Raw genomic sequence first — 54,431 nt, forward strand, 5'->3', positions numbered from 1 at the left:
CGAACGAGGCGATCGGCAGCGTCACCGCAGACGGTGCGTATGATACCCGCAAATGCCACGACGCCATCGCTGACCGCGGTGCCCATGCCGTCATCCCACCCCGCAAAAACGCTAAGTCGTGGAAGGCCGTCACCGCGGGTGCGGTGGCCAGAAACGAGGCCCTGCGAACTTCGAAATACCTCGGCCGCGCTATCTGGCGAAACTGGAGCGGATACCACCGCCGAAGCCGCGTCGAGACCAAGATGCACTGCGTTAAACTGCTGGGGCAGCGCCTCATGGCGCGGGACTTCGACCGACAGGTCGCTGAGCTTCAGGTCCGTATCGCCGTTCTGAACGGCTACACCGCCCTTGGAATCCCTGTCACAGAAGTCGTGGGATAAATCCGTCCGGGGAAAGGGGAACTCCGCTCAGAGACGGTTTTGTGCAACAGAGTCGCGGGGCGGCAAAAGATTTTTCGCAGAAAAATCGTACCGGCTGAAACTTCTGCCGCCGGTCTTTCGTGGCTCAGGCATATCCAACCAAAGGAGACTGCAATGAACCGCTTCATCACCGCCGCCATCCTCACCACCCTTGGCACCGCCGCGTTCGCCGAAAGCCACGCCATGGCCCCGATGGTCACCGCCGCTGACCAGTCCGTCGCCAATGGCATTGTGTCCGCCGACATGGTGACCGCACAGGAAAACGGCTGGCTCGTGGTGCACCGCACCGACGCCGAGATGAAACCCGGCCCCGTTGTCGGCCACGCGCCCCTGCGCGCCGGCGAGAACACCGACGTCGCCGCCATCCTGACCGAAGACGTGGCCCCCGGCGACATGCTGATGCTCATGGTCCACTCCGAGGCCGGTGGCATGGAAACCGGCATCTTCGAATACACCCTCGGCGCCAAGGAAGACGGCCCGATCAAGATCGACGACAAGCTAGTGATGCAGGTCATCACCGCGCAGTAAGCGGCCTGCCTCCTTGGGCCCATCGCCCCGCCGCACGGACCGCATCCCCGGGCGGCGGGGCACCTTTTGCCACTGTAGGCAAAGGATCATTTGACAGACACCTATGGCCTCGCGTTCATTGGCTCCATGACGACACGTGCCGATATCGAAGACATGATTGCCCGTGTCGCCCTACGGGACCGGGCGGCCTTTTCCGCGCTCTATGACGCGACCAGCAGCAAGCTGTTCGGTGTCTGCCTGCGCGTGCTGAAACATCGCGGTGACGCCGAGGAGGTGCTGCAAGAGGTCTACGTGCGGATCTGGCACAAGGCCGACCTCTATGCCGTCACCGGTCACAGCCCGATGACATGGCTCATCACCGTGGCACGCAACCTTGCCATCGACAAGCTGCGCAAGCGGCGGGCGCATGACGGCGCTGACGATGACATGACGCTGATTGCCTCGGACGAACCCGGCCCGGAACGCCTCGCCATCGCCCGCTCCGAGGGCGCGGCCATCGCCGCCTGCATGGGCGAACTCGACCCCGACCGCGCCGATGCGGTCAAACGCGCCTACCTCGACGGCGACAGTTACAAGGACCTCGCGGACCGCTATGCCGTGCCGCTGAACACCATCCGAACCTGGCTGCGCCGCAGCCTCATTGCCCTCAGGGAGTGTCTGGGCCGATGACCGACCGCGACCATACCGACGATGACGCAGTGCTTGCTGCGGAATACGTCCTGCGCCTCCTCCCGCCCGAGGAAGCGCGCGCGGTCGACGCCCGCCTGATGACGGACACGCGGCTGCAAGCGTTGATCCACGGCTGGGAAATGCACTTTGCCGGGATCGCCGAGGATGTCCCCGACGTCATGCCGCCCGCCCGGGTGAAATCCTCGATCCTGAGCGCGCTGGGCCACACGCCCCGCCCGCGCCGCAAGCTCCTGCGCCGTCCCGGATTTCTGGGCTCGCTGGTTGCAGCGGGCTTGGCCGGTGTGTTGCTGGCCTGGGTGCTCTTCCTGCGCCCCCCGGACCTGACACCCGCCTTCCGCGCCGAACTGGCCAGCGCCGACCAATCCGTGATGCTGACGGCCAGCGTCATCCCGGCAACGCATGAAATCGTCGTGGAACCAGTGGCAGGGCAGCCGCCCGAAGGGAGCATCTTCGAACTCTGGCTGATCGCCGAGGGCGCGCCTGCACCGATCTCCCTGGGGCTTCTCGAAACCGGGACAACCACGCGCATCGTGGTCCCCGACGACATCGCGCCCTCGGTCCGTCCCGGCACCATCGCCATCTCGGTCGAACCGCCGGGCGGCTCTCCGACAGGCGCGCCCACGGGGGACATCGTCGCCACCGCGACCTTCTTCGACCTCTGAGCGCTGAACCCGCACCCTTGCCGTGCCGCGCCCCGGGGGCCATATGGTCCCCAAGGCAAAGGAGACCCTCATGAGCAACGATTTCCCCGGCTGGCACGGCACCACCATCATCGGCGTCCGCAAGGGCGGCAAGGTCGTGGTGGCAGGCGACGGGCAGGTCAGCCTTGGCCAGACCGTCATCAAGGGCACCGCCCGCAAAGTGCGCCGCCTGAACCCCGGCGGGCATGACGTGGTGGTGGGCTTTGCAGGTTCGACCGCCGACGCCTTCACCTTGCTGGAACGGCTGGAGAAGAAGCTGGAGGCCACGCCCGGCCAGCTACAGCGCGCCTCCGTCGAGCTGGCAAAGGACTGGCGCACCGACAAGTACTTGTCGAAACTCGAGGCCATGCTGATCGTCACCGACGGCACCGACCTGCTGGTCATCACCGGCGCGGGCGACGTGCTGGAACCGGAGCATGACGTGGCGGCCATCGGGTCAGGCGGCAACTACGCGCTGGCCGCGGCCCGCGCCATGATGGACAGCGACAAGGACGCCGAAACCGTCGCCCGCGAGGCCATGGCCATCGCCGCCGACATCTGCGTCTACACGAACGGGAAACTCACCGTCGAAACCATCGACGCCTGAGCCTAAGACCCTCAGCCCCGCGATGCCAGACGGGCGCGCGGGGCGCTGTCCTCTCGGTGCCATGCGCCATCCCGGCGCACATAGGCCACCCGCGACAGCGGCGCGAATTCCAGATTCTCCGCGCCCCAGCTTTCGACCGACACCGCCTCGGCGGACACTTCGAGCAGGTTGAAAGTGTTCACCTCGCCCCGCACACGGCTCGACAGCGATGTGCCCGCCTGCACGAACAGCAACTGCGGCCAGGCCCGAAACGGCGCGATCACCGTGTTGTGCAGATGCCCCGACAGCACCACCTGCGCGCCGCATTCGGCAAAGGCCTTCAGCGCCTCGTCCGCCCCGCGCATCAGCCGCTTTTCCACCTCCGGACCATGTTGCAAGGGATGGTGCAGCATCACGATCCGCGCCCGCCCGTCGTCGTCGCCAAAGGCTTGACAGGCCCGCGCGACACGGCGGTTTGACAGCTTGCCGCGCTGCCAGGCAAAGCGGTTCACCGTGTTCACGCCGACCACCACCATGTGCTCGTCCTCGTAAACCGGCTCCAGTTCATCGTGAATCGCCGCGCGATACCGCTTCCACGGCTTCATCAGCCGCACCCAAAGGTTGTCCAGCGGGGTGTCATGGTTCCCCGGCACCGCCAGCCACGGCACCGTCAGCCGCTCAAGGAACGCCCGCGCCTCGGCGAACTGTGACCGCCGCGCGCGCTGGGTGAAATCCCCGGAAATCGCCACGAGGTCCGGCGCCAGACGGTCCACCACCTCCAACAGCGGCTCTTCCAGATCCGCGCGATCCTTTCCGTAATGCAGGTCCGACAGGTGCAGGACTCGCCTCATGCCTCCTCCGTGACCGGGTCGTTCGGCACCACCAGCCGCAGCACATCCTCGGACATGCCAAAGCGCAGCGGCGCGCTGACCCGCTTCTTCTCTCCGTCATAGGCCAGAAGCACGCGCTTCTTGCCCTCGACCTCCAGACACAGATCGTCGGCGGCAAAGAGGTCGTAGTCCACCCCTTCCTCCACCGTGCCCGTGGCCAGCTTGAACACCCGGCGGAACAATTCCAGCCGGGTGCGGGCGTTCACCAGCAACACGGCAAAGCCTCCGTCGCGAATGACATCCGTCCCCTCCAGCCCGAACCGCTCCAACTGGAACGCCGATCGGGCGACAAAGACCAGGGCGGTGCGATACCGCCCGCCATCGCCATCTATCAGGATGCGGACCTTCATCGGCTTGCGGAACCGCAGGAAGGTCTTCACCACCGACCAATGCGCCATGATGCGGCGACGGCCCCAGCGCTGGTAGACGCTTTCGCGGACCTTCAGGATGCTCGGATAAATGCCGACCGAGGCGTTGTTCAGGAACGCCTGCCCGTTGACCTGCCCCACGCGCCGCTCGACCACCTTGCCATCGGCCAGCTGCCGCGCGGCCTCGGCGGGATCTTCGGACAGGCCCAGCCCGCGCGCGAAATAGTTGAAGGTGCCGAGGGGCAGCACGCCATAGGCAATCCCTGTGCCGAGAAACGCATTGGCCACCGCCATCGCCGTCCCGTCGCCGCCCGCCGCGATCACCAGCGAAGGACGCTTGGCCTTCACCTCCTCGATCGCCTTCATCAGGCCCTTGCCACCGCTGAAAGACACGATCTCGCCGCCCAGCGCGTCGGCCGCAGCCTCCACCGCCTCGCGGTCGCGCGAATTGCGGCCCGACTTGCGGTTGGTGATGATGCACACAAGCCCCCCCTCCGCGCGCAGCTGCGAAATGGGCATCTCGACGGGCATGTATCCAGAATCCGGCATCACGATCACCTCTTGTACCTGAGTGCAACACGTCGGGGCGGGGGGCGGTTCCTTCAAGCCTTGCAAATGACGCTTGCGGTCACGGGGTTGGAATTTCCACACCAGCGGTTATCTGATGCGCAACCGCTGAAAAGGACGCCCATGACCGACCTGACCCCCCGCGAGATCGTCTCGGAACTCGACCGTTTCATCATCGGCCAGAAGGACGCCAAGCGCGCCGTGGCCGTGGCCCTGCGCAACCGCTGGCGGCGCAAGCAGCTGTCCGACGACCTCCGCGACGAGGTCTATCCCAAGAACATCCTGATGATCGGCCCGACCGGCGTCGGCAAGACCGAGATTTCGCGCCGGCTGGCGAAACTGGCCCGCGCGCCCTTCATCAAGGTCGAGGCCACCAAGTTCACCGAGGTGGGCTATGTCGGTCGCGACGTGGAACAGATCATCCGTGACCTGGTGGACACGGCGATCATCGACACCCGCGAACACATGCGCGAGGACGTGAAGGCCCGCGCCCACCAGGCCGCCGAGGAACGCGTGATCGAGGCCATCGCCGGCAAGGACGCCCGCGAGCAGACCCGCGAGATGTTCCGCCGCAAGCTGAAGGCGGGCGAGCTGGACGACACGGTGATCGAACTGGACGTGGCCGAAACGGCCTCGCCCTTCCCGATGATGGACATCCCCGGCCAGCCGGGCATGGGCCAGATGGGGATGATGAACCTGGGCGACATCTTCGGCAAGGCGTTCGGGGGCCGGACGACGCGCAAGTCCATGACCGTGGCGCAGTCCTACGAGGTGCTGATCGCCGAGGAGGCGGACAAGCTGCTGGATGACGAGACGGTCAAGGCCGCCGCGCTGGAAGCGGTGGAGCAGAACGGCATCGTCTTCCTCGACGAGATCGACAAGGTCGCGGCGCGGCAGGAAGCCCGTGGCGGCGACGTGTCCCGCGAAGGCGTGCAGCGCGACCTGCTGCCCCTGATCGAGGGCACGACGGTGTCCACCAAGCATGGCGCGGTAAAGACCGACCATATCCTGTTCATCGCCTCCGGGGCGTTCCACATCGCCAAGCCCTCGGACCTGCTGCCCGAATTGCAGGGCCGCCTGCCGATCCGCGTCAACCTTCAGGCGCTGACCGAGGAGGATTTCGTCCGCATCCTGACCGAGACCGACAACGCTCTGACCCGCCAGTACACCGCGCTGATGGCCACCGAGGAGGTGACGGTGACGTTCACCGAGGACGGCATCCACGCACTGGCGCGCATCGCGGCCGAGGTGAACGGCTCGGTCGAGAACATCGGCGCGCGGCGGCTGTACACCGTGATGGAGCGGGTGTTCGAGGAGCTGTCCTTTGCCGCGCCGGACAAGTCGGGCGAGGCGGTGGTGGTCGATGCGGCCTTTGTCGAGCGGGAGCTGGGCGACCTGGCGCGCTCCACCGATCTGTCGCGCTACGTGTTGTAAGCGGTTTCGCCTTCGCTGCGCTCAGGCGACCGCCGGGGAGGCGCTGCCTCCCCGGACCCCTCCGAGGTATTTTCATCAAGATGAAGGGAAAAGCGCGGCTCGAGGTGTCTTACGGCAGCGCCGGGTGGCGGGTGCCGGGGTCGAAGGGCGTGTAGGTCAGGTCTACCAGGTTTTCCGTGACGAAAGGGTCCTGTGCCATGCGGGCGCGGGCGGCCTCGACGTCCTTGGCGATGGCGATGATCGTACCGCCGGTGCGCGGCACCTTTGGGCCGGAGACGAGGATGAACCCCTCGTCGAGGCACTGTTTGATGAACGCCATATGGGCGGCGCGGTGCGGTTCGATCCGGTCCGCCGGGGCGGTGTAGACCAGGTCGATGACGATCAGCAGGTGACCTTCGGGGATCATGCTCATGCCTCCGGCTTTAGCGCGGCGGTGACGTAGTTCACCGACAGGTCGCGGTCGGAGATCGACCATTTCCAGGACACCGGGTTGAAGACGTAGCCCTTGCGGTCCACCGGGTTCAGCCCTGCGCGGCGCATCAGGTCGTAAAGCTCGTCCGGGGTGATGAATTTCGACCATTCATGCGTGCCCTTGGGCAGCCAGCGCATCACGTATTCCGCGCCGACGATGGCCATGGCAAAGCTTTTCGGATTGCGGTTGATGGTCGAGCACAGGTGCAGCCCGCCCGGTTTCAGCAACTGGCGGCAGGCGGTCAGGTAGGCCAGCGGGTCGGCCACATGCTCCACAACCTCCATGTTCAGCACAACGTCGAACTGTTCGCCCGCTTCGGCCATGGCCTCGGCGGTGGTGTGGCGGTAGTCGATCTCCAGCCCCGACTGGCGGGCGTGGGCCTCGGCCACGGGGATGTTGCGCGCCGCCGCGTCGACGCCGACGATCTCGGCCCCGAGCCGCGCCATGGGTTCGCACAGCAGCCCGCCACCGCAGCCGATGTCGAGGATGCGCAGGCCGTCGAAGGGCCGGTCCGTCCCAAGCTGACGATCGAACTCCCCCGCGATCTGCGTCGTGATGTAGTCCAGACGCACCGGGTTCATCATGTGCAGCGGCTTGAACTTGCCGTTCGGGTCCCACCACTCGGCCGCCATGGCCTCGAACTTGGCGATCTCTCCGGCATCTACGGTGGTTGTCATGACATTCCCCATGGTCTTTCGGTGTTTGCACGCAATATAGGTAGGACATGGACAAAATCCCGGGCCAAAAGCGCGCAGTGCAGTACCTGTATCCCCCGATCGACCCCTTCGACCAGAGGACCCTGGACGTGGGCGACGGTCACACCGTCTATGTCGAACAATGCGGCAACCCGCAGGGGATGCCGGTGATCGTATTGCACGGCGGACCGGGCGGCGGATGCAGCCCGGCGATGCGGCGCTACTTCGACCCGGACGTCTACCGCGTGGTGCTGTTCGACCAGCGCGGCTGTGGCCGGTCGCGCCCTCATGCCAGTGTGAAGAACAACACCACCTGGGACCTCGTCGCCGACATCGAACGCATCCGCGAGACACTGGGGATCGAAAAGACCTGCGTCTTCGGCGGCAGCTGGGGCGCGACGCTGGCCTTGGTCTATGCCATCTCGCACCCCGACCGGGTCAGCCACCTGATCCTGCGCGGCGTGTTCCTGATGACTCAGGCCGAACTGGACTGGTTCTACGGCGGCGGTGCGGGGCAGTTCTGGCCCGAACCCTGGGCGCGCTTTGCCCATCTGGTGCCCGAAAACGAGCGCCACGACCTGATTTCTGCCTATGAAAAGCGCTTGTTCAGCGGCGATCTCCGGACCGAGACACGTTTTGCCCAAGCCTGGAGCGCATGGGAAAACGCCCTCGCCTCGGTCTATTCCAACGGCCACGGCGGCGAGGCGCCCGGCGAATACGCCCGTGCCTTTGCCCGTCTCGAAAACCATTATTTCGTCAACAAGGGCTTCTTGTCCGAGGACGGCTGGATCCTGAAGAACATTGAAAAGATACACGGAATCCCCGGTGTCATCGTTCAGGGCCGCTATGACATGATCTGCCCGCCTCAGCGCGCATGGGAGCTGGCACAGGCCTGGCCCGACGCCGACCTGCGCATGGTCCGCAACGCCGGTCACGCCCTGTCGGAACCCGGAATCAGCGCCGAACTGGTGCGTGCCATGGACGACATAAGCCGACGGGAGGGTTTACATACATCCGGGTTGCGTTAATGTTGACTCGAGAGTCAACAAAAACTGACCCGCGTAAAAGCGCCCACAGGGAGGGCAAAAAGGAACGTGCATCCGGTCCTTAGAATCATATTTCAGCGTCTCGCACTGGGTGTGCTCACGCTGTTCATCGTCTCCATCGTGATCTTCGCGGCGGTCAACATGCTGCCGGGAGACTTCGCCCAGGCCATCCTCGGACAGGGCGCCACGCCAGAGGCCATCGCCGCCATCCGCCGCGACCTCGGCCTCGACCAGTCCTACATCACCCGATACATCAGCTGGCTTCTGGACATGCTGCAGGGCAACCTCGGCATCAGCTACGCGCAGCTGAACTTCCAGTCGAACATGGGTGGGCAGAACCTCAAGACCGTCGCCGACCAGATCGCGCCGCGCTTTGCCAACACCATGTTCCTCGCCTCCGTCGCCGCCGTGATCGCCGTGCCCTTCGCCGTCACGCTGGGCGTGCTGGCGGCGCTCTACCGCAACTCGGCCTTCGACAAGATCATCAACGTCTCGACGCTGACCTCGATTTCCAGCCCCGAGTTCTTTCTCGCCTATATCCTCGTGCTCTTCCTCGCCGTGCTGAACCCCTTCCTGCCGTCGATCGCCAACATCTACCAGGGTATCGGCTTCTGGGATCGCCTCACCGCCACGCTGCTGCCCGCGCTGACCCTGACGCTGGTGGTCACCGCCCACATGATGCGCATGACCCGCGCGGCAATCATCAACCTGCTGGCAAGCCCCTACATCGAGATGGCCCGGCTCAAGGGCGTCTCGCCCCTGCGGATCATCGTCAAACACGCGCTGCCCAACGCATGGGCGCCGATCATCAACGTCATCGCGCTGAACCTCGCCTATCTCATCACCGGCGTCGTCGTGGTCGAGGTGGTGTTCAACTACCCCGGCATCGGCCAGTTGTTCGTCGACGCGGTGAAGAACCGTGACATCCCGGTCGTGCAGGCCTGCTGCCTGATCTTCGCCGGAGCGTACATCCTCCTGAACCTCGCCGCCGACATCCTGTCCATGCTGGCCAACCCGCGTCTGAGGCACCCGAAATGAGCGTCTGGATCACTCTCCTGATCGCGCTCGCCGTGGTCGCCGCGTTGGGCTGGGTCCTGCGTTTTGCCGGGCAAAAGCTGACCGGGAACAAGCCGCTGTTCCGGGACATGCCTTACGCCGTGGCCTTTGGCTATGCGCTGGCCGTAGCCCTGGCGCTGGGCGGTCTCTGGCTGTACCTCCAGCCCGCCGAGCTGAACGGCGCGCCGCGCGCCAGCGTGATCTTCTGGCGCTGGGCCGTGCACTTCGTCGCCGTCTCTGCCGTGGCAGCCTTCCTGTTCCGCCTTCTGGGACGGCATGTCGGCACCGCCGGGTCGAAAAAAGCCTTTCGCCACATGCCCCTGACCGCCGCCTTCGGCATCCTGATCGTGCTGATCTATGCCGTGACCGCGATTTTCGCGGGCTGGATCGCCCCGCATGGGCAAGAGCAGGTCTTTCCGCTGGCCAATGTCGTCCCCGGCGGCAACCCGGCGCTGGGCGGCAACCCGGATTTCCCGCTGGGCACCGACCAGATCGGCCGCGATATCCTGTCCCGCCTGATCTACGGCGCGCAGAACACCGTGGGCATCGCCTTTGCCACCACGGTCCTGGCCTTCTTCCTTGGCGGCACGATGGGCTTCCTCGCCGCCACGCTGCAAGGCTGGACGGACCAGCTGCTCAGCCGCCTTGTCGACGTGCTGATGGCGATCCCCTCGCTGATCTTCTCGTTGCTGCTGATCACCGTGGCGTCGGCATGGGTGTCCGGCACGGGCCTGACCGCCGCCATGGTCGTCATCATCGCCGTGATCGATTCGACCCGCGTCTTCCGTCTGGCCCGCGCGGTGGGCATGAACATCGTCGTGATGGATTACATCGAGGCCGCCAAGCTGCGCGGCGAAGGCCTCGTTTACCTGATCTTCAAGGAAATCCTCCCCAATGCCACCGCCCCCCTTCTGGCGGAATTCGGTCTGCGCTTCTGCTTTGTCTTCCTGACGATCTCGGCGCTGTCGTTCCTCGGCCTCGGCATCCAGCCGCCGCTGGCCGACTGGGGCACCATGGTGAAGGACCTCTCCGCCTTCATCAATTACGCCGCCTTCGCGCCACAGATCGCGTCGGCACCGCTGCTGGCCGCCGGGGCCATCGCGTTGCTCACCGTGGCGGTGAACTTCGTGGTGGACTGGATGCTGCACCGGTCCTCGGGGTTGAAGGAATGAGGGGGATGAAAACGATTTGGTGCCGCAAATTGTCAGCCGGCAATTTGCACCCGCAATCCGCAATCGTTTGGAATCAACCACTTGACCGTAGGAACGCCCATGTCTGACCTGCTTGTCGAAATGCGCGACGTCCGGATCGAGGGCCGCTCCGACGAAACGTGGATGCCGATCATCAAGGGCGTCGACCTCACCCTGAAGAAGGGCGAAGTCCTCGGCCTCATCGGGGAATCCGGCGCGGGGAAGTCGACGCTGGGCCTCGCCGCCATGGGCTTCTGCCGCGACGGCGTGCGGGTGTCGGGCGGCTCGATCACCTTCGACGGGATCGACCTGCTGACCGCCTCGGCAGAGACCAAGCGCCAGCTTCTGGGCAAGCGAATCGCCTATGTCGCCCAGTCCGCCGCGGCGTCCTTCAACCCGGCGCACAAGCTGATCGACCAGCACGTCGAGGCCGCGGTGCAGCACGGCGTGTCGTCCAGATCCGACAGCACGGAGGACGGGATCGAGCTGTATCGCCGCCTGCGCCTGCCGAACCCCGACGAAATCGGCTTTCGCTATCCGCATCAGGTCTCTGGCGGGCAATTGCAGCGCGCCATGACGGCGATGGCCATGGCCACCCGGCCCGATCTCATCATCTTCGACGAACCGACCACCGCGCTGGACGTGACCACCCAGATCGAGGTGCTTGCCGCGATCCGTGACATCGTCGACCAGTTCGGCACGGCGGCGATCTACATCACCCACGATCTGGCCGTGGTCGCCCAGATGGCGGACCGCATCAAGGTGCTGCTCAAGGGCGAGGAGGTCGAAGAGGCCGAGACCCGCGAGATGCTCGCCCACCCAAAGCAGGATTACACGAAATCGCTGTGGGCCGTGCGCGAGTTCGTCCGCCCCGCGAAACCGGCCCCCGCCGCGGATGCCACGCCTGTCATCAGCGTTCAGAACGTCACCGCCGCCTATGGCAAGGTGCCCGTCCTGCACGATGTGAGTTTCGACATCCATCAGGGCCGCACCGTCGCCGTGGTCGGCGAGTCCGGCTCTGGCAAGTCGACCACCGCGCGGGTCATCACCGGGCTTCTTCCGCAGAAACAGGGCATCGTCGAACTGGACGGCCAGCCCCTGCCCGCCGACTACCGCCAGCGGTCAAAGGACCAGCTGCGGCAGGTCCAGATGATCTACCAGATGGCCGACACCGCCCTGAACCCGCGTCAAAGCATCGGTGACATCATCGGGCGGCCCGTCGAATTCTACATGGGCCTCAAGGGCCGCGCGAAACGCGACCGCGTGGCCGAGCTGCTCGAAGAGATCGAGCTGCCCGCCAGCCAATACGCCGACCGCCTGCCATCCGAGCTGTCCGGCGGCCAGAAACAGCGTGTGGGCATCGCCCGCGCCCTCGCCGCCGAGCCAAAGTTCATCATCTGCGACGAAGTCACCAGCGCGCTGGACCAGCTGGTCGCCGAAGGAATCCTCCGCCTGCTCGCCCGCCTTCAGGACGAGCTGAAGCTGTCCTGCATGTTCATCACCCACGACCTTGCGACCGTGCGGTCCATCGCCGACGAGGTGGTTGTGATGAAGGACGGGCGCGTCGTGGAACAGGGCCCAAAGCCCGAGATGTTCAAACCGCCGCACCATCCCTACACCGACCTGCTGCTGTCCTCGGTGCCGGAGATGGACCCCGACTGGCTGACCAACCTGCTGGCCGAACGCGGGGTGGACAACATCGGCGACGCCGCCGTGGACAACATGAAATAACCGGTACGGGCGGAAGCACGCCATTCAACGAATTTTGCGTTTATAAAGAAGACAGAATCGCTAGGGTCGGCACAGACCCGGCAACACAGGGAGCTAAAACATGACACGCATCAGCCGACGCGGCCTACTGACCACCGGTGCAGCCGCCGCCGTCCTCTCCGCCTCGGGCCTGCCGCTGCGCGCACAGGCCAAGAAGGGCGGCCGCCTGCGCGCTGGCCTCTCGGGCGCCAATACCTCGGACAGCTGGGACGCCCGCACCCACTCCGACTTGTTCATGATCGCCAGCGCCCAGGGCGCGGTCTTTGACAGCCTGACCGAGATCGGCGCAGACGGCACGCTGAAGGGCGAACTGGCCGAAAGCTGGGAGGCCTCTCCCGACGCCAAGGTCTGGACCTTCAACCTGCGCTCCGGCGTGACCTTCCACAACGGCAAGTCCTTTGGCGCCGACGACGTGATCGAGTCGCTCCAGATGCACATCGCCGAGGATGCGAAATCCGCGGCCAAGCCGATCGTCGAGCCCATCATCGAGATGAAGAAGACCGGCGACCTGCAAGTCCAGCTGACGCTGGCCGAAGGCAACGCCGACCTGCCCTACCTGCTGTCCGACTACCATATCCTGATGTACCCGGCGGGCATGATCGAGGAAGCGATTGCGAAGGGCATCGGCACCGGCCTGTACCAGGTTCAAAGCTTCGAGCCGGGCGTGCGCATGGTCGCCACCCGCTACGCCGATCACTACAAGGGTGACGCGGCGGGCTTCTTCGACGAGATCGAGTATATCGCGATCAACGACAACACCGCCCGGATGAACGCGCTGATGACCGGCCAGGTCGACGCGATCAACCGCATCGACTTCAAGACGGAGGCCCTGCTGAAGGCCAACCCGATGATCCGCATCCAGGAAGTGACGGGCAACCAGCACTACATCTTCCCGATGCTGACCGACGTGGCGCCCTTCGACAACGTGCATGTCCGTCAGGCGCTGAAGTATGGCATCAACCGTCAGGAGATGGTGGACAAGATCCTGCAGGGCCACGGCATGGTCGGCAACGACAGCCCCATCGGCCCGGCCAACCAATACTACCTGGAGATGGAGCAGCTGGCCTACGACCCCGACAAGGCCAAGTTCCACCTGAAGGAAGCGGGTCTCGATTCGCTGGACATCGATCTGTCGGCCTCCTCTGCCGCGTTTGAGGGTGCGGTCGACGCTGCGCAGCTGTTCCAGGCCTCGGCCAAGGCCGGTGGCATCAACATCAACGTGGTGCAGGAACCGGCGGACGGCTACTGGTCGAACGTCTGGCTGAAGAAGCCCTTCTGTGCCTCCTACTGGTCGGGCCGCGCCACCGAGGACTGGATGTTCTCGACCGCCTATGCCGAAGGCGCGCCGTGGAACGACAGCCACTGGGGTTCGGCGCAAAGCGCCCGCTTCCAGGAACTGCTGGTCTCCGCCCGCGCCGAGCTGGATTCAGCCAAGCGCCGCGACCAGTACGGCGAGATGCAGATGATCCTGCGCAACGAAGGCGGCGTGCTGGTGCCGATGTTCGCCAACTACGTGCAGGCGATCAGCAACAAGGTCGCGAACCCTGACAAGGTGGGCAACCTCTGGCAGATGGACAACGCCCGTATGGCCGAGCGTTGGTGGATGGCGTAAGCCAAGCGGCTTGATGACAAACCTGGGGCTCCGCAATGGCGGGGCCCTTTATCTTTTTCAGAGTGGTTTCGCCTTCGCTTCGCTCAGGCGACCGCCGGGGAGGCGCTGCCTCCCCGGACCCCTCCGAGGTATTTGCGTCAAGATGAAAAGCAGAGGACGCGCTCTTCCTGCTTCTTCTTGGTCAAAATACTCCGGGGGAGTCTCTGCAAGAGACGGGGGCAGAGCCCCCTACCCCTCCAGCCGCCCGCGCAGTTCCCTGAGAACCGGGAGCGCGGCGCGGACCTTGTCTTCGCCGAGGTCGCCCATGACTTCGTCGATCAAGGGGGTGATGGCCGCCAGCGCGGCGTCGCGGGCGGCGCGGCCTGCGGGGGAGATGGAAACCATCTTGCGCCTTGCGTCGTCCCAGTCGGGGCGGATGTGGACGTAGCCGGAAATCTCCAGCTTTGACAGGGTGTTGGTCATGGCGCCGCGGGTCACGTGGAAGGCGCGGGCGAGTTGGGCGGGAGACTTCTCGCCACCTCGGGCGAGCTGGTTCAGGACAGAGAAATGCGAGATTTCCATCTTGTTCGGCAGGACCTTGGTCAGCCGCGCGCGCAGCAGCTGGTCAGCCACCAGAAGCTCGGAAAACAGCGAGATCGCCAGCGCGCCGTCACTCATACCATCGGCCCCTCAAACACACGGTCATGCGTGAGGGATGGCACACGGCGGCGGGCCTCGTCCACGCGGCTTAGGTCGAGGTCGACGCAGTAGACGCCGGATGTCTCGCCCGCGTCCAGCAGGACCTCTCCCCACGGAGCGACCACCATGGAATGCCCGTAGGTCTGGCGTGCCCGGCCAGAGCGGGCCGTGTGGGTGCCGCATTGCGCCGGGGCGAGGACGAAGCAGCCGGTTTCGATGGCGCGGGCTTGCAGCAGCGGTTGCCAGTGCGCCGGGCCGGTGCCTGGGGAGAAGGCCGCCGGGACGGTCAGGATCTGCGCCCCGGCCTGCGCCAGTGCGCGGTAGAGATAGGCGAAGCGGATGTCGTAACAGATCGTGAGGCCTAGGGTCGCCCCTGCGGCCTGTGTCAGCACGGCACGCGACCCGGGCGCGTAGCCGGAAGATTCGCGGTAGGTCTCCGTCTCGGACACCTGCACGTCGAACATGTGCATCTTGTCGTAGTGCGCCGTGACCTCGCCTTTCGGTGAGACAAGGAGGGAGCGGTTGGCGAAGCGGTCCTCGGGCGGGTCGGATTTCAGTGCCAGCGAGCCCAGCAGCACCCAGAGGCCTTGGGCCCGCGCCTCCTCGCGGACGCCTGCGAGGGTCGGGTCCTCGACCTGTGGGCGCAGCACAGCCGCCTGGTGGGCGCGGTCCATGGAGACGCAGTTCGTCACTTCGGGCGTCAGGGCCATGACCGCCCCGGCGGCGCGTGCGGCCTTCAGCATCTCGCGCAGGGTGGCGAGGTTCTCCCCGGGGTCGTCCGAAGAGGTCATCTGGAGGAGCGCGACCCGCATCACCCGGCCAGCAGGGCGTCGAGTTTCCCGGCACGGTCCAGTGCATACAGGTCGTCGCAGCCGCCGACATGGGTTTCGCCGATGAAGATCTGCGGCACGGTGTGGCGGCCATGGGCGCGGTCCATCATCTCGGACTTGCGGGCCGGTTCCTTGAGAACGTCGATCTCGTGGAACTCGACGCCCTTCTGATTGAGCAGGCGCTTGGCCGCGTGGCAAAAGCCGCAGAGCGGCGAGGTATAGATTTCAACGTGTTGCATGGCGCGTTCCCTTTACGGGCCGGATGGCCCCTTGAGAGGGAACTTAGTCCTCCTGCGCGACGCGTGCCAGAACCGATATGCAAACCTCTGTTGCTCCTGCGGCAAGACAGGCGTCAGAGGAGGCGGCGAGGGTCGCGCCCGTGGTCATCACGTCATCGACAATCAGAACGGGGCGACCGGCGATCAGGCTGGTGCGCAGGTCCGGCACGGTGATGCGGCCCGCGAGGGTTTCGAAGCGTTGGGCGCGGGTCTTGCCGTCGAGGGAGGGTGTTGCCTGTCGGCGTTCCAGGGCGTCGGGGCACCAGTCGAGGCCGAGCTGCGACGCGAGGGCGCGGGCCAGCAGGGCGGACTGGTTGTAGCGCCGGGCGAGGTGGCGGTGCAGGTGCAGCGGCACCGGGACGACCAGCATGTCGGGCTGGGCGATGGGTCGGGTGACGCGGGCCATCCATTGCGCGGCGGGCTTGGCGATGTCCTGCCGGTCGCCGTGTTTCAGCGCGAGAACCAGCCGCCGCCCGACGTCCTTGTACACCAGCGCCGCGCGCCCGTGGGTCCAGGGCCGCGCGATGGTCAGGCATTCGTCGCAGTGTTCCACACCCGAGGAATCGCCCGCCAGCGGCACCCCGCAAAGGTCGCAGGCCAGCCCGGTGACGAACCGCGTCTGGTGCCAGCAGTCGCCGCAGAGGCCGAAGTCCGTCTCGACCAGCCCACCGCAAGACAGGCAGCGTGGGGGAAAGACCAGTTGAACGAGGGTTTGCATCTGGGTCGTCCAGAAATTATCTGCACGCATATGGATATGCCTCCTCGCCTTACCGACCGCGACGCGCTGCGCCGCAACCGCGCCCGGGCCGACCGCTCGGCCCTGTTTCTGCATGACCTTGCCCGGGACGAGGCCGAGGATCGGTTGGGAATGGTTAACAGAAAGTTTACGGCCCCGGCGGTGGTGACGCCTTTCCCCGAGTTGTGGCGCGAGAGCACCCCCGATGCGTGCATCGTCGAGGACACCGAGGTGCTGGCGCTGGAGCCCGGCGCGCATGATCTGGTGATCCACGCGCTGTGTCTGCATTGGGCGGACGATCCGGTGGGGCAGCTGATCCAGCTGCGGCACGCGCTGAAGCCCGACGGCATGGCGCTTGTGCTGACGCTGGGCGGGCAGACGCTGCACGAGCTGCGCGCGGCGCTGGGACAGGCCGAAACCGAGGTGACAGGCGGTCTGAGCCCGCGTGTGCTGCCGATGGGGGATATTCGCGACCTTGGCGCGTTGATGCAGCGGGCGGGGCTGGCCTTGCCGGTGGCCGATGCCGCGCCGCTGCGCGCGACCTACGCCACGCCGCTGCACCTGATGAAGGAGTTGCGCGCCATGGGCGAGGGCAACGCGCTGGCGGGGCGTCTGCGTCATGCCACGCGCCGCGCCGTGCTGCTGCGGGCAGCGCAGATCTATGCCGAGAGCTTTGCCACGGAAGACGGGCGGGTCGCGGCGACCTTTGAGATGATTACGCTGACGGGCTGGGCGCCGGACGCCAGCCAGCCGCAACCGCTGCGGCCCGGGTCTGCGACGCATCGTCTGGCGCAGGTGCTGGGGACAGATGAAACCAGTCTGAAGGATTGACCGTATAGAGGTCGGCGTTACCTATGGCGCCGACATATTCCGAAAAGGGGACGTAACCGATGCTTGACGACCAGACCGGGGGCACACGCCCTGCCCACGCCGCTGCAGACCACCCCAAGGTCCGCATGGGCAAGGTGGGCATCCTGCTCGCCAACCTCGGCACCCCGGACGGGCATGATTACTGGTCGATGCGGCGCTACCTGTCGGAATTCCTGTCGGACCAGCGGGTCATCGACTACCCGAAATGGAAGTGGCAACCGCTGTTGCAGACGGTGATCCTGGCAAAACGGCCCTTTACCTCGGGTGCGGCCTATCGGTCGATCTGGAACCACGAAGCGGATGAATCGCCGCTGATGACGATCACCAAGGCCAAGACGCTGAAAATCGCGGCGAAGATGGCGGACATGTACGGCGACGCGGTCGAGGTGGATTTCTGCATGCGCTACGGCAATCCTTCGACCAAGTCGAAGGTCGAGGAACTGATCGCCAAGGGCTGTCGCAAGATCCTGTTCTTTCCGCTCTATCCGCAGTACGCGGGCGCGACCTCGGCCACGGCGAACGACCAGTTTTTCCGCGCCCTGATGGAGCAGAAGTGGCAGCCGACGGCCCGCGTGGTCGATCCCTATTTCGAGCATCCCAAGTACATTGAGGCGCTGGCCGCCTCGGTGGAGCGCGCTTATGCCGCAGCGCAGCAAGAGCCGGAATTGCTGATCTGTTCCTACCACGGTCTCCCGCAGCGCTACCTGATGGAGGGCGACCCCTATCATTGCCAGTGCCAGAAGACGACTCGCCTGCTGAAAGAACGTCTGGGCTGGGACGATTCGAGGATCAAGACCACCTTCCAGAGCCAGTTCGGCCCCGAGGAATGGCTGCGTCCCTACACTGTCGAAGAGGTCGCCCGGCTGGCGGCAGAGGACGGGATAAAGCGGATCGCAGTGGTTGCTCCGGCGTTTTCGGCGGACTGCATCGAGACGCTGGAAGAGATCAACGAGGAGATCAAGGAGAGCTTCGAGCACGCCGGCGGCGAGAGCTTTACCTATATCCCCTGCCTCAACGATGACGACGCGCATATCGAGGCGCTGTCCACGGTGATCGCTGAAAATCTGGGCGGCTGGATCGGCTGATCCGGCCTGCGGGACGATGGCCTGCCCTGCGGGGCGGGCCTTTCTTAACCATTGTAACAAAAGAAAAAGGCGGCGCCGTCGCACCGCCTTTTCCTATGTCTGATTGCAACCTGCCCTCGGGCAGGTGCCGAGCCAATTAGTTGTTGGCTGCGGCTGCAACGATCGCGATCAGCAGCAGCGGGATGAGCAGAGCTGCGGAAGAAGAAGACGCCTGGGTCTCTTCAACAACAACAACCGGCTCGACTTCCATGACCACGTCGTCCTTTGCATAGGAACCGGCCATTGCGGAAGTAGCGGCAACACCGAAAGCGGCGGCGAGTGCGAGTTTCTTCATTATATCCTCCAGATATTCGCCTGCCTTAAACACAGATGTGCGGACAGCAGGCACCCAAGACTTACCTCGTGACTCGTTCTAAGCAGCATTTCGAAGCGTTTGCAATTGCTAGTTAACCTCCGAAATCCGCCCGCCGCCGTCTTGTCGTCAAATTAGCAACACCTGAGTGCCCACAAGGGCCATCTCGTACAGCTGTTCGACATGCTCGTTGTACATGCCGATGCAGCCGTTCGACGAGCGACGACCGATCTTGCGCGTGTCGTGCGTGCCGTGGATGCGGTAGTAGGTCCAGCTGAGGTGCATGGCGCGGGTGCCAAGGGGGTTGTCCGGGCCGGGGCCGACGTAATCGGGCCACTCGGGGTTGCGGATCTTCATCGAGGGCGTGGGCCGCCAATCGGGCTCGGGGTCCTTCAGCACGATCTGGGTGCGGCCACGGCGCGTCAGGTCCTCGGTCAGCGGAACGGAACACGGGTACAGGTGGTAGGTGCCGTTCTCTTCCCAGTAGTGCAGCGCGCGCGACGAGATGTCGACCAGCACGGCGCCCTTCGTCAGGTTCGAGAAATACGGCTGCCAGTCCAGCGTGCGGAAGCTGGAGATGTTGCGGCGCACCGAAGTGTCGATCTCGCGTTCCAGTTCGGTGGTGGAGCCGTCGTTGACGTTCTGTGCGAATGCGGGTGTCGCCAATGCGGCGGCGGTGGAGGCCAGGAACGCACGGCGACCCAGCTTGTTCTGCGACCAATCAGCCATGGTCTATCCTCTCAGACGAAAAATATCCTGCCGGTCGGCATAATATGGCTCAGATGCGACAGTCGCAATTCAAAGGGTCGTGTTTGGGCAGTCTCACGCCGATGTGGGTTTGATTGGCAACGCTCCTTTCGCTAATGCAGGGGAAACAGCCATCCGAAAGCTTTCCATATGAACCGTCGTGCCTTTCTTGCCCTGTCCTCCGTTGCAGCCGTGGCAGCCTGCACCACCTCGCCCGCGCCGTCGGGTGGTGGAATCGGTCCGGACGGCAAGCCGTTGCCGCGCCTGTATCGCATTGGTGCGGCCCAGCGCGGCCAGATCGAGTACCGGATGCTGGACGCGGTGAATGCGTTGCGCGCAGCCTCGGGGGCACAGGCGCTGTCGCTCGACGCGAAGTTGCAGGCTGCTGCTGCGACTCACGCGCGGGATATGTCGGTGCAGAACCGTCCCTGGCACTTTGGCTCGGACGGATCGTCGCCGGTCGATCGCGTTCAGCGTGTGGGCTACAACGGTCGACTGGTGGGCGAGACGATCTCGGAAACCTACGAGACCGAGCTGGAGACCCTGTCCGCCTGGATGGAAGAGGAACCGACGCGCCGTGTGATCCTCGATTCGTCGGCATCGCAGATGGGCTTTGCCTGGCACCAGGAACAGAACGGCAAGATCTGGTGGTGCATGGTTCTGGGCGCTCCGGGCATGGCGGCCATTCCCGGCACGCAAAGCTGATCTGCCTGATTTTTGGGCGAAAGCCCTAGCGGAACGCGATGGCGACGATGCCATGCCAGAGACCCGCGGAAAGCGCCGCGGTTCCGGCGAGGCTGTGCAGCCCGTATTGGAGCAGGAACGCCCGTCGCGTGTGGAATCGCACCTGCGAGCGGGCGAGGAAGCTGCTGAGGGCGGCAACCACGAACAGCACCCACAGGCCACGCGTCCAGAGATAACCGCTGGCCGTGGCATGCACCACGAACAGCAGTGTCGCCGCCACGGCCGTTTGACGGTGGCGGCTGAGGTCGCGGTGCGAGTCGCCCCGGCGAAGCAGTCGGTTCACCACGATCTGCACCATCCACAGCAGCAGTCCGAGCAATGCCAGCCCGGTAACGATTCGCAACGCGGGACCAATGGTCAGCAAGGGGTGGATGCCTGAGAGACCAGCCGCGACCGCCAGCAGCCCCGCACCCAAGACCAGGGCGTTCAGGGGAAGGATACGCTTGAGGTCCATCACTCGGCTCCCTCCTGCGCCCCGGATGGCAACGCCCCTGTTGCGGCCAATTTCTGCGCCATGACCGGAGCGGCCGTAACGTCGAGCACAGCGCGCATGAAGGTTTCGGTGTCGGGAAGCGCGTGCCGCCCCTCCCCCGGCCAGACCGCGCCGATTTCGGGCGGCGTGCCGAACAGCGTGGCCTTTTTCAGGTAACCATCCCAGGCCAGCGCAACCGCGCCGTAGGTTGCACGGATGGCCGCGTCCATTTCAGTGTCGGACACCATGTCATCCGGCCATGTCCATGTCGTCGCGCCCATGACGTCGTCCATCTTCCAGTCGGTCTTGGGCGAATCGACGTGTTCGTTGTGGCAGGTCACGCAGGGCTGAGCCGAGGCAAAGTCGGGGAACATCGCCACCTTGCCATAGTCCACCAGAGTTTCGATCACCGGGGCACGGGTGGCGAGGACTTGCGTGTAGGCGGTCGAGGAGTCGTCCGCGAACTTGTTCGATGGATTGATCGGCTTGTCCGAGCCAAGGTAGAGCCCGAGCGGCACAGGCATCCTTTCGAGATTGGCGGAGACCTCGCGCAGGAACAGCGCCGGAAGCGGCCCGGCCTCGACGCCCTGCTCTTTCCAGTCCTCGTTGAAGGCAAGGCCGGCAGTCTTGCCCTGCCCGACGATGCGCGCGGTGTAGATCTGTCGCGCAGCGGCGTTGATCGCATTCACCGCCTCAAACATCTGCGCGGCGGGAATGGTGCGGTCCTGCTGCGGCGCCGCGGCCTCCAGAGGCGGTGGCGCAGTAACGTAGAGGTAGATGGCGAGGCAGATCAGGGACAGGCTGGCGAGAATGAAGCGTTTCATCGCGCGTCCTTCGCGGTGAGGGGTTTCAGGCCATAGGGCGAGGGACCGTCGGCGAAATAGGCGTTCACCGCCTCGAGCGGGAAGGCAGCCTGCATCCGGGTCTGCGGTGAGTGGGCGTGGTTGCCGTGGAAATCGTGGCAGGTGAGGCAGCTTTGCCAGTTGTCCTGTTTCACCAGCGTGACGTGCGGCACGTCCAGCGGGTCACGTTTCAGGGTCAGGTCGGCGTGACAGGCGGCACGGAAGCCGGTATCTGCGCGGTGCAGGCGGCGGTTTTCGTGCTCCGAATGGCATCCGAGACAGGTGTTGGCCTGCACCGTGTCCAGAGCCTTGCGAAAGCGCGGTTCATTGAAGCGATGGATCGGGTGACGGTCCGCGGGCCGGTCGTGGCAGTCGGCGCAGATGGCACTGTTCACGGGCGAAAACCCCACGTCGACGGGCGTGCCGCGCGCGAGGACCTGCATCTGCTGGCGCAGCGTACCGGGGGCCGGGTCGTGGCAGGCTTGGCAGGCGAGGCTCGCGTGGCCTTGCTGGATCGGACCGGACGACAGGAGTGTCGCACCAAGGGTCGCAATGGCCGTCGGCTTGTCACGCCCCGAGAGCGCCGCGGAGGTGCTGGCAAGACCGGCCACGGTGACGGCTCCGAACAGAACAAGACAGGCGATATGGACGCGCTTGACCATGAGATCCGGTGCTCAAAATATGGGGTGCCGGTGGGCGAGACAGCCTGAGGCGGGAATATGAATGGCAACGTTCCCATTCAGGGAGATTCGCGCAAGTCTAGTTTTCGAAACCTACAAGACGCCCGGAACGTGCAAAACAAAACGCCCGGCGCAGGGCCGGGCGGTGGTGGTTGCGATGGATGGGCCTGGGCCCTCAGGGATTGATGACGATCGGCGTCCCGTCGCGCACCATGGAATAGACATCGCGGATCTGCTTGTCGGTGACCGCGATGCAGCCTGCGGTCCAGTCCTTTGGCGCGCCCTTGCGGTAGCCGTTGCCCTGCCCGTGGATGAAGATGTCGCCGCCCGGGCTTTTGCCCATCGACGACGCAATCGCGCGATCCTGATTGTTCGGGTAGCTGATGCCGATCGACAGGTGGAAGCTGGAGTTCGGATTGCGGCGGTCGATGTAGTAGACGCCCTCGGGCGTCTTGCCGTCGCCTTCGACCTGCTTGTGGCCCTGCGGCGCAAAGCCGAGGCCTATGTCGTAGGATTTCAGCACGTCCTCGTTGTGCAGCAGGTACATGCGCCGCTCGGACTTGTTGACGACGACCTGCGTCACCTCCGGCCCGCGATAATTGTAGTATTTCGGCTGGCTACAGGCCGAAATGACCAGCGCCATGACCAGCAAAAGTCCAAGCTTCAGAAAACGCATCACACTGCCCCTCGTGTGTTTTGCGAAGTGTTATACACGTTTTCTGAACCCTCCGTAAGCGGGGGGCATGGGCGGTTTCACGCCAACGTGAGTTGGGCGACAAGCTCGACATGAGTGGACCAGCGGAACTGGTCGACGGTCTGCACCCAGTCGAGTTTGTAGCCTGCCTGGGTCAGGGTCGCAGCGTCCCGGGCAAAGGTCACGGGATTGCAGGAGACGAAGGCGATTCGCGGGATGCGTGCCTTGGCCATTTGCGCGACTTGCGCCTCGGCCCCGGCGCGGGGCGGGTCGATGACCACGCCGTCAAAGCGGGCCAGTTCGTCAGGCAGCAGCGGGTTGCGGAAGAGGTCGCGCGCCTCGTGGGTAACGTGCTTCAGACCCTGCGCCTGCCGCCACCCCTTGTCGAGCGCCTGCACCATGGCCCGCTCGCCCTCGGCGGCGTGGACGCGCGCCTGATCGGCCAGCGGCAGGGCAAAGGTGCCACAGCCTGCGAACAGGTCGAGGATATGGGTCGCGCCATTCAGCGCCTCGCGGACACCGGCCAGCAGGGCGGCCTCACCCTCGGCGGTGGCTTGCAGGAAGGCTCCCGGCGGAGGCACGACCTGCGCCGCGCCGAATGTCTGGTAGGCGGGGCGGAAGGTCAGCGCCTCGTCGTCCCATGTGAGCCGCGCGAGGTCGTGCTGTTGCGCGATATTCGCCAGTTCGACGCGGAACAGATCGTCGATGGGCTTGCCGCCGCGCACGCTGATGTCGAGGCCCGCGTCGCTGTCCGTCACCATCACAGACAGCTCGCCCTTGCGGGAGGCACCGGCAACGGCCAGCGCCTCGGCCAGTGGCAGGGCATTGGCGATGACGGGGCGCACAAGTTGGCAGTCGGGGACGGCGATCACCACGTCCGAACCCTTGGCGTGGAAGCCCGCCAGCGCGCCCTTCTTCGTGCGGCGGGCAGAGAACCCGGCGCGGCGGCGCGACTGTGGCGGCGAGACGATGCAGGGCCGCATCTCGGCCTCCAACCCCTGAGCGGTCAGCGCGCGGGTCACGACCTCTTGCTTCCAGCGGGTGACGAATGCGTAGTCGGCGTGCTGCAACTGGCAGCCACCACAGGCCTTGGCATGGCGACAGGGCGGAGAAATGCGCTCGGCCACCGGGGTCACGATCTTGGGCGCGTCCATGACGCCGTTGTCCACGGCGCCTTCGACCACCTCGCCCGGCAGCGCGCCGGGGACGTAGATGGGCGTCCCGTCATGGGCCGCGATGCCGTCACCAAGGTGCCCCAGCCGTTCGACCGTCACGCGAATCTGTTCGGACATGGACCCTGACCCCTGTTTCTTCTTGGCAGAAATACTCACTAGCCCAGCCCGAGGGCGCAGACCAGAGGCCGGGGGCTACTCGGCCGCCTCGGAACCCAGGAACCCGCCCGACTGCCGCGTCCAGTAGCGCGCATAAAGACCCTGTTGCACCAGAAGCTCGTCATGCGTGCCTTGTTCCACGATGCGGCCATGGTCCAGCACGACGATGCGGTCCATGGCGGCGATGGTGGACAGGCGGTGGGCGATGGCCAGCACGGTCTTGCCCTGCATGACTTCGCCCAGCGCCTGCTGGATCTCTGCCTCGACTTCGGAATCCAGCGCGCTGGTCGCCTCGTCCAGCACCAGAACCGGGGCGTTCTTGAGGATGGCGCGGGCCAGGGCGATGCGCTGGCGCTGGCCGCCGGACAGTTTCACGCCACGCTCGCCCAGGCGGGCGTCATAGCCCTCGCGGCCCTTGGCGTCCTTCAACCCCATTATGAAGTCATGCGCCGAGGCGCGGCGGGCGGCGGCGTGGACCTCGGCCTCGGTGGCATCGGGGCGGCCATAGCGGATGTTGTCCATGGCGGAGCGGTTGAACATCGAGGTGTCCTGACGCACCACGGCAATCGCCTCGCGCAGGGCTGCCTGTTGCAGATCGCGGATGTCGGTGCCGCCCAGCGTGATGCGCCCCTGTTCCACCTCGTGCAAGCGCAGCAGTAGCGACACGGCGGTGGACTTCCCGGCACCGGAGGCTCCGACTAGGGCGACCTTCTCGCCCTCGGCAATTGTCAGGTCGAAGTCGCGCAACGCGCTTTTCTCGCCCCCGTAGGCAAAACCCACGCGATCGAAGCGCACCGGCCCGCGCGGTGCATGGGCCGCCGCTCCGGGGCGGTCGGTGATGGCGTGCGGTGGGGTCAGGGTGCCAATGCCGTCCTCGATCTCGCCCACCTGGGTGAAGATGGTGATCATCGAGCGGCCCAGCCGGTTGGTCAGCATCGACAGGCGGGTGGTAATCATGGCGGTCATGGCGATATCGCCCGCGCTCGCCACGCCCGTGGACCACAGGTAGAGCGCGCCAAGGATCGACACCATGGGCAGCACGCCGCCCAGCGTCATCAGCGCCATGCGAAACACGGCGGAGAGTTCGCCGAAATCCTGGCTGGTGGCGCGGTAGCCTTGCAGCGCGGATTTCAGCGCGCGGTCCTCGGCGTCGTCGCGGGCGAACAGCTTGACCGTCGACATGTTGGACAGCGTGTCCACCAGTTGCCCGGTGACCATGGTGCGTGCCCCTGCCCGCCTGGCCGACCGCGTCTGGACCCGCGGGATGAAGAACCGCAGCGTGGCGTAATAGAACACGCCCCAGACGGCAAAGGTCAGCAGCAGCCGCCAGTCGATCCCGGCCAGCAGCACGAAGGAGCCGATGAACATCGCCAGCGAATAGACGATGACGTCGGTCATGTCGTGCACGAGATCGGTGATCGAGCGCGCGACCTGGATGGCTTTCTGGCTTATCCGCCCGGCAAAGTCGTTGTCGAAGAAGGACATTGAATGTCCCAGCGTGTAGCGGCTGACCCGCGACAGCACGAGCGGGTAGAGCCCCGGATGCAGCATCACGGCAGAAACAGAGGCATCCGCCACGAACAGCAGGGGGCGCACCAGCAGGAAGAACACCAGGCCAAAGACGACGATGGGCCAGAACGGCTCCCAGAAGGCACCGGGGCCGGTGGCGGCGGCGCTGTCGATCACCCAGCCGGTGAAGCGCGCGGCGACCAGTTCCGACATACCCGTGAGGAAGGTCACGCCCGTGGCCAGAAGGATCGGCTTTTCCGCGCCGCGCAGCGCCCAGCGCATGAAGCGGAACAGCCCCTGTGGTGGAGGACCTTCGGCGGGCTGGAAGGCGTCGACTTCGGGAAGGAAGGTACGGATCATTCGGCGGCGTCCCGGCTGTCACCGAGGAAGCCCCCGGACTGGCGGTCCCAATAGCGCGCATAGAGGCCATTGGCACGCAAAAGCTGGTCATGCGTGCCTTGCTCGGCGATGCGGCCTTCGTCCAGCACGATGATGCGGTCCATCTGCGAGATAGTGGACAGGCGGTGCGCGATGGCCAGCACGGTCTTGCCCTGCATCACGGCGTCGAGGGCGGTCTGGATGGAGGCTTCGACCTCGGAATCGAGGGCGGAGGTGGCTTCGTCCAGCACCAGGATCGGCGCGTCCTTGAGGATGGCGCGGGCAAGGGCGATGCGCTGGCGCTGGCCGCCCGACAGTTTCACGCCGCGCTCGCCCAGGTGCGCGGCGTAGCCCTCGCGGCCCTTGTGGTCCCTGAGTGTCAGGATGAACTCATGCGCTTCGGCGCGTTTGGCGGCGGCGATCACCTCCTGTTCGGTGGCGTCGGGGCGACCGTAGCGGATGTTGTCCAGCGCCGAGCGGTTGAACATCGACGTCTCCTGCGTGACCATGCCGATCTGTTGGCGGAGGCTGTCCTGCGTCACGGTCGCGACGTTCTGGCCGTCGATCAGGACCGCGCCTTTCTCGGTGTCATAGAGACGCATCAGGAGGGCGACGAGGGTGGATTTCCCGGCGCCCGAGGCACCGACGATGGCCAGTTTTTCGCCGGGTTGAATGGTCAGGTCGACGCCGTGCAGGCCGCCGGCCTCGCCGCCATAGGTAAAGGTGACGTGGTCGAAATGGATCTGGCCTTGCGGCACGGTGAGCGTCCCGGCGTCGGGGCTGTCGGTCAGGTCGTGGGCGACGGAGAGCGTGTTCATGCCGTCCTCGACCTCGCCCAGGTGGCCCGAGATCACCATGATGGAGAAGCTGATCCACCCCGTCATCTGTGCCAGTCGCAGCGACGCCCCGCCGATGGCCGCGATGTCGCCCGCCGTGACGGTGCCGCGCAGGGCGACCGCCGCGCCGATCAGGCCGACGGGCAGCAGCCCCGCGATGCAGATCAGGCCAAGGCGGAAGGTGGTGGTGGCCTCGCCGAAGGTCAGCGCCTTGCCGCGCAGGTCGTCGAGCGCGCCGAGCGTCATGGCGTCCTCGCGCTGGCGCCCGGCAAACAGCTTCACCGTCTTGATGTTCGACAGGGTGTCCACCACTTGGCCGGAGACCATGGCCCGCGCCCCGGCGCGCGCGGCAGAGCGGGCGCGGATCGTCGGCAGGTGGCGTTTCAGGAACCACAGGTACAGCACGAACCACGCGGCGAGGATCAGCATCAGCCAGGCGTTGACCGCGCCCAGCAGAGCGGCGGTGCCGATGACGGTGGCGAGGCCGAGCGTCAGGGCATTGACGCTTTCGATCACGGTTTCGGTGAGGGAGTTCGCCGCCTGTACCTTCTTCTGCGCCAGGCGCCCGGCGAAGTCGTTGTCGAAGAAGGTCACCGACTGGTCGATGGTCCAGCGATAGAGCCGCGTCATCACGAGGTTGAAGACATTCGGCCCGATCATGACAGTCTGCGTCAGGGCAAGGCCGCCGAAGAGCGCCGGTCGGATGACCATCATCAGCACGATGGCCGACAGGAACAGCGGCCAATGCGCCATGATAGAGCCTGTTTCGCCCACCACGTCGACGATCAGCCCGAGGAGGTACATCGAGGCGACCTCTGTCAGGCCCGCCGACAGGGAAATCACCGCGCCCAGCGCGATGACCGGCCAGGCGCCGCGCAGCGCCCAGCGGATGAAGCGCGCGAGGGTGCGCGGCGGCGGGCCTTCGGCCGAGGCGCGGGTGTCGATCAGGGCCCCTGCCCTGCGGATGGTCTGCGCGATCATTGGTCCGTCTCTTTCTGGGCCTCTTCGTCGCCCTCGTCGATATCGAGGAACCCGCCCGACTGGCGCGCCCAGAACGAGGCATATAGCCCGCCTGCGGACAAAAGCGCGTCATGGGTGCCGTCTTCGACGATCTGGCCGCGATCCATCACGAGGATGCGATCCATCCGGGCGATGGTGGACAGGCGGTGCGCGATGGCGATCACCGTCTTGCCCTGCATCATGCCGTAGAGGGTGTCCTGAATGGCGGCCTCGACCTCAGAATCGAGCGCGCTGGTGGCCTCGTCCAGAAGCAGGATCGGCGCGTCCTTGAGGATCACGCGGGCGAGCGTCACGCGCTGGCGCTGGCCGCCCGACAGCTTCACGCCGCGTTCGCCGACATGGGCATCATAGCCGGTGCGCCCCTCGGGGTCGGTGAGGCCGAGGATGAAGTCATGCGCCTGCGCCTGTTTCGCGGCCTCGATCATCTGCGCCTCGGTCGCGTCGGGGCGACCATAGAGGATGTTGTCGCGGACGGAGCGGTGCAACAGGCTCGAATCCTGCTGAACCATGCCGATCGCGTGCCGCAGGCTGTCCTGCGTGACCTGCGTGATGTCCTGACCGTCGATGAGGATCTGGCCGGATTCCGGATCGTAGAACCGCAGGAGCAGCTTCACCAGCGTGGACTTCCCCGCGCCGGACCGCCCGATCAGGCCGACCTTCTGCCCCGCCGGAATGTCCAGCGTGATGCGGTCCAGCCCGCCCTGTTTCTGGCCGTAGTGGTGCGAGAGATTGCGCAGCTCGACGCGGCCCTCGGTCAGGCGCAGGGGCTGTGCGCCGGGCGCGTCGGTCAGGGCAATGGGCTGGGCGATGGTCTCCATCCCTTCGCGGATGACGCCCAGTTCGCGGAACAGGGAGGTCGTGGCCCACATGATCCAGCCGGTCATGGCGTTGAGCCGCAGCACCAAGGCAGAAGCCGCCGCCACCGCGCCCGCCGTGGCGCTGCCCTGCATCCACAGCCCCAGCGCGAGGCCGACAACCCCAACCACCAGCACGCCGTTCAGCGTGTTCAGCAGCAGATCCATGGTGGTATAGAGCCGCATTTCCCGCATGAAGGTCTGGCGCGCGTCCTCTATCGCCTCTTTCGCGTAGTCGAGTTCGGTGTCGTTGTGGGCGAACATCTTCACCGACTGGATGTTGGTGTAGCTGTCCACCACGCGGCCCGTGAACTGCGAGCGCGCCTCGGACGAGGCCTGCGAGGCGGGGGCGACGTTGCGCACGGTCCAGCGGATCAGCAGGCCATAGAGCACCACCCAGCCCACAAGCGGAATCATCAGGCGCGGGTCGGAATCGCCCAGCAGAACCAGCGCGCCGACGATATAGGCGATGGAAAAGGTCATGGCGTCGAAGATCTGGAACGCGACCTCGCCCGTGGCGGGGGGCGTCTGGACGATGCGGTTGGCGATGCGCCCGGCAAAGTCGTTCTCGAACCAGCCGACGGACTGGCGCAGCACGTGGCCGTGGGCGCGATACCGCACCAGCGTTCCGAGGTTCGGCATGACGGATTGGTTCAGCAACGCCACGTCGATGGCGCTAAGAAGCGGGCGCAGGAACAGCAGGAAGAGGCCCAGCGCGATCAAGGTGGCCCCGTGGGCCCCCCAGACCTGCGCGGGATCGCCTTCGAGGATGTCCACGACCCAGCCCATGGCGGCGAGCAGGCCGATCTCGATCGCGGCGGTCAGGATCGAGGTGAAGGTCGCGAGCAGAAAGACCGTGCGGAAGGGCCGGGTGAATTGCAGCAGAAACGGCACCAGCCGCGTGGGCGGCGTGTCGCTGGCGGTATAGGGCGTGTAGGGATCGACGAGGTTTTCAAAGAAACGGAACATTCGGGTCGCCTTTGTCTGGCGTGGATCGGGCAGGATGATGGGCGCGGGGGCTCGGATGTCGAGCAGGCCCGCGTTCGCTGGGTCACTCAGACAAAGCTGGGCAGGGACCTTACGATTTCCATCAAGGTGACTCCGAATGTGTTCAGGGAGGGTTTAGCGTGTATGCGTGCTGTTGTCACGCATTTAGAGCCGCGACAGGAGCGCGGATTTGTCGAGGGTGAAACCGGAGGCGATCCACTGCGTTTCAAGGCGCTTCAGCGCGGCGCCGATAGCGGGGCCGTGGAGGTCGGGCAGATCGCGGGCCTTTACCGGGAATTGCGCGGTGGCGGCGGTGCGCAGATGGGGCAGGGGGCTGGTGTCGAGAGGCGCGCCAAAGCTGGCAGCGCGCAGGGCGAGGGTGTCCTTTGCGATGGTTTCGCCATGGCGATAAGCGATTTCGCGGGGCGTCTGGGGGCCGGATATCAGGCTCTGATACAGCTCGAGTTGGCGTTGCTGCGCCTTGGACAGCCGGAGCGATGCGCCGTCGTGGAAGCCGATCACGGCGAGGCGGCGCAGCGGGTCGGGCGGCAGGCTCAGCGCGGTTTCGTGCATAAGAAGCGGGCCAAGCGGGGCCTCTGTCACGCCGGGCAGGACGTGGGTCAGGACACCGGTGCGGGCCATGACACAGGTGGCGGCATAGGGATCCGGCGCGGTGAGGAGTTTCACCAGCTCGTGACCGATCCGTTCGCGGGACAGTTGGTCAAGGCCGTCGAGGTTCGAAGCAATGGCGGACAGCGCGTCGGGGTCCATGCCCTGTTCGGGATCGCCGTACCACGCATAAAACCGGAAGAAGCGCAGGATGCGCAGGTAGTCCTCGCGGATGCGGGTGTCGGCGTCCTCGATGAACCGCAGGTGCCGGGCGCGCAGGTCGGGCAGGCCGTTCAGCGGGTCATGAACCCGGCCCCGGCGGTCGGCATAGAGCGCGTTCATGGTGAAATCGCGCCGCACCGCGTCGGCGTGCATGTCATCGGCGAAATGCACCACGGCGCGGCGGCCATCAGTCTCTATATCAGCGCGAAAGGTTGTGACCTCGAAGCCCTCGCCCTCGGCCACCACCGTCACGGTGCCGTGGTCGATGCCTGTCGGAACCGCCTTCAGCCCCGCGGCCTGCGCCAAGTCCATCACCCGCTGCGGGCGCGCGTCGGTGGAGATATCCACGTCGGCGACAGGCGCGCCGAGCAGGGCGTTGCGGACGCAGCCGCCGACGGCATAGGCCTGATGCCCGCCGTCCTCGAGCATCTTCATCACCGCCTGCGTCGCGGGGTTGTCCAGCCAGTCGCCGTGGATGTCCGTCATCCGTTTACCCGTTCTGCCAGTCCGCGCAGCATACGCGCGGTGGCGCCCCAGATGTAATAAGGCCCGTAAGGCACGGCGTAATAGAGCCTGCGTTGCCCGCGCCAGCGGCGGCCTTCGATGTTGAAACGGACCGGGTTGGTGACATGCGAGAAGGGGGTGAGGAAGACCTCGTCCACCTCGCCCGGCTCCGGCACGGGCTGGAACGGCGCGCGGATCAGTGCCAGCACCGGGGTTACGGTGAAGCCGGTCACGGTCTCATGGGCGGGCAGGGTGCCGAGGACCTGGACGTTTGCCGGGTCGAGGCCGACCTCTTCGTGCGCCTCGCGCAGGGCAGCGGCAACCTCATCGGCGTCACCGGGATCGACCTTGCCACCGGGAAAGGCGATCTGGCCGGGGTGGTGTTTCAAGTGGCTGGAGCGCTTGGTCAACAGCAGGTCCAGACCGTTCGGACCGGGCTGAAAGGCGACGAGAACCCCGGCGGGCCGCAGCTTGCGCCCCTCGGGGAGCGCGAAGGCCGGGTTCAGGTCGAAATCCGACGAAGGCCCGGCGGGCACATCAAGCGCCCGCCTCAACAGGTCGATCTGGCGGTCAGTTTCCATCCGTCTTGGTCTCTGCCCCGGGCTCCGCCGGTTTCTCGGCCTCGAAGCCGACCGTCTTGGGGTCGAGCACGTAGTGCGTGCCACAGAACTGGCAGTCGGCGGTCACGGTGCCCTCGTCCGTGGTCATGCGCGAAATGTCCTTGGCCGAGTAGATCGACAGGGACTGGCGCACGCGCTCTTCGGAGCAGGTACAGCCGAAACGCACCGGCTGGCTGTCGTAAACGCGCGGCTGTTCCTCGTGAAACAGGCGGACCAGCAGCTCGGTCGGGGGAACGCTGGGGCCGATCAGCTCCAGCTCTTCGACGGTCGCCAGATGCGCGTTGACGCGGTTCCAGTTCTCCTTGGTGTCGTCGTCCAGCAGGTCGTGTGCACGCAAGACGCCGTCGTCCTCGGAGGGCAGATCCTTGGCGAAGGGCGAGGCCTTTGGCATGTGCTGCAACATGATGCCACCCGCGCGCCAATGCTCCTCGCCGCCCGCCTCCGTCGATTTGCCGTAGGTCAGGGCGAAGGTGGTCGGCAACTGTTCCGACTGGGCAAAATACGCGGCGGCGCAATCCGACAAGCTGTTCCCGGCGATCGGAACAATCCCCTGATAGGGCTGCGTGCCCTCGCCCTGGTTGATGAGAATGGCGAAGTAGCCACTGCCCAACTGCTGGAACGGCGGTGCGTCGGTGATCCGGTCGCGGTCGAAACTGGCATAGGCACGGATGCGGGCCGGCTGACCTTCGGCCTCGGGGCCGTAGTAATCCGTCGCGATCATGCGCACGGGGCCATTGGTCTGCACCTGCAGCGACAACTTCCACCGCAGCTTGATCGTCTGGCCGATGAGGGCGGTCAGCAGGGCCATCTCGGCCACCAGCGCCTCGACCTGATCGGGGTAGTCGTGTTGTTTCAGCACGCCGGAAAGCACGCCATCGAGACGCGCGACGCGGCCCCGCATGTCGGAGCGGTCAAGCTGGAAGGGCAGGACGGTATCGTCCCAGGCGATCTTGTCACCGAAGCTCATATCGAGATCCTTGGGGGTTTTCTTGGGTGCCTTGGTCTGGCAGTCAGGCGTGCATATAAGGGCAATTGCCGCAAACGCAAAGGGGTGAGGCACATGCGCAGGTTCGGAGACAGTCCGGTCGCGGGTCAACGCTATACGTTTCGGCCCGGCGCCTACGTCATCCTGCCGCGCGGGGATGACCTGCTGCTGACGCATCAGTCGACCCCTTACCCGGAATTCCAGCTGCCCGGCGGCGGCATCGACCCGGGCGAAAACGCGGTGCGGGCGCTGCATCGCGAGGTCTTCGAGGAGACCGGCTGGAAGATCGCGAACCTGCGGCGTCTGGGGGCGTTCCGGCGGTTCACCTGGATGCCGGAGTATGAAATCTGGGCCGAGAAGCTGTGCATGATCTACCGCGCCGATCCGGTCTATCCGCTGGGCGAGCCGACCGAGCCGGGGCACACAGCGCTGTGGATGCCTGCGCGGCTCGCGGCGCACGAGCTGGGCAATCCCGGCGAGCGGTCGTTTGTGTCACGTCTGTTCGGCTGACGGTTTCAGCACATCGAATTCCAGAAGGGCGGCGGACACGTCGTCATGCAGGCTGTACTTGTCCCCCATCTGGCAGGTGAGTCGCCAGAACATGTCCTGCATCAGTTCAGGACCGCTGCCCGCAGCCGCGCTTTCGCGGAACAGCCGGATCAGCCCGTCGTCGCCGAGCATCTCGCCGTTTTCCATGACGGTTTCGGTGAAACCGTCCGAATAGAGCAGCAGCATGTCGCCGCTTTTCATGCGGAATTCGTGGGTGTCGTAGCTGACCTCGTCCACCAGCCCGACAGGCAGGCCGCCGTCGCCAATGAATTCCACATCGCCCCCGGCGCGCAGCAGCAGGGCGGGGGAATGGCCCGCCTGCACCATGCGCATCTTGCCGGTGGTCAGGTCGGCCGCGACATAGGCCATGGTCAGGTATTCCTCGACGCCGGGATCGGCGGCGAGCCGTTCGTTCAGCATGGTTGCTGTCACGGCCGGGTCGCGCATGGAGTAGAAGCCGCTGTAGCGCCGTTCCAGCGCAATGTTCTGTTCCGGGAAAGCGCTGGACAGGTAGCCCGCCACCCGCGCCGTCACCATGGCCGAAGTGATGCCGTGGCCGGACACGTCGATGCTGTAGAGACCCAGCCGGTCAAAGCCCGGGCGGAACATGCCGACGAGATCACCGCCGACATGGCCGCAGGGTTGCAGCAGCAGCGAGACGCGCGACGTCGCGATTTCGCAGACCCGTTCCGGAACGAGCGATTGCTGGATCTTGCGGGCCTGTCGCAGGTCATTGTCGATGGCGCGATGCGCCTCCTGCAACTCCTCTAGGGCGGAGGACAGGGCCCGATTTTTTTCCGACAATTGTAGCTGCATCGACAGAATGCGTTCGCCGGCGTTGATCCGGGCGCGCATTTCGTCGTTGTTCACCGGTTTCGACAGGAAATCGTCGGCCCCGGCATCCAGCCCCTTGGCGATATCGCCTTTCTCGTTCTTGGACGTGACGAGGATGAAGTAGCCGTAGGTCTCGCGGTCCATCTCGCGGAAGCGGCGGCAGAGTTCCAGGCCCGTCATGCCCGGCATCATCCAGTCGGACAGGACAAGGTCAGGGGGCGTCAGGGCGCAGATTTCCAAGGCTTCGGGACCGGATTCCGCTGTCAGCACCTCGAATCCCCAGCGGCGCAGGGTGCTGCCCACCAGCTTCAGCTGAAGCTGGCTGTCATCGACGAGCAGCACGCGCCGGATCGAGCCGCCGAGCGGTTCAGGCATATCTAGCTGGTCAGCACGCACCCGTGGTCCTTCGCCTATTGAAACGTCTTTGGGTATGGTGGTACGCTCGCTGGTTTAACAGCGTCTGAAAGTTAGAAATCGAGGCAATTTCCCAAGGATTGAAAGGTCGCGTTCATATTGGCGGAGTACCCAGAGATCCCGAGCAGGAGGTTATGGAAAATGATCGATTGGGCACGAGTGAACGAACTTGTGGACGAGATAGGGGCAGAGGACTTCGAGGAAGTGGTCGAGCTGTTCCTGCTGGAGGTCGAAGGCGCGATTTCGGCTTTGGCGCAGGCAGAAGGAAATCCCGTGGTGACGGAGGAACAGATGCATTTCCTGAAGGGTGCAGCGCTGAACCTTGGGTTCGAGGCACTGGCGCAGCTGTGCCTGAAGGGGGAAAAGGCCGCCTCGGTCGGGCGGCCTGATGTGGTGTCCGTTGCCGAAGTCCGGCAATGCTATGCGACGTCGCGGTCGCAATTCGAAAAGGACCTGCCGGACAGGTTGGCCGCCTGAGCGGTCAGATCACGAACTGTGCCAGGATCTCGTCGTCGGTGATGTCCTGGTAACTGAACCCATGCGCATCGAGCTGGCTGAAAAGCCGCTCGAAACTGGCCGGTGCATCGGTTTCGATGCCGATCAGAACCGATCCGAAGTTCCGCGCGGATTTTTTCAGGTACTCGAACCGGGCGATGTCGTCGTCCGGGCCGAGCAGGTTGAGGAAATCCTTCAACGCGCCGGGGCGCTGTGGCAGGCGCAGGATGAAGTACTTCTTGATCCCGGAATAGCGCTGGGCGCGTTCCTTGACCTCGGGCAGCCGTTCGAAATCGAAGTTCCCGCCCGAGGTGATGCAGACGACGGTGCGGCCAAGGATGCTTTGCCCGAGGTCCTTCAGCGCGTCGATGGACAGCGCACCGGCGGGTTCCAGCACGATGCCCTCGACGTTCAGCATCTCCATCATGGTGGTGCAGAGACGATCCTCGGGAATGGCCAGGGTGTTGGCGAGGCCAACGCCGGAGAGGCGGGCAAAGGTGCGTTCACCGATCTTGGCCACTGCGGCTCCGTCGGCGAAGGTGTTGACAGAAGGCAGGGCCACGGGCTTGCCCGCCGCCAGCGCGGCGCGAAGGCAGGCACCGCCCGCAGGCTCGACAAAGGTGTATTGCGTCTGGGTGCCCCAGTACGACAGCACGCCAGACCCGAGGCCGCCGCCACCCACCGGAATAACCACGTGATCGGGGATGCGGCCCAGCTGGCGCTCTATCTCCACGGCGACGGAGGCCTGCCCTTCGATCACGTCCTCGTCGTCGAAGGGCGACAGGAAATGCCCGCCGTTCTCGGCGCAGAAGGCCTGCGCGGCATGCAGGCAGTCGTCGAAATAGTCACCGATCAGGCGGATTTCGATGTTGTTCCCGCCGAACATGCGGGTCTTCTGGATCTTCTGCTGCGGCGTGGTCACCGGCATGAAGATCACGCCCTTCACCCCAAGATGACGGCACATGAAGGCGACGCCTTGCGCGTGGTTCCCCGCGCTCGCCGCCACGTACAGCGACACATCGGGCCGCTTGCGCATGGCGTTGAAGGCCCCGCGCAATTTGTAGCTGCGCACGGGAGAGAGGTCCTCGCGCTTCAGATATACCTCGGCGCCAAAGCGGGCCGAGAGGTGATCGTTGCGCAGCAGGGGCGTCGTCGGGAACACGTCGCGCATGGCCTCTTCGGCGGCGCGGGCGAGGTTTTGAAAATCGGTCATGCGCCTTCGTTCCACGGGAAACATGCGGCTGACAAGTGCCTTACTGCCGCAGATCGGCGCGCATCACTGTCTCGCGGTAGACCACGGTGATGGAGGTGGTGAAGACCAGCACCTGCACCCAGAACGCCGCGACGATGTAGAGCGGCTCGAAGGCGGTGATCTCGGACCCCTGCGGCGTCATCGGGAAGGCCAGCAGGGTGGAGATGGCCAGCGTCCCGGCGGACAGGCCGAGGATCGGCAGGTTGGCGCCACGGGTGGCGCGCCACGCCTCGCCGCGGGTCAGCGGTTCGCCAAGGGGCACGCTGGCCAAGGCCGGGCTGAGCCGGTGAAACAGCCAGCCGAGGAACAGGTAGAGGAGGATGTAGCGTATCCACTCGCCGGTGATGCCGAGGGTCCAGATGTTTCCGCTGATGACCTTCACGGCGCCACTGAACAGGGTAAGAACCGCAGCGATGGCAAAGAGGCGCAGCGCGTAACGTCGCCATGCGCGCGGGGGAAAGTTGCCGCCCAGCGCGGTCTGGGGCTCATTCAGCAGCAGCAGGCGATGCCAGCGGATCGCGAACCAAGCGTAACAGAAGCAGAGCGCCAGCAGTTCCATCAGGACAAAGCCGATGATTGCAGAGGCCGAGGTGCCGATTGTGCCGGAATAGAGCCTGCCCACCATCCAGATGCCCAACGCCGCCAGCACCGGCAGCACTGACAGGCGCAGGCCCGGAAAGATGCGGCGATTCAGGACGGCCAGCGTCGGCCAGATGAAGGCGAGGAACCTCACGGTGCGGTTTGTCCCATGGCGATGCGGTGCTTCGTAGAGAGGGGGTCGCGCGCGGCCGGTGTCAAGGCACGCCACCTTGCCCACGCGGTAAAAAACCGCTATCGCGCCTGCGATCCTCAGAAAGGAAATCCAAATGTCCGCGCCCAAGAAAGTCGTGCTGGCCTATTCCGGCGGCCTCGATACCTCGATCATCCTGAAATGGCTCCAGACGGAGTACGGCTGCGAGGTGGTGACCTTTACCGCCGATCTGGGCCAGGGCGAGGAACTGGAACCGGCCCGCAAGAAGGCGGAACTGCTGGGGATCAAGCCCGAGAACATCTACATCGAAGACGTGCGTGAAGAGTTCGTACGCGATTTCGTCTTCCCGATGTTCCGCGCCAATGCGGTCTACGAGGGGCTGTACCTGCTGGGCACGTCGATTGCCCGCCCGCTGATTTCGAAGCGTCTGGTCGAGATCGCCGAAGAGGTCGGTGCCGATGCGATTGCGCATGGCGCGACCGGCAAGGGCAACGACCAGGTGCGGTTCGAGCTGTCGGCGGCGGCGCTGAACCCGGACGTGAAGTGCATCGCGCCGTGGCGCGAGTGGGACCTGTCCTCGCGCACCAAGCTGCTGGAATTCGCCGAGCAGAACCAGATCCCGATCGCCAAGGACAAGCGCGGCGAGGCGCCGTTCTCTGTCGATGCGAACCTGCTGCACACCTCGTCCGAGGGCAAGGTGCTGGAGAACCCCGCCGAGCAGGCCCCCGATTACGTCTACCAGCGCACCGTCGCGCCCGAGGATGCGCCGAACGAGGCGGAGTACATCGAGGTGACCTTTGAGAAGGGTGACGCGGTGGCGATCAACGGCGAGGCGATGAGCCCGGCCACGATCCTGACCAAGCTGAACGAGTTGGGCGGCAAGCACGGCATCGGTCGTCTGGACTTTGTCGAGAACCGTTTCGTCGGCATGAAGTCGCGCGGCATCTACGAGACCCCCGGCGGCACCGTCCTGCTGGAAGCGCACCGCGGGATCGAGCAGATCACGCTGGATTCCGGCGCGGGCCACCTGAAGGACAGCCTGATGCCGCGCTATGCGGAACTGATCTACAACGGCTTCTGGTTCTCGCCCGAGCGCGAGATGCTGCAGGCGGCCATCGACAAGTCGCAGGAGCTGGTCAGCGGCACCGTGCGGCTGAAGCTGTACAAGGGTTCGGCGACCTGCGTCGGTCGCTGGTCGGACTCGTCGCTGTATTCCGAGGCGCATGTGACCTTCGAGGACGACGCCGGTGCGTACGACCAGAAGGACGCGGCGGGCTTCATCCAGCTGAACGCGCTGCGTCTGCGCCTGCTGGCCGCGCGGAAACGCCGCCTGGCCAAGTAACGCCGCAGCGTCACTGTTGAACCGATGTACGGGGCAGGCGAAGGCTTGCCCCGATGCGTTTGGGAGGCAGGACATGCTGGCAGAGATCGCGGCGAAGATGCAGCGCGGGTTGGACAAACGGCCCTTGGCCGAGGTCATCAAGTTCGACTGCGGCGCGGAGGGCGCGATCACGCTGGAAGGCGGGCAGGCGCTGCTGGAGGATCGGCCCGCGCAATGCACGATCCACATGACCGCCGAGAACCTGTCGCGCCTCATCGCGGGGAAGCTCAATCCCATGACCGCCTTTGCCATGGGCAAGCTCAAGGTTTCCGGTGACATGACGCTGGCGATGAAGCTGGGGCAGCTTCTGGGCTGAGCGTTTGCGGGTATCGGGCTGGAACGGAGCCTGCTACGCTTTGGCCATTGGGGGTACTTGATGGCTGATTTAGGTGATTTCGTCTCTGCACAGGCGCCATATTGGCCGCAGGTGCAGGCAGAGTTGCGCGCCGGGCGGAAGCTGACGCATTGGATCTGGTGGTTCTTTCCGCAACTCGAAGTGCTGGGGCGGTCGCAGCGGGCGCGTGAGTTCGGTCTGGCCGGTCTGGACGAGGCAGCGGCCTTTCTGGCGCATCCTGTGCTGGGGCCTCGGCTGGTGACGTGCTGCGGGATGCTGCTGGAGCATGGCGATGCGTCGCCCGAAGAGATGCTTGGCCCGGTGGATGCACTGAAGGTGCGGTCCTGTGCGACGCTCTTTGCCGCCGTGCCAGACGCGGACCCGGTGTTCGGCGAGGTGCTGAACAGGCTCTATTCCGGCACGAAATGCCCCGTTACACGTGAAACGCTGGGTTTGTGACAGGGTTTCACCATGTGGTGATACACGCGTTTGCGCGTTGTCGTGGAGGTCGCTGGCGGGGCAGGGTTGGCACAAAGAGGAGATCCCGAAATGTTCCGAAGCGCCCTGATTGCCACCTGTCTGTTCCTGTCCCATGCCGCCCAGGCTGACGAGTTGGTCGTCGCCGGAGGCTGCTTCTGGTGCGTCGAATCCGATTTCGAACGGGTGCCGGGGGTGTCCGAGGTGGTCTCGGGGTACACTGGTGGGTCGGTCGACAATCCGACCTACAAACAGGTCACGCGCGGTGGCACCGGGCATTACGAGGCCGCGCGGATCACCTATGACCCGGCAAAGGTCAGCGCGCGACAGCTGTATGACATGTTCTTCCGCTCGGTCGATCCGACGGACGCGGGCGGGCAGTTCTGTGATCGGGGCGACAGCTACCGAACCGCGATATTCGTCGCTGACCCTGCGGAAAAGCAGGCGGCGCAGGCGGCCAAGGCGGATGCGGAAAAGGCTCTGGGGCAGAAGATCGTGACGCCGATCCTGGACGCCAAGACCTTCTATCCGGCGGAAGACTACCATCAGGATTACTACAAGGGCGACAAGCGCGTGCTCACCCGCTTTGGTCCGATCAAGCAATCTGATGCCTACAAGCGCTATCGCGACGCCTGCGGGCGTGACCAGCGGGTCAAGGCGCTGTGGGGCAACGCCGCGCCCTTTACGCATTGAGGCGCAATAGAGCCCGTTTCAGGTCCGGAAGGCGTCCTGAACGTCCTTGAGATCCGGGATGACATCCGCCGTACCGTGGCGCGTGACCATGAGCGCACCGGCCTTTTGCGCCAGCGCGATGGCCTGTGCCATGGGCATGCCGCGATCCAGACCCGCCAGCAGATAGCCGGTGAAGGTGTCGCCTGCGCCGGTGGTATCGACGGGTGTAACCTTGAGCGCAGCGAAATCCTGTGCCTGTCCGTCGTGGAACCAGCGACAGCCCTTGGCCCCGAGGGTCATGACCACATCGGCCACGGGCAATTTGTCCGGGGACAGGCCTGTCGCCTGCTCCAGTTGCTGCGCCTCGACCTCGTTCAGGACCAGCATGTTCAGCAGCGGCAGAACCGCCTGCACGGCATCGGCGTCAAAGGGCGCGGCGGCATAGACCACGCGCATACCCTTCGACGCGGCGATCTCGGCCGCCTCGCGCTGGAGGTTGGTTTCGTTCTGGGTGAGGAAGGTGTCAGCGGCGGTGGCCTGTGCCAGTACGTCGGCAATATGCGTCTCTGACAAGGCACGATTCGCACCGGGGTACAGGACGATGGAGTTCTCGCCCGCTGCATCGACGAGGATCAGCGCGTGGCCCGTCGCCTCGGGCAGGGTGACGACGGGGCGGGTATCGACGCCATATTCGGTCAGGCGCTCGACCGCCCAAGCGCCATCGGGGCCCACTGCGCCGATATGTGCGCAACGCGCCCCGGCCCGCGCGGCCGCCACGGACATGTTGGCACCCTTGCCACCCAGTCCGCGCGAAAATGTCGTCGAGGCCAGCGTTTCACCGGGCAAGGGCAGGTGCGGCAGGCTGTAGAACAGGTCGGCGTTGATGGAGCCCAGATTGTAGATCGTCATGAGGTTCCCATGAAAAAGGGTGCGCAATGACTGCGCACCCTAAGCGGTGTTGGCGATAACGGGAAGGGCTTAGCCCACCTTGCAGGCGGCCAGCACCGCCATGTTCAGGATGTCGTTTGCCGTCATGGAGGTCGAACAGATCTGGATCGAGTGATCGACGCCCGCGAGGATCGGGCCGATCACGGTCGCGCCGGCCATTTCCTGCATCAGCTTGACCGAGATCGAGGCCGAGTGCCGCGCGGGCACGACGAGGATGTTCGCCGGGCCGGTGAGGCGCTGGAACGGATAGGCCTCGCGGGCCTTTTCGTTCAGGGCGACGTCGACGGTCATCTCGCCTTCGTACTCGAAGTTCACACCGCGACGATCGAGGACCTTGGGCGCGATGTGCATCTTCTCGGCACGCTCGGACAACGGGTAGCCGAAGGTCGAGAAGCTGACAAAGGCCACGCGCGGATCAAGGCCGAGGTGGCGCGCCACGTCGGCGGCGCGTTCGGCGATGGTGGCGAGGTCTTCTTCGTTCGGCCATTCATGCACCAGCGTGTCCGAGATCAGCACGACCTTGCCGTTGTGCAGGATCGCGGTGACGCCCGCAGCGCCGTGTTTGGCATCGGCGTCAAAGACGTGGTTCACCAGCTTCATCACGTGCGCCGACTTGCGGGTCGCACCGGTGACGAGACCATCACCATGCCCATGCGCCAGCATCAGCGCGCCAAAGACGTGGCGGTCGCGGGCGGCAAGGCGGTGGATGTCCTGACGGTCCATGCCCTTGCGTTGCAGGCGCTCGTAGAGGAAGTCCTTGTAGCTTTGCAGGTGACGGGTGTTGCCCGCGTTCACGACCTCGATCTCGCGCACGGCGTCGGCGAGACCTGCTTCTTCCAGCTTCTGTTTGACGTCGGACTCGCGGCCCACCACCAGCGCCTTGCCGAAGCCGGACCGCTGGTACATGACCGCGGCGCGCAGCACACGGGGATCGTCGCCCTCGGCAAAGATCATGCGGGCCTGCGCGGCGCGGGCACGGTTGTTGATCGAGCGCAGCATCGGCGTGGTCGGGTCCATGCGGCCCTTCAGGCGCTCGGTATAGGCATCCATGTCGATGATCGGACGGCGCGCGACACCGGTGGTCATGCCAGCCTTCGCCACGGCGGGCGGGATGCGCGAGATCAGGCGCGGATCGAAGGGCGTCGGGATGATGTAGTCGCGGCCAAAGGCCAGCGTCTTGCCATAGGCGAGGCCGACTTCGTCCGGCACATCCTCGCGCGCCAGTTCGGCGAGGGCCTTGGCGCAGGCGATCTTCATCTCGTCGTTGATGGCGCGGGCGTGAATGTCCAGCGCGCCGCGGAAGAGGTAGGGGAAGCCCAGGACGTTGTTGACCTGGTTGGGGTAGTCGGACCGCCCCGTGGCGACGATAGCGTCGGGCCGGACCTCGTGCGCCTCTTCCGGCGTGATTTCCGGATCGGGGTTGGCCATGGCGAAGATGACGGGGTTTTCCGCCATGTTCGTGACCATTTCCTGCGTCACGGCCCCCTTGGCCGACACGCCAAGGAAGACGTCGGCGCCGTGCATGGCTTCTTCGAGGGTGCGCAGGTCGGTGGCGACGGCATGGGCCGATTTCCACTGGTTCATGCCCTCGGTGCGGCCCTGGTAGATCACGCCCTTGGTGTCGCAGACGATGCAGTTGTCGTGCTTTGCCCCCATGGATTTCAGCAGCTCGATGCAGGCGATGCCCGCCGCACCCGCGCCGTTGAGGACGATTTTCACGTCTTCGATCTTCTTGCCGCTCAGGTGCAGCGCGTTCATCAGGCCCGCGGCGCAGATCACGGCGGTGCCGTGCTGGTCGTCATGGAAGACGGGAATGTCCATCTCTTCCTTGAGGCGCTGTTCGATGATGAAGCACTCGGGCGCCTTGATGTCCTCGAGGTTGATGCCGCCGAAGGTCGGGCCCATCAGTTTCACCGCGCGGCAGAATTCGTCGGGGTCCTCGGTGTCCAGTTCGATGTCGATGGAGTTCACATCGGCGAAACGCTTGAACAGCACCGCCTTGCCTTCCATCACGGGCTTGCCGCCCAGGGCGCCAAGGTTGCCGAGGCCCAGAACAGCGGTGCCGTTGGAGATCACCGCGACAAGGTTGCCCTTGTTGGTGTAGTCGTACGCCAGCTCGGGATTGGCGGCGATGTCCTCGCATGGGACGGCGACGCCGGGCGAATAGGCCAGCGACAGGTCGCGCTGCGTGGTCATGGGAACGGTCGCCTTGACCTCCCACTTGCCGGGGGTGGGTTCGAGGTGGAACTGGAGCGCTTCCTCGCGCGTGAATTTCACTTTGGACATTGTGTTTCCCTGCACCGGAAATCTGGTTTTACCCAATGGTCGGGAGCCTTATTGTCACGGCAAACCGGCAGGGGAAAGACACTGTGAGCGCTAACGCGGGAAATAAAACTACCGTCACGCCGATGATGGCGCAATATTTGGAAATTAAAGCGCAGTATCCCGACGCTTTGTTGTTCTATCGGATGGGTGATTTTTACGAATTGTTCTTTGACGATGCGGTGGCGGCCTCGGAGGCGCTGGATATTGCCCTGACGAAGCGCGGAAAGCACGAGGGCGAGGACATCCAGATGTGCGGCGTGCCGGTACACGCGGCCGAAGGATACCTGCTGACGTTGATCCGCAAGGGGTTCCGGGTCGCGGTCGGCGAACAGATGGAAACGCCCGAAGAGGCCAAGAAACGCGGCGGCTACAAGGCGGTGGTGCAGCGTGACGTGGTGCGACTGGTGACGCCCGGCACGCTGACCGAGGACACGCTGCTGGAGGCGCGGCGGCACAACTTTCTTTGCGCTTTGGGCAATGTTCGGGACGATTGGGCGCTGGCCTGGACGGATATTTCCACCGGTGCGTTTCACGTGATGCCCTTGGGGCAGGCACGGATCGGGGCGGAACTGGCGCGGCTGGCCCCGTCCGAGGTGCTGGTGTCGGATCGCACCGACGAGGTTTTGCGCGACGTTCTGGCCGACCTCGGGGTCGAGGCGACGGTGCTGGGCGCGGCGTCCTTCGATTCCGGGGCTGCCGAGGGGCGGCTGTGTTCCACGTTCAACGTGGCCACTTTGGCCGGGTTCGGGTCGTTTGGCCGCGCGGAACTGTCGGCCATGGGGGCTTTGGTCGATTATCTCGACATCACGCAGAAAGGGCGGTTGCCGCTGCTGTTGCCGCCAAAGCAGGAAGCCAGCGCGCGTTTGATGCAGATAGACGCGGCGACGCGGCGCAATCTGGAACTGACCTCGGCCATGTCGGGCGGGCGCGCCGGGTCGCTGCTGGCGACGATCGACCGGACGGTGACGGCGGGCGGCGCGCGGCTGCTGGAACGGCGGGTGTCGTCGCCTTCGCAGGATCTTGGCACGATTCACGAGCGGCTGGAGGCGGTGCGCTGGGGGGTCGAGGGATCGTGGTCGGATGCTCTGCGCGAGATGCTTCGGCGCGTGCCGGATGTGGAACGCGCCTTGTCCCGTCTCTCGCTGGATCGGGGCGGGCCGAGGGATCTGGCCGCCGTGCGCAATGCCCTGGCGCAGGCCGAGGGGCTGTCGGAGCGACTGGACGGCGTCGACCTGCCGGGGCTTTTGAGCCGGAGTAGAGACACTTTGACCGGGCATGGCGCGCTGTTGGACGGGCTGGAAGCCGCGCTGGTGGCTGAGCCTCCGCTGCGCGTGGCGGATGGCGGGTTTATTGCGCCGGGGTATGACGAAGGACTCGATCAGGCGCGGACCCTGCGCGACGAAGGGCGCGGCGTGATTGCCCGGATGCAGGGGGAATACGCGCAGGAGACTGGAATCGGGTCGCTGAAGATCAAGCATAACAACGTGTTGGGCTACTTCATTGAAGTGACCGCGACTCACGCTGACAAGATGCACGCACTGGCGCCGCGATTCATCCATCGTCAGACCACGGCGAACCAGGTGCGGTTTACCACGACCGAGCTGTCCGAGCTGGAAACCCGCATCCTGAACGCTGGGAACGAGGCGTCGGAGATTGAAAAGCGGCTCTATGACGCCTTGAGACGCGATATTCTGGACTGCGCCGGTGTGCTCGGGGAACTGGCCTTCGGGCTGGCGGAGTTCGATCTGGCGCTGGGGCTGGCAGAACTGGCACGGCAGCGCGATTGGTGTCTGCCCATTGTGGACGACAGCCGGGCCTTTGACATCGACGGTGGGCGGCATCCGGTTGTGGAAGCCGCTCTGCAAAAGGCGGGCGAGCCGTTCATTGCCAACGACTGCGACCTGTCGGCCGAGGGCGAGGCGGCCAGCGTTACGCTGCTGACCGGCCCGAACATGGCCGGTAAGTCGACCTATCTGCGGCAGAACGCCCTGATCGCGCTGCTGGCGCAGATCGGCAGCTATGTCCCGGCCCGCAAGGCGCATGTGGGCGTGGTGAGCCAGATCTTTTCCCGCGTCGGCGCGTCGGATGACCTGGCACGTGGGCGCTCGACCTTCATGGTCGAGATGGTTGAGACGGCGGCGATCCTCAATCAAGCGGACGGGCGCGCCCTGGTGATCCTCGACGAAATCGGGCGGGGGACGGCGACCTATGATGGTCTGTCCATCGCCTGGGCGACGCTGGAACATTTGCACGAGGTGAACCGGGTGCGCGGGCTGTTCGCCACGCATTACCACGAATTGACCGTGCTGGCCGGCAAGCTGGCGGGTGTGCGCAATGCGACGGTGGCGGTGAAGGAATGGGACGGCGAGGTGATTTTCCTGCACGAGGTGCGGGAAGGCGCGGCGGATCGGTCCTACGGCGTGCAGGTGGCGCAACTGGCCGGTCTGCCCAAGGCGGTCATCACACGGGCGCGGTCGGTTCTGGAGGCGCTGGAAAAGGGAGAGCGCGAGCGTGCCTCGCCCAAGGCACTGATCGACGATTTGCCGCTGTTCTCTGTCGCGGCCAAGGCGGCGGAAAAGCCCGTTTCACGGGAAACACCGTCGGAGGTGGAAGATCGGCTGAAGGCAATCAACCCAGATGACATGTCGCCGCGAGAGGCGTTGCAGGCACTGTATGAGTTGAAGGGAATGGTGGGTTAGAAACCCACCCTACGGCCCGCGTTAACCGTGAAACAGAAAAGCCGGGCATTGGCCCGGCTTTTTGCGTGGGATTTGGCGCAGTTTACTTGGCTGCGGGCATCGAAGACACGCCGACCTGCGCCGGGCGCAGAAGGCGGTCGTGCAGCATGAAGCCCTCGGCAGAGACCTGAATGATCTCACCGGCAACGGTGCCGGGGACGGGCGCTTCGAACATGGCCTCGTGCATCTTGGGATCGAAACGGTCGCCGATCTCGGGCGTGAGGCGGGTGACGCCGTGGCGATCGAAGACGGCCAGCAGTTCCTTGAGCGTCAGCTCGACGCCTTCGACCAGCGCATTGGACGCCGTGTCAGCGCTGTCCTTCGCCGCCAGAAGGGCGCGGTTCAGGTTGTCGTACACGGGCAGCAAGTCGCGGGCGATGCGGGTTCCGCCGTAAGCCTGCGCCTCCTGACGGTCCTTGGCGGCGCGCTTGCGAGCGTTGTCTGCCTCGGCCAGCGCGCGCATGTACTTGTCCTTGAACTCGTCACGCTCGGCCCGCAGGCTGTCCACTTCGATGGCCTCGTCGTCGATGTCCACATCCGCGTAATCGGCTTCGGCGCTTTCGACGTCGTCGAGGAACTGTTCTTCTTTCGGATCTGCCATTCTTTTTACCTCTGGCTCCGGTCGGTGATCAGCTTGCCGACCAGTTGCGCTGTATAGTCCACGATCGGAACGATCCGCCCATAGTTGAGGCGCGTGGGACCGATGACCCCGACCGCTCCGATGATCTTACGGTCAGCGTTCATATATGGAGACACCACCAGAGAGGAACCCGAAAGTGAGAAAAGTTTGTTCTCGGAGCCGATAAAAATGCGGACGCCTTCGCCGTCTTCGGCCAATTCGAGGAATTCGGCGATGTCACGCTTGCGTTCAAGGTCGTCGAACAGGCTGCGGATGCGGTCGAGTTCCTCCTCCGCGGCCTCGTCGATCAGATTCGCGCGGCCGCGCACGATGAGTCGTTCCGTGCGGGTGTCATGATCGCTCCAGACCGCGATGCCGGCGGCGATGAGGTCGGCGGCGAGCGTGTCGATTTCCTGTCGGCGGCGGGCGACTTCCTGCTCCATCACGCGGCGGAGGTCTGACAGGGTGCGGCCCTCTGCGAGCGCGTTGATGAAGTTCGCCGCCTCGCGCATGGCGGAGGGGGTCAACCCCGGCGGCGGGGTGAAAACGCGGTTTTCGACGTGGCCGTCAGCGAAGACGATCACCACCAGCGCGCGGTCCTGCGCGAGGGAGACGAAGTCGATGTGCTTCAGAGGGGCTTCGTGTTTCGGGGTCAGGACGAGGGAGGCGCCGCGCGTCACGCCCGACAGCGCAGAGCCGATGTCATCCAGAAGACCGCCCATATCGGGCGCGCTGCGTCCCACGGTGGCGTCAAGCTTTTCGCGGTCGTCGTTGTCCAGTTCGCGGACCTCAAGCAGACCGTCAACGAACATGCGCAGGCCAAGCTGCGTGGGAATCCGACCCGCCGAGACATGTGGGCTGTCCAGAAGGCCGAGGAATTCGAGGTCCTGCATCACGTTGCGGATGGTCGCGGCAGAGACCTTTTCCGTCAGGCTGCGGGTCAGAGTACGGGAGCCCACGGGTTCGCCGCTTTCGAGATAGCCCTCGACCACCCGGCGAAAGACTTCGCGGGAGCGGGCGTTCATCTGCGCGAGGAGATCGCTGGCCTGGCTCATACTTATCCCTTTGCCCGCCATTAAAGAGGACGCGCAGGCGGCGTCAATCGGGGTTGCGTTACGGGGTGTGGCCTGTCTATCCCGAAGGGGACATCGAAAAAGGACAGGCCATGCGACCGTCAGGACGAGATTTAAGCGAAATGCGCGCGGTTTCAATCGAAACCGGGGTGACGAAGCACGCCGAAGGGTCGTGCCTTATCAAGATGGGCGACACGCATGTGCTGTGCACGGCGTCGCTGGAAGACCGCTGCCCGCCGTTCCTGAAAGGATCGGGACAGGGCTGGGTGACGGCGGAATACGGGATGCTGCCGCGCTCGACCTCGTCGCGGATGCGTCGGGAGTCAACGCAGGGCAAGCAAGGCGGTCGCACGGTGGAAATCCAGCGGCTGATCGGTCGGGCGCTGCGTGCGGGCGTGGATCGCAACGCGCTGGGTGAACGTCAGATCACCGTGGACTGTGACGTGATCCAGGCGGATGGCGGCACGCGCTGTGCCTCGATCACTGGCGGTTGGGTGGCGCTGCGACTGGCAGTGAACAAGCTGCTGAAGTCCGGGGCGATCGTCAGCGATCCGCTGATTTCGCCGGTGGCAGCGGTGTCCTGCGGGATCTATGCCGGGCAGGCGGTGCTTGACCTCGATTATCCAGAGGACAGCGAGGCCGGTGTAGACGGCAACTTCATCCTGCGCGGTGACGGTGCGCTGATCGAGGTGCAGATGAGCGCCGAGGGGTCCGTGTTCACGCGCGCCCAGATGGACAGCCTGATGGGCCTCGCCGAGAAGGGTGTAGCAGAACTGGTGGCTGCACAGCTGGCGGCGGTGAAATGACGTCAGTTCGGGAACGCATCGGGTCGCGACTGCTGGTCGCGACCCACAACCAGGGCAAGCTGGAAGAGATCGCGGCGCTGCTGGAGCCCTATGGTGTCGAGGTGGTCGGCGGCAAGGAGATGGGACTGCCGGAACCGGAAGAGACGGGCACCACCTTCGTCGAGAATGCGCGGATCAAGGCCCATGCGGCAGCCAAGGCGACCGGACTGCCCGCACTGTCCGATGATAGCGGCATCGAAGTGGACGCGCTGGACAAGGCTCCGGGCGTCTATACCGCCGACTGGTCGGAAACGCCCAATGGCCGGGATTTCGTCATGGCGATGACCAAGACGCATGACCTGTTGGTGGAACGCGACGCACCGGAGCCTTGGAGCGCGCGCTTCTGCTGTACCTTGGTTCTGGCCTTCCCGGACGGGGAGGACATGGTGTTTCCGGGCGTGATGGAAGGCAGAGTGGTTTGGCCAATGCGTGGGGATCAAGGCCACGGGTATGACCCGATCTTTGTCCCGGAAGGGTTCGACGTGACCTTTGGCGAAATGGATCGCTGGAAGAAGAACGAGATCAGCCATCGTGCCGACGCGTTCAAGAAATTCGTAGACGGCTGCTTTGGCTGACGGGGCGCCGGAAAATTGGCAGGAAGGGGGCTTTGCGCTTTACGTCCATTGGCCGTTTTGCGAGGCAAAGTGCCCCTACTGCGATTTCAACAGCCACGTTGTCAGTGGGATAGATCAGCACAGGTGGGCGGAAGCGCTTGCCAGGGAGGTTCGCGCTTATGGTGCCGAAACGCCCGGGCGGGTCCTGTCCTCCATTTTCTTCGGGGGCGGGACACCGTCCCTGATGCTGCCCGAGACCGTGCGGACCGTCATTGACGCTGCTCGGGATTGCTGGACCTTCGGGAACAATATCGAGATCACGTTGGAGGCCAACCCACGATCCGTAGAAGCGTCTCGGTTCGAAGGATACGCTCTTGCCGGGGTGAACCGGGTGTCTCTGGGGGTCCAGTCGCTCCGTGAGGGCGATTTGCGGAAATTGGGGCGATTGCATGATGTCCGGGAGGCGCAGGCCGCGTTTGGCATCGCACGAGAGGTGTTCCAGCGCGTCAGTTTCGACCTGATCTATGCGCGACAGGGCCAGACATTACGCGATTGGGAGGAAGAGCTGGGCGAGGCGCTGGAGATGGCTGTGGACCATCTGTCCTTGTACCAATTGACCATCGAGCCGGGGACAGCCTTCTGGGATCGCGCGGCACGCGGAAAGCTTGCCGGATTGCCGTCAGAAGACCTTGGGGCGGATATGTACGAATTGACGCAAGAGGTCTGCGGCCGTGTCGGAATGAATGCTTATGAAGTTTCGAACCACGCGCGCACCGAAGCAGAATCGCGACATAATTTGGTGTACTGGCGCTACGGCGACTGGATAGGCGTTGGACCCGGCGCACACGGCCGCTTCAGCGTTGGCGGATCGCGTTATGAAACCGTGGCGCACAGGGCTCCGGGGGCTTGGATAAACGCGTCCGAGGAACGGTTCGGTGAGGTCTCTCGCGATCGGGTCGACATGGAGGACCAGGCGATCGAATACCTTATGATGGGTCTTCGCCTGACCGAAGGCGTCGATCTGGCGAGGCTTCACAAGATGTCGCCTCTCGTCGCTACCCAGCCACAGATTGAGCCACTTGTTGACTTGGGATTGGTAGAAGAAACGGCCACTCGGCTGCGTGCAACGCCGAATGGCCGTCTGGTCCTGAACGCCTTGATCGAGAAATTGACGCCTTAGCGGTATGTGCTCAGCAAGGCGCACAGAGAGTCGAGATGCTCCAGAGACTCGTAGGCGATGGTGATCTTTCCCTTCTCGGAACCGGGCTTGTGGTCGATGAAAACCTTCATGCCGAGCGCCGCTGAAAGATCGCCTTCCAACGCCTTTGTGTCGGCATCCTTGTCCGTCTTGAACGTGCCGTCTGTTGTCGGCTTCCGCGGCGCTTCCGGGTTTTGTCCAGCCTTCACAAGCTTTTCCGTTTCCCGAACAGACAAACCCTTTTCCGCGATGGTCTTGGCGAGTTGTTCCGGATTTGGAGCAGTTATCAGCGCCCGGGCATGGCCGGCACTGAGCGTGCCCTCGGTCACCATGTCCTGAACCGACTCCGGCAGGTTCAACAGACGCATGAGGTTCGCGATGTGGGAACGCGACTTGCCCAAAGCTTCGGCAAGCTTTTCCTGGGTATGTCCGAACTTGAACATCAACTGACGGTAGCCGGCTGCCTCTTCGATGGAGTTCAGATCGGCGCGCTGGATGTTCTCGATAATGGCGACTTCCAAGACTTCGGTATCGTTGAAATCGCGAATAAGCACCGGAACTTCGTGGAGCTGCGCCATCTGGGCCGCACGCCAACGGCGTTCACCAGCCACAATCTCGAACATCCCTTGAGCATTGGGATCCGGCCGCACGATGAGCGGCTGGATGACGCCCTTCGTCCGTATCGAATTCGCCAGATCGTCCAGATGTTCCTGCAGAAACGTGCGCCGTGGCTGGTCAGGATTGGGCCGGAGCGATTCGATGGGAAGGAGACGGTCCGGTCGCCGCGGAGCATCGGTGTCCGCGTTGGTTTGGGTCGGCGCGACATCTGCCATCAGTGCCGAAAGGCCGCGCCCAAGCCCGCGCCGTGCTTCTTTTTTCTCTGCCATGTGACCTCCTTCGGCGCCGTATCAGGCGGCGCGCTTTTCGTTTTTGCGGATGAGTTCTGCGGCCAGGTCTCGATACGCCTTCGCACCCTTTGAACCGCTATCATAAGACAAGACGGGCAGGGCGTAAGACGGCGCTTCACTGACGCGAACATTGCGCGGGATAACGGTGTCGAAAACAAGATCGCCGAGGTTGGCACGAGCGTCCGCTTCAACGTGTTGGGAAAGATTGTTCCGCGCGTCGTACATGGTCAGGACAACACCTTCGATCCGAAGGCTGGGATTGGCGGATTGGCGGACTTCCCGGATGGTCAGCATAAGCTGGGAAAGGCCTTCGAGAGCAAAGAATTCACTCTGAAGCGGGACCAGAACGGAGTGCGACGCCACCATTGCGTTCACCGTGAGAAGGTTCAGCGACGGCGGACAGTCAATCAGGATGACGTCGAAATTTTTGGCTGTCATGGCGGGCTGACGTAGCGCGTCATGCAAAAGGAAGCTGCGTTTTTCGTTGGCAATGAGTTCGATGTCTGCGGAACTCAGGTCCACGGTTGCGGGCACGAGGAAGAGATTATCAGTGCTGGTTTTCAGGATGACATCGTCAAGGCTGGCTTCATCCAGAAGCAGTTCATACGTCGTCAGCTCACGGTCCTCGGGCTCGATGCCCAAGCCGGTGGATGCGTTACCTTGGGGGTCCAGATCGACGACCAGTACCTTTTGCCCAAGTTCACACAGCGCGGCGCCCAGATTGATCGTTGTGGTTGTCTTGCCGACGCCGCCTTTTTGGTTCGCCACGGCAATTATCTTTGGCCCTGAGGCACGGAAAGGGTCAGTCATGCGAGAGGTCTCTCAGTTCCAGTACGACAGCAGTGGGATCTGTAATGCTTGTATGGGATACGCATTGGAAACTCCATTCCGCCTGAGCTTCCTCGACCTCTTTTCCCCAGTTTTTTCCTTTCGGAAAGAGCGCCACACCGCCAAGCGCCAGATGACGCTGGGCAAATCCACACAAGGATTTCAGTGGTGCCAAAGCTCTGGCCGTCAGAACATCGGCCGCCTGAGGATCAATGTCTTCGATCCGTTTCGCATGAACCTGTGCTTGGGTTCTTGTTTCGCGCAGAACCGTCCTGAGAAAACTGGCTTTTCTCTGGTCTGATTCCACCAAAGTCACACTGAGGTCTGGCAGCTGCTCCTTGGCCATGATCGCGATAACGATACCTGGGAACCCTCCGCCGGATCCAAGGTCGACCAAGTTTCGCGCCGTCTTGGGGATGAACGATGTGATTTGCGCTGAATCACATATGTGCCGAGTTTCGGCTTCGGCCAATGTGTTGGCAGAAACCAAGTTTATCTTGGGGTTCCACTTTCTCAAAAGTGCCAGATACGTTTCCAAGCTATCCATTGTTTCACGTGAAACATTGAACCCCGAGAGAGAAGGCGCGTTCATGACGCGGCTCGCCGCGCGGCTTGACGGATCCGGGCAAGAACCAGCATCAAAGCAGCCGGTGTCATACCTTCTATCTTCGCTGCCTTCGCTATCGTCTCAGGCTTGATCGTCTGGAGTTTCTGCCGAAGTTCGTTGGACAGGCTGCCCAACGCTTCATAATCGAAATCATCCGGTATTCGAAGAGCCTCATCCCTGCGCAGGACGTCGACGTCCTTTGCCTGTCGCTCCAGATAGTTCGCGTAAAGTGCTTCAATCGCAACCTGTTGGACCACCGCATCGTCAACGGACTTCAGGCCGGGAATGTCAGCCAGGAACATTGAAACATCGGCATCTTTCAGTGCAAGAAGTTGGTACGCGCTGCGTCGAGATCCATCTTTGCTGACATCGATCCCGAGTTCACGCGCTTCGTTGGCCGTGAAGGAGGTATTCGACAAAAGATCGCGTGCTTCGGAAAGCCGCTCCATCTTTTCCTCAAAAGCGCGTCTACGCTCTTCCGAGATCGCACCTAACGAGATCGCTTTCGGAGTCAGCCTCTGGTCTGCATTGTCCGCCCGCAGCGACAGACGAAACTCCGCGCGGCTGGTAAACATACGGTAGGGCTCTGTCACCGACCTTGATGTCAGATCGTCAATCATGACCCCTATATAACTGTCCGTTCGGCTGAAGGTCACTGGATCGCGGCCGAGTGCAGAAGCAGCCGCGTTCAATCCCGCAACAACACCCTGTGCAGCAGCTTCTTCGTAACCGGTGGTTCCGTTGATCTGTCCAGCAAGAAACAAGCCCTTCAGAGCTTTGACTTCCAGCGTCGTGGTGAGTGACCTCGGATCAACGAAGTCATATTCGATCGCATAGCCCGGCTGCTGAATGACCACATTCTCCAAACCTACGATACTTCTGACGTAATCCTCCTGAACGTCAGCAGGCAGAGATGTGGATATACCGTTTGGGTAAACGGTGGACGTATTAAGACCTTCAGGTTCCAAAAACACCTGATGCGATGTCTTCTCAGCGAACCGGACGACTTTATCCTCGATGGACGGGCAATAGCGCGGCCCGACACCATCTATATGGCCGCCGTACATCGCTGAACGCGCCAGGTTGTCCCGGATAATATCATGGGTCGTTTGATTTGTGTGTGTTATGCCACACGCGATTTGTCGGGCAACCGGAGCTTTTGAGAGGAACGAGAACATCACCGGATCGTCATCACCGGGCTGTTCGTCCAAGAGGTCCCAATTGATCGTTTTTCCATCCAGGCGAGGCGGCGTACCCGTCTTCAGTCGGCCCAAAGACAAGCCAAGATCTCGGATCTGATCAGCAAGACGATTTGAGGGGTCGTCCCCCATACGTCCACCGGGGTAGCTGTGGTCGCCGATATGGATCAAACCATGCAGGAAAGTGCCGCTGGTCAGGATCACCGAAGATGCCATCAGATCCGGGCCTGCTGCTGTCGTTACACCGATGACGCGTCCTGCCTTGAGCAAAAGGCCTGTGACTTCGGCTTCGACAATCTGGATGTTTGAAAAGTTATTGAGAACCATCGTCATGCACTCGGCATACCGTTCACGGTCCGCTTGGGCGCGAGGGCCTTGAACCGCTGGTCCTTTGCGTCGGTTCAGTAGCCTGAACTGAATTCCCGCGTAGTCGGCCACGCGACCCATGAGTCCGTCCAATGCGTCGATTTCACGAACGAGGTGTCCTTTCCCGAGCCCGCCTATCGCAGGATTGCAGGACATGATCCCCAAGTTCGACGCTTTAAGCGTGACCAAGGCGGTTCG

56 protein-coding genes (1 of these 56 running past the window's edge) are annotated in these 54,431 nt (G+C 64.3%); 24 read left to right on the forward strand and 32 right to left on the reverse strand.

Annotation, left to right across the window (positions count from 1 at the left end; genetic code table 11):
• The 5 genes from ACP16H_RS06430 to hslV all read left to right on the forward strand — a co-directional run.
• The coding region (locus tag ACP16H_RS06430; RefSeq protein ID WP_425070187.1) for a transposase at positions 1-380 on the forward strand (380 nt) is incomplete at its 5' end.
• A gap of 153 nt (positions 381-533) precedes the next feature.
• A complete protein-coding gene (locus tag ACP16H_RS06435; protein WP_425071448.1) occupies positions 534-947 on the forward strand; it encodes a DUF7282 domain-containing protein in 414 nt (137 codons plus the stop codon).
• 126 nt (positions 948-1,073) lie between these two features.
• Positions 1,074-1,616, forward strand: coding sequence for a sigma-70 family RNA polymerase sigma factor (locus ACP16H_RS06440; RefSeq protein ID WP_425071707.1), 543 nt, complete (start codon positions 1,074-1,076; stop codon positions 1,614-1,616).
• Positions 1,613-2,299 carry an anti-sigma factor gene (locus ACP16H_RS06445; RefSeq protein WP_425071449.1) on the forward strand — a complete coding sequence of 229 codons (687 nt, stop codon included), beginning with the start codon at positions 1,613-1,615 and terminating at the stop codon, positions 2,297-2,299. The genes ACP16H_RS06440 and ACP16H_RS06445 overlap by 4 nt, the downstream gene beginning before the upstream one ends.
• Positions 2,300-2,369: 70 nt before the next feature.
• Positions 2,370-2,924, forward strand: coding sequence for an ATP-dependent protease subunit HslV (gene hslV, locus ACP16H_RS06450; protein ID WP_425071450.1), 555 nt, complete (start codon positions 2,370-2,372; stop codon positions 2,922-2,924).
• Between the two features lie 11 nt (positions 2,925-2,935).
• Here hslV and ACP16H_RS06455 read toward each other — a convergent pair whose 3' ends face one another.
• Both ACP16H_RS06455 and ACP16H_RS06460 read right to left on the reverse strand, forming a co-directional pair.
• A complete protein-coding gene (locus ACP16H_RS06455) occupies positions 2,936-3,754 on the reverse strand; it encodes a metallophosphoesterase family protein (RefSeq protein ID WP_425071451.1) in 819 nt (272 codons plus the stop codon).
• Positions 3,751-4,710, reverse strand: coding sequence for a diacylglycerol/lipid kinase family protein (locus ACP16H_RS06460; protein ID WP_425071452.1), 960 nt, complete (start codon positions 4,708-4,710; stop codon positions 3,751-3,753). Before ACP16H_RS06460 ends, ACP16H_RS06455 begins: the two co-directional genes overlap by 4 nt.
• Before the next feature lie 141 nt (positions 4,711-4,851).
• Between ACP16H_RS06460 and hslU the strand changes: the two genes are divergently transcribed.
• Positions 4,852-6,162, forward strand: a complete 1,311-nt coding sequence (gene hslU / locus ACP16H_RS06465; RefSeq protein WP_425071453.1) for an ATP-dependent protease ATPase subunit HslU — start codon at positions 4,852-4,854, stop codon at positions 6,160-6,162.
• A 109-nt stretch (positions 6,163-6,271) separates the two neighbouring features.
• Here hslU and ACP16H_RS06470 read toward each other — a convergent pair whose 3' ends face one another.
• Positions 6,272-6,574, reverse strand: a complete 303-nt coding sequence (locus tag ACP16H_RS06470; protein WP_425071454.1) for a YciI family protein — start codon at positions 6,572-6,574, stop codon at positions 6,272-6,274.
• Entirely contained in the window at positions 6,571-7,311 is a 741-nt protein-coding gene (gene ubiG / locus ACP16H_RS06475) for a bifunctional 2-polyprenyl-6-hydroxyphenol methylase/3-demethylubiquinol 3-O-methyltransferase UbiG (RefSeq protein ID WP_425071455.1), read from the reverse strand. The genes ACP16H_RS06470 and ubiG overlap by 4 nt, the downstream gene beginning before the upstream one ends.
• A 47-nt stretch (positions 7,312-7,358) precedes the next feature.
• On the opposite strand from ubiG, the gene pip reads away from it, so the two are divergent.
• From pip to ACP16H_RS06500, 5 genes are all read left to right on the forward strand, one after another.
• Positions 7,359-8,357, forward strand: a complete 999-nt coding sequence (pip, locus tag ACP16H_RS06480) for a prolyl aminopeptidase (RefSeq protein ID WP_425071456.1) — start codon at positions 7,359-7,361, stop codon at positions 8,355-8,357.
• A 66-nt stretch (positions 8,358-8,423) separates the two neighbouring features.
• Complete coding sequence (locus ACP16H_RS06485) at positions 8,424-9,413, forward strand: ABC transporter permease (RefSeq protein ID WP_425071457.1); 990 nt, start codon at positions 8,424-8,426, stop codon at positions 9,411-9,413.
• On the forward strand, positions 9,410-10,603 hold the full coding sequence (locus tag ACP16H_RS06490; protein ID WP_425071458.1) for an ABC transporter permease: 1,194 nt from the start codon (positions 9,410-9,412) through the stop codon (positions 10,601-10,603). Before ACP16H_RS06485 ends, ACP16H_RS06490 begins: the two co-directional genes overlap by 4 nt.
• A gap of 99 nt (positions 10,604-10,702) precedes the next feature.
• Complete coding sequence (locus tag ACP16H_RS06495; protein ID WP_425071459.1) at positions 10,703-12,352, forward strand: ABC transporter ATP-binding protein; 1,650 nt, start codon at positions 10,703-10,705, stop codon at positions 12,350-12,352.
• Between the two features lie 100 nt (positions 12,353-12,452).
• Positions 12,453-14,003, forward strand: a complete 1,551-nt coding sequence (locus tag ACP16H_RS06500) for an ABC transporter substrate-binding protein (RefSeq protein ID WP_425071460.1) — start codon at positions 12,453-12,455, stop codon at positions 14,001-14,003.
• Positions 14,004-14,231: 228 nt separating this feature from the next.
• On the opposite strand, the gene ACP16H_RS06505 is transcribed toward ACP16H_RS06500, so the two are convergent.
• The 4 genes from ACP16H_RS06505 to ACP16H_RS06520 are packed head-to-tail and all read right to left on the reverse strand — an operon-like array spanning position 14,232 to position 16,507.
• Entirely contained in the window at positions 14,232-14,660 is a 429-nt protein-coding gene (locus tag ACP16H_RS06505) for a MarR family winged helix-turn-helix transcriptional regulator (protein WP_425071461.1), read from the reverse strand.
• Positions 14,657-15,493: a carbon-nitrogen hydrolase family protein gene (locus ACP16H_RS06510; RefSeq protein ID WP_425071462.1), complete on the reverse strand. Its 837-nt coding sequence runs from the start codon at positions 15,491-15,493 to the stop codon at positions 14,657-14,659. The genes ACP16H_RS06505 and ACP16H_RS06510 overlap by 4 nt, the downstream gene beginning before the upstream one ends.
• Positions 15,493-15,750, reverse strand: coding sequence for a glutaredoxin 3 (grxC, locus tag ACP16H_RS06515; protein WP_425071463.1), 258 nt, complete (start codon positions 15,748-15,750; stop codon positions 15,493-15,495). Before grxC ends, ACP16H_RS06510 begins: the two co-directional genes overlap by 1 nt.
• A gap of 43 nt (positions 15,751-15,793) precedes the next feature.
• A complete protein-coding gene (locus ACP16H_RS06520; RefSeq protein ID WP_425071464.1) occupies positions 15,794-16,507 on the reverse strand; it encodes a ComF family protein in 714 nt (237 codons plus the stop codon).
• Positions 16,508-16,537: 30 nt separating this feature from the next.
• Between ACP16H_RS06520 and ACP16H_RS06525 the strand changes: the two genes are divergently transcribed.
• Both ACP16H_RS06525 and hemH read left to right on the forward strand, forming a co-directional pair.
• Positions 16,538-17,356 carry a methyltransferase domain-containing protein gene (locus tag ACP16H_RS06525; RefSeq protein WP_425071465.1) on the forward strand — a complete coding sequence of 273 codons (819 nt, stop codon included), beginning with the start codon at positions 16,538-16,540 and terminating at the stop codon, positions 17,354-17,356.
• 59 nt (positions 17,357-17,415) lie between these two features.
• A complete protein-coding gene (gene hemH / locus ACP16H_RS06530) occupies positions 17,416-18,480 on the forward strand; it encodes a ferrochelatase (protein WP_425071466.1) in 1,065 nt (354 codons plus the stop codon).
• Between the two features lie 136 nt (positions 18,481-18,616).
• On the opposite strand, the gene ACP16H_RS06535 is transcribed toward hemH, so the two are convergent.
• Together ACP16H_RS06535 and ACP16H_RS06540 are read right to left on the reverse strand one after the other, a co-directional pair.
• Positions 18,617-18,814, reverse strand: coding sequence for a hypothetical protein (locus ACP16H_RS06535; protein ID WP_425071467.1), 198 nt, complete (start codon positions 18,812-18,814; stop codon positions 18,617-18,619).
• A gap of 147 nt (positions 18,815-18,961) precedes the next feature.
• Positions 18,962-19,561, reverse strand: coding sequence for a L,D-transpeptidase (locus ACP16H_RS06540; RefSeq protein WP_425071468.1), 600 nt, complete (start codon positions 19,559-19,561; stop codon positions 18,962-18,964).
• A gap of 168 nt (positions 19,562-19,729) precedes the next feature.
• On the opposite strand from ACP16H_RS06540, the gene ACP16H_RS06545 reads away from it, so the two are divergent.
• Positions 19,730-20,284 carry a CAP domain-containing protein gene (locus tag ACP16H_RS06545; protein ID WP_425071469.1) on the forward strand — a complete coding sequence of 185 codons (555 nt, stop codon included), beginning with the start codon at positions 19,730-19,732 and terminating at the stop codon, positions 20,282-20,284.
• A gap of 25 nt (positions 20,285-20,309) precedes the next feature.
• On the opposite strand, the gene ACP16H_RS06550 is transcribed toward ACP16H_RS06545, so the two are convergent.
• The 11 genes from ACP16H_RS06550 to ACP16H_RS06600 all read right to left on the reverse strand — a co-directional run bounded on the left by ACP16H_RS06550 (position 20,310) and on the right by ACP16H_RS06600 (position 32,848).
• Positions 20,310-20,780: a hypothetical protein gene (locus ACP16H_RS06550; RefSeq protein WP_425071470.1), complete on the reverse strand. Its 471-nt coding sequence runs from the start codon at positions 20,778-20,780 to the stop codon at positions 20,310-20,312.
• Positions 20,777-21,619, reverse strand: coding sequence for a c-type heme family protein (locus ACP16H_RS06555; protein WP_425071471.1), 843 nt, complete (start codon positions 21,617-21,619; stop codon positions 20,777-20,779). Before ACP16H_RS06555 ends, ACP16H_RS06550 begins: the two co-directional genes overlap by 4 nt.
• Complete coding sequence (locus ACP16H_RS06560; RefSeq protein WP_425071472.1) at positions 21,616-22,299, reverse strand: hypothetical protein; 684 nt, start codon at positions 22,297-22,299, stop codon at positions 21,616-21,618. Before ACP16H_RS06560 ends, ACP16H_RS06555 begins: the two co-directional genes overlap by 4 nt.
• Before the next feature lie 193 nt (positions 22,300-22,492).
• Positions 22,493-22,993 carry a L,D-transpeptidase family protein gene (locus tag ACP16H_RS06565; RefSeq protein ID WP_425071473.1) on the reverse strand — a complete coding sequence of 167 codons (501 nt, stop codon included), beginning with the start codon at positions 22,991-22,993 and terminating at the stop codon, positions 22,493-22,495.
• Between the two features lie 77 nt (positions 22,994-23,070).
• Positions 23,071-24,303: a class I SAM-dependent RNA methyltransferase gene (locus tag ACP16H_RS06570; protein ID WP_425071474.1), complete on the reverse strand. Its 1,233-nt coding sequence runs from the start codon at positions 24,301-24,303 to the stop codon at positions 23,071-23,073.
• A 75-nt stretch (positions 24,304-24,378) separates the two neighbouring features.
• Positions 24,379-26,211 (reverse strand): ABC transporter ATP-binding protein, encoded by a 1,833-nt coding sequence (locus ACP16H_RS06575; RefSeq protein WP_425071475.1) that lies wholly within the window; start codon positions 26,209-26,211, stop codon positions 24,379-24,381.
• Positions 26,208-28,046, reverse strand: coding sequence for an ABC transporter ATP-binding protein (locus ACP16H_RS06580; RefSeq protein ID WP_425071476.1), 1,839 nt, complete (start codon positions 28,044-28,046; stop codon positions 26,208-26,210). The genes ACP16H_RS06575 and ACP16H_RS06580 overlap by 4 nt, the downstream gene beginning before the upstream one ends.
• The gene (locus ACP16H_RS06585; protein ID WP_425071477.1) at positions 28,043-29,908 is read right to left on the reverse strand and encodes an ABC transporter ATP-binding protein; all 1,866 of its coding nucleotides are present in this window, start codon (positions 29,906-29,908) and stop codon (positions 28,043-28,045) included. The genes ACP16H_RS06580 and ACP16H_RS06585 overlap by 4 nt, the downstream gene beginning before the upstream one ends.
• 183 nt (positions 29,909-30,091) lie before the next feature.
• Positions 30,092-31,243, reverse strand: a complete 1,152-nt coding sequence (locus ACP16H_RS06590) for a CCA tRNA nucleotidyltransferase (RefSeq protein ID WP_425071478.1) — start codon at positions 31,241-31,243, stop codon at positions 30,092-30,094.
• Positions 31,240-31,842, reverse strand: coding sequence for a CoA pyrophosphatase (locus ACP16H_RS06595; protein WP_425071479.1), 603 nt, complete (start codon positions 31,840-31,842; stop codon positions 31,240-31,242). Before ACP16H_RS06595 ends, ACP16H_RS06590 begins: the two co-directional genes overlap by 4 nt.
• Positions 31,832-32,848 (reverse strand): Hsp33 family molecular chaperone HslO, encoded by a 1,017-nt coding sequence (locus ACP16H_RS06600; protein ID WP_425071480.1) that lies wholly within the window; start codon positions 32,846-32,848, stop codon positions 31,832-31,834. The genes ACP16H_RS06595 and ACP16H_RS06600 overlap by 11 nt, the downstream gene beginning before the upstream one ends.
• A gap of 93 nt (positions 32,849-32,941) precedes the next feature.
• Here ACP16H_RS06600 and ACP16H_RS06605 point away from each other — a divergent pair, with 93 nt between their 5' ends.
• Positions 32,942-33,376: an NUDIX domain-containing protein gene (locus ACP16H_RS06605; protein ID WP_425071481.1), complete on the forward strand. Its 435-nt coding sequence runs from the start codon at positions 32,942-32,944 to the stop codon at positions 33,374-33,376.
• Here ACP16H_RS06605 and ACP16H_RS06610 read toward each other — a convergent pair.
• Positions 33,359-34,624: a PP2C family protein-serine/threonine phosphatase gene (locus ACP16H_RS06610; protein WP_425071482.1), complete on the reverse strand. Its 1,266-nt coding sequence runs from the start codon at positions 34,622-34,624 to the stop codon at positions 33,359-33,361. The two genes, ACP16H_RS06605 and ACP16H_RS06610, sit on opposite strands and share 18 nt — an antisense overlap.
• A gap of 180 nt (positions 34,625-34,804) precedes the next feature.
• On the opposite strand from ACP16H_RS06610, the gene ACP16H_RS06615 reads away from it, so the two are divergent.
• On the forward strand, positions 34,805-35,140 hold the full coding sequence (locus ACP16H_RS06615) for an Hpt domain-containing protein (RefSeq protein ID WP_425071483.1): 336 nt from the start codon (positions 34,805-34,807) through the stop codon (positions 35,138-35,140).
• 4 nt (positions 35,141-35,144) lie between these two features.
• Here the strand turns inward: ACP16H_RS06615 and ilvA are convergent, their stop codons facing one another.
• Positions 35,145-36,371, reverse strand: coding sequence for a threonine ammonia-lyase IlvA (ilvA, locus tag ACP16H_RS06620; RefSeq protein WP_425071484.1), 1,227 nt, complete (start codon positions 36,369-36,371; stop codon positions 35,145-35,147).
• Between the two features lie 40 nt (positions 36,372-36,411).
• Positions 36,412-37,143, reverse strand: coding sequence for a hypothetical protein (locus tag ACP16H_RS06625; RefSeq protein WP_425071485.1), 732 nt, complete (start codon positions 37,141-37,143; stop codon positions 36,412-36,414).
• 133 nt (positions 37,144-37,276) lie between these two features.
• On the opposite strand from ACP16H_RS06625, the gene ACP16H_RS06630 reads away from it, so the two are divergent.
• The 4 genes from ACP16H_RS06630 to msrA all read left to right on the forward strand — a co-directional run bounded on the left by ACP16H_RS06630 (position 37,277) and on the right by msrA (position 40,046).
• Positions 37,277-38,503, forward strand: coding sequence for an argininosuccinate synthase (locus ACP16H_RS06630; protein ID WP_425071486.1), 1,227 nt, complete (start codon positions 37,277-37,279; stop codon positions 38,501-38,503).
• Between the two features lie 73 nt (positions 38,504-38,576).
• Positions 38,577-38,858 (forward strand): SCP2 sterol-binding domain-containing protein, encoded by a 282-nt coding sequence (locus tag ACP16H_RS06635; protein ID WP_425071487.1) that lies wholly within the window; start codon positions 38,577-38,579, stop codon positions 38,856-38,858.
• Positions 38,859-38,918: 60 nt separating this feature from the next.
• Positions 38,919-39,335, forward strand: a complete 417-nt coding sequence (locus ACP16H_RS06640; protein ID WP_425071488.1) for a DUF1810 domain-containing protein — start codon at positions 38,919-38,921, stop codon at positions 39,333-39,335.
• Between the two features lie 90 nt (positions 39,336-39,425).
• Positions 39,426-40,046, forward strand: a complete 621-nt coding sequence (gene msrA, locus ACP16H_RS06645; RefSeq protein ID WP_425071489.1) for a peptide-methionine (S)-S-oxide reductase MsrA — start codon at positions 39,426-39,428, stop codon at positions 40,044-40,046.
• A gap of 18 nt (positions 40,047-40,064) precedes the next feature.
• Here msrA and ACP16H_RS06650 read toward each other — a convergent pair whose 3' ends face one another.
• Positions 40,065-40,934 carry a ribokinase gene (locus ACP16H_RS06650; RefSeq protein ID WP_425071490.1) on the reverse strand — a complete coding sequence of 290 codons (870 nt, stop codon included), beginning with the start codon at positions 40,932-40,934 and terminating at the stop codon, positions 40,065-40,067.
• Positions 40,935-41,003: 69 nt separating this feature from the next.
• Positions 41,004-43,259 (reverse strand): NADP-dependent malic enzyme, encoded by a 2,256-nt coding sequence (locus ACP16H_RS06655; RefSeq protein WP_425071491.1) that lies wholly within the window; start codon positions 43,257-43,259, stop codon positions 41,004-41,006.
• A 122-nt stretch (positions 43,260-43,381) separates the two neighbouring features.
• Here ACP16H_RS06655 and mutS point away from each other — a divergent pair, with 122 nt between their 5' ends.
• Positions 43,382-45,997: a DNA mismatch repair protein MutS gene (mutS, locus tag ACP16H_RS06660; RefSeq protein WP_425071708.1), complete on the forward strand. Its 2,616-nt coding sequence runs from the start codon at positions 43,382-43,384 to the stop codon at positions 45,995-45,997.
• 82 nt (positions 45,998-46,079) lie between these two features.
• Here mutS and ACP16H_RS06665 read toward each other — a convergent pair whose 3' ends face one another.
• Positions 46,080-46,637 (reverse strand): nucleotide exchange factor GrpE, encoded by a 558-nt coding sequence (locus tag ACP16H_RS06665; protein WP_425071492.1) that lies wholly within the window; start codon positions 46,635-46,637, stop codon positions 46,080-46,082.
• 5 nt (positions 46,638-46,642) lie between these two features.
• Complete coding sequence (gene hrcA, locus ACP16H_RS06670; protein ID WP_425071493.1) at positions 46,643-47,710, reverse strand: heat-inducible transcriptional repressor HrcA; 1,068 nt, start codon at positions 47,708-47,710, stop codon at positions 46,643-46,645.
• 110 nt (positions 47,711-47,820) lie between these two features.
• Here hrcA and rph point away from each other — a divergent pair, with 110 nt between their 5' ends.
• Genes rph through hemW form a run of 3 tightly spaced genes read left to right on the forward strand, consistent with a single transcriptional unit; the run spans position 47,821 to position 50,307 of the window.
• Positions 47,821-48,534, forward strand: coding sequence for a ribonuclease PH (gene rph, locus ACP16H_RS06675; protein ID WP_425071494.1), 714 nt, complete (start codon positions 47,821-47,823; stop codon positions 48,532-48,534).
• Complete coding sequence (rdgB, locus tag ACP16H_RS06680) at positions 48,531-49,148, forward strand: RdgB/HAM1 family non-canonical purine NTP pyrophosphatase (RefSeq protein ID WP_425071495.1); 618 nt, start codon at positions 48,531-48,533, stop codon at positions 49,146-49,148. Before rph ends, rdgB begins: the two co-directional genes overlap by 4 nt.
• Positions 49,141-50,307, forward strand: a complete 1,167-nt coding sequence (gene hemW, locus ACP16H_RS06685; protein ID WP_425071496.1) for a radical SAM family heme chaperone HemW — start codon at positions 49,141-49,143, stop codon at positions 50,305-50,307. Before rdgB ends, hemW begins: the two co-directional genes overlap by 8 nt.
• Here the strand turns inward: hemW and ACP16H_RS06690 are convergent.
• The 4 genes in view from ACP16H_RS06690 to mnmG are tightly spaced (at most 21 nt apart) and all read right to left on the reverse strand, a layout consistent with a single transcriptional unit that may run on beyond the window.
• On the reverse strand, positions 50,304-51,212 hold the full coding sequence (locus ACP16H_RS06690; RefSeq protein ID WP_425071497.1) for a ParB/RepB/Spo0J family partition protein: 909 nt from the start codon (positions 51,210-51,212) through the stop codon (positions 50,304-50,306). The genes hemW and ACP16H_RS06690 overlap by 4 nt on opposite strands.
• 21 nt (positions 51,213-51,233) lie before the next feature.
• Positions 51,234-52,043, reverse strand: coding sequence for a ParA family protein (locus ACP16H_RS06695; protein ID WP_425071498.1), 810 nt, complete (start codon positions 52,041-52,043; stop codon positions 51,234-51,236).
• A complete protein-coding gene (rsmG, locus tag ACP16H_RS06700; RefSeq protein ID WP_425071499.1) occupies positions 52,036-52,653 on the reverse strand; it encodes a 16S rRNA (guanine(527)-N(7))-methyltransferase RsmG in 618 nt (205 codons plus the stop codon). The genes ACP16H_RS06695 and rsmG overlap by 8 nt, the downstream gene beginning before the upstream one ends.
• Positions 52,650-54,431: the 3' portion of a tRNA uridine-5-carboxymethylaminomethyl(34) synthesis enzyme MnmG gene (gene mnmG, locus ACP16H_RS06705; protein ID WP_425071500.1), read on the reverse strand. It continues 96 nt past the right edge of the window; 1,782 of the gene's 1,878 nt are visible here — the last part of the coding sequence; its start codon lies off the right edge, out of view; its stop codon occupies positions 52,650-52,652. The genes rsmG and mnmG overlap by 4 nt, the downstream gene beginning before the upstream one ends.

This window comes from Sagittula sp. S175 (assembly GCF_049800975.1).
Taxonomy (GTDB): Bacteria; Pseudomonadota; Alphaproteobacteria; order Rhodobacterales; family Rhodobacteraceae; genus Sagittula.

Excerpts from the sequence above, each read along its gene's own strand:
- ACP16H_RS06435 (WP_425071448.1), top strand. The coding sequence starts at position 534 with ATGAACCGCTTCATCACCGCCGCCATCCTCACCACCCTTGGCACCGCC.
- ACP16H_RS06440 (WP_425071707.1), top strand. The coding sequence starts at position 1,074 with ATGACGACACGTGCCGATATCGAAGACATGATTGCCCGTGTCGCCCTA.
- ACP16H_RS06445 (WP_425071449.1), top strand. The coding sequence starts at position 1,613 with ATGACCGACCGCGACCATACCGACGATGACGCAGTGCTTGCTGCGGAA.
- hslV (WP_425071450.1), top strand. The coding sequence starts at position 2,370 with ATGAGCAACGATTTCCCCGGCTGGCACGGCACCACCATCATCGGCGTC.
- ACP16H_RS06455 (WP_425071451.1), bottom strand. The coding sequence starts at position 3,754 with ATGAGGCGAGTCCTGCACCTGTCGGACCTGCATTACGGAAAGGATCGC.
- ACP16H_RS06460 (WP_425071452.1), bottom strand. The coding sequence starts at position 4,710 with ATGCCGGATTCTGGATACATGCCCGTCGAGATGCCCATTTCGCAGCTG.
- hslU (WP_425071453.1), top strand. The coding sequence starts at position 4,852 with ATGACCGACCTGACCCCCCGCGAGATCGTCTCGGAACTCGACCGTTTC.
- ACP16H_RS06470 (WP_425071454.1), bottom strand. The coding sequence starts at position 6,574 with ATGAGCATGATCCCCGAAGGTCACCTGCTGATCGTCATCGACCTGGTC.
- ubiG (WP_425071455.1), bottom strand. The coding sequence starts at position 7,311 with ATGACAACCACCGTAGATGCCGGAGAGATCGCCAAGTTCGAGGCCATG.
- pip (WP_425071456.1), top strand. The coding sequence starts at position 7,359 with ATGGACAAAATCCCGGGCCAAAAGCGCGCAGTGCAGTACCTGTATCCC.
- ACP16H_RS06490 (WP_425071458.1), top strand. The coding sequence starts at position 9,410 with ATGAGCGTCTGGATCACTCTCCTGATCGCGCTCGCCGTGGTCGCCGCG.
- ACP16H_RS06495 (WP_425071459.1), top strand. The coding sequence starts at position 10,703 with ATGTCTGACCTGCTTGTCGAAATGCGCGACGTCCGGATCGAGGGCCGC.
- ACP16H_RS06500 (WP_425071460.1), top strand. The coding sequence starts at position 12,453 with ATGACACGCATCAGCCGACGCGGCCTACTGACCACCGGTGCAGCCGCC.
- ACP16H_RS06505 (WP_425071461.1), bottom strand. The coding sequence starts at position 14,660 with ATGAGTGACGGCGCGCTGGCGATCTCGCTGTTTTCCGAGCTTCTGGTG.
- ACP16H_RS06510 (WP_425071462.1), bottom strand. The coding sequence starts at position 15,493 with ATGCGGGTCGCGCTCCTCCAGATGACCTCTTCGGACGACCCCGGGGAG.
- grxC (WP_425071463.1), bottom strand. The coding sequence starts at position 15,750 with ATGCAACACGTTGAAATCTATACCTCGCCGCTCTGCGGCTTTTGCCAC.
- ACP16H_RS06520 (WP_425071464.1), bottom strand. The coding sequence starts at position 16,507 with ATGCAAACCCTCGTTCAACTGGTCTTTCCCCCACGCTGCCTGTCTTGC.
- ACP16H_RS06525 (WP_425071465.1), top strand. The coding sequence starts at position 16,538 with ATGGATATGCCTCCTCGCCTTACCGACCGCGACGCGCTGCGCCGCAAC.
- hemH (WP_425071466.1), top strand. The coding sequence starts at position 17,416 with ATGCTTGACGACCAGACCGGGGGCACACGCCCTGCCCACGCCGCTGCA.
- ACP16H_RS06535 (WP_425071467.1), bottom strand. The coding sequence starts at position 18,814 with ATGAAGAAACTCGCACTCGCCGCCGCTTTCGGTGTTGCCGCTACTTCC.
- ACP16H_RS06540 (WP_425071468.1), bottom strand. The coding sequence starts at position 19,561 with ATGGCTGATTGGTCGCAGAACAAGCTGGGTCGCCGTGCGTTCCTGGCC.
- ACP16H_RS06545 (WP_425071469.1), top strand. The coding sequence starts at position 19,730 with ATGAACCGTCGTGCCTTTCTTGCCCTGTCCTCCGTTGCAGCCGTGGCA.
- ACP16H_RS06555 (WP_425071471.1), bottom strand. The coding sequence starts at position 21,619 with ATGAAACGCTTCATTCTCGCCAGCCTGTCCCTGATCTGCCTCGCCATC.
- ACP16H_RS06560 (WP_425071472.1), bottom strand. The coding sequence starts at position 22,299 with ATGGTCAAGCGCGTCCATATCGCCTGTCTTGTTCTGTTCGGAGCCGTC.
- ACP16H_RS06565 (WP_425071473.1), bottom strand. The coding sequence starts at position 22,993 with ATGCGTTTTCTGAAGCTTGGACTTTTGCTGGTCATGGCGCTGGTCATT.
- ACP16H_RS06570 (WP_425071474.1), bottom strand. The coding sequence starts at position 24,303 with ATGTCCGAACAGATTCGCGTGACGGTCGAACGGCTGGGGCACCTTGGT.
- ACP16H_RS06575 (WP_425071475.1), bottom strand. The coding sequence starts at position 26,211 with ATGATCCGTACCTTCCTTCCCGAAGTCGACGCCTTCCAGCCCGCCGAA.
- ACP16H_RS06580 (WP_425071476.1), bottom strand. The coding sequence starts at position 28,046 with ATGATCGCGCAGACCATCCGCAGGGCAGGGGCCCTGATCGACACCCGC.
- ACP16H_RS06585 (WP_425071477.1), bottom strand. The coding sequence starts at position 29,908 with ATGTTCCGTTTCTTTGAAAACCTCGTCGATCCCTACACGCCCTATACC.
- ACP16H_RS06590 (WP_425071478.1), bottom strand. The coding sequence starts at position 31,243 with ATGACGGACATCCACGGCGACTGGCTGGACAACCCCGCGACGCAGGCG.
- ACP16H_RS06595 (WP_425071479.1), bottom strand. The coding sequence starts at position 31,842 with ATGGAAACTGACCGCCAGATCGACCTGTTGAGGCGGGCGCTTGATGTG.
- ACP16H_RS06600 (WP_425071480.1), bottom strand. The coding sequence starts at position 32,848 with ATGAGCTTCGGTGACAAGATCGCCTGGGACGATACCGTCCTGCCCTTC.
- ACP16H_RS06605 (WP_425071481.1), top strand. The coding sequence starts at position 32,942 with ATGCGCAGGTTCGGAGACAGTCCGGTCGCGGGTCAACGCTATACGTTT.
- ACP16H_RS06610 (WP_425071482.1), bottom strand. The coding sequence starts at position 34,624 with ATGCCTGAACCGCTCGGCGGCTCGATCCGGCGCGTGCTGCTCGTCGAT.
- ACP16H_RS06615 (WP_425071483.1), top strand. The coding sequence starts at position 34,805 with ATGATCGATTGGGCACGAGTGAACGAACTTGTGGACGAGATAGGGGCA.
- ilvA (WP_425071484.1), bottom strand. The coding sequence starts at position 36,371 with ATGACCGATTTTCAAAACCTCGCCCGCGCCGCCGAAGAGGCCATGCGC.
- ACP16H_RS06630 (WP_425071486.1), top strand. The coding sequence starts at position 37,277 with ATGTCCGCGCCCAAGAAAGTCGTGCTGGCCTATTCCGGCGGCCTCGAT.
- ACP16H_RS06635 (WP_425071487.1), top strand. The coding sequence starts at position 38,577 with ATGCTGGCAGAGATCGCGGCGAAGATGCAGCGCGGGTTGGACAAACGG.
- ACP16H_RS06640 (WP_425071488.1), top strand. The coding sequence starts at position 38,919 with ATGGCTGATTTAGGTGATTTCGTCTCTGCACAGGCGCCATATTGGCCG.
- msrA (WP_425071489.1), top strand. The coding sequence starts at position 39,426 with ATGTTCCGAAGCGCCCTGATTGCCACCTGTCTGTTCCTGTCCCATGCC.
- ACP16H_RS06650 (WP_425071490.1), bottom strand. The coding sequence starts at position 40,934 with ATGACGATCTACAATCTGGGCTCCATCAACGCCGACCTGTTCTACAGC.
- ACP16H_RS06655 (WP_425071491.1), bottom strand. The coding sequence starts at position 43,259 with ATGTCCAAAGTGAAATTCACGCGCGAGGAAGCGCTCCAGTTCCACCTC.
- mutS (WP_425071708.1), top strand. The coding sequence starts at position 43,382 with ATGATGGCGCAATATTTGGAAATTAAAGCGCAGTATCCCGACGCTTTG.
- ACP16H_RS06665 (WP_425071492.1), bottom strand. The coding sequence starts at position 46,637 with ATGGCAGATCCGAAAGAAGAACAGTTCCTCGACGACGTCGAAAGCGCC.
- hrcA (WP_425071493.1), bottom strand. The coding sequence starts at position 47,710 with ATGAGCCAGGCCAGCGATCTCCTCGCGCAGATGAACGCCCGCTCCCGC.
- rph (WP_425071494.1), top strand. The coding sequence starts at position 47,821 with ATGCGACCGTCAGGACGAGATTTAAGCGAAATGCGCGCGGTTTCAATC.
- rdgB (WP_425071495.1), top strand. The coding sequence starts at position 48,531 with ATGACGTCAGTTCGGGAACGCATCGGGTCGCGACTGCTGGTCGCGACC.
- ACP16H_RS06690 (WP_425071497.1), bottom strand. The coding sequence starts at position 51,212 with ATGGCAGAGAAAAAAGAAGCACGGCGCGGGCTTGGGCGCGGCCTTTCG.
- ACP16H_RS06695 (WP_425071498.1), bottom strand. The coding sequence starts at position 52,043 with ATGACTGACCCTTTCCGTGCCTCAGGGCCAAAGATAATTGCCGTGGCG.
- rsmG (WP_425071499.1), bottom strand. The coding sequence starts at position 52,653 with ATGAACGCGCCTTCTCTCTCGGGGTTCAATGTTTCACGTGAAACAATG.